Genomic DNA, 42261 nt, shown 5'->3' with positions numbered 1-42261 from the left:
TCGTTGAGAGCCAATTTCAGCAGGTGCATACCAGTCAATATCGCCATTCCAATATTCCGGTTTTGCCGTGCTTGGGGTTCCCCCTCCAATAATCGAAGCCACATCCCCAAGCTTACGCTGTTCCCAATCGTCAGTGAATCCTTTGAAACGAATGGTCGGAATGAGCCTCTGGTTTCCTCGATCTTTACTCATAGTCTAGAACTCCCTTCAGGTCATCGAGGAGCTTCTGATCAGCCAAATCGGTCACTACCAAATCTGCCATCATTTCCTTCAATTCGGTGTTAAGCTTGGCTTCTTCTTCTGAAATAGACTTCATGTCAGCAAGCAGTGCCGCCGTATCAATTGGTGCCTCTTCTTCAAAAGTATCCACATATCGCGGAATGTTTAAGTTGTAGTCGTTTTCTTGGATTTCAGCTAACGGAGCAAGGTGCGCATATTTATCAACATCCTTGCGCGTCAAATAGGTTTCAACGATCTTGTTGATATCCTCTTCACGCAATCGATTACTGTTTTTTTGCTTCTCAAAGCCCTTGGACGCATCGATAATCATCACATCGTCTGATGAACGGTTCTTCTCTAACATCATGATGATTGTTGGAATACTGGTATTGGTAAAAATCTTCTCTGGCAGCCCAATAATCCCAGCAATATTGTGATTGTCTAACAGTGCTTGCCGAATTTTTCCTTCCGCGGCCCCTCGGAACAAAACGCCGTGTGGTAACACAATCGCCATACGACCATCAGCTTTCAAGTGATAAAGGCTGTGTAACAAGAAGGCATAATCCGCCTTAGTCTTCGGCGCCACACCGAACTTGAACCGAGGGTCGTCCTCTCGGTTTTGATTGTCCCAGTGTTGCGAATACGGTGGGTTGGCCATTACGGCATCAAACATCCGCGGGTTATCCACCCCTTCAATAACGCCATCCGGCCAGTCGTTGTTCAGCGTATCCGCATTGCGCAAGTTGATATCATTATATTCAACGCCATGCATCATCAAGTTCATGCGGGCAAGGTTGAAGGTCGTCGTGATCAGCTCTTGTCCGTAATACTTGATCGCACCACGCACCCCGGCGTTACGCATATATGACGCCGTGGTCAGAAGCAACGAGCCGGACCCCAGTGCAGGGTCATAGAGACTGTATTCCTCAACATTTTCACGGCCAGAGGTCAGAATACGCGCCATGATATCTGAAACTTGGTGCGGCGTATAGAACTCCCCGGCCTTTGCACCGGAGTTTGCGGCAAACATCCCAATCAAATACTCATAGAGATCGCCGAGCACATCCGCGTTGTCGTCCAGTTCGATCTTATCCATCAACTCGATCCAACTCATCATTGTTGCCGTCCGCGTCTGTGCATTTGCGCCAAGCCGCGAAGACGTCAAATCCATGTCGGCAAAGATCCCAGCAAAATCATGCTTAGCGTCCGGACTTACCCCTTGGTCAAAATGAAGCAAGGCGTCTGCCACCATGGTCACATTGAACTTATCTTCATCGATGGCCGTCTTCCAGTCATCGAACATATCACCAGGCTGAATCACATACCCCAGATTGCGTTGCATAAACTCGGCAGCCTTCCCCGCATCTTGTGCCCATACATTCGCCCAGGTCTCACCACGGAGCACGCTTGTTAGCCACTTCTCTGCTTTCTCAGATAAGAACTTGTAGAACATCACACCGAAGACATAGTTCTGATACTGTGACGGCTCAATCTTACCCCGAGTGTCATTCAAGGTTTTCCAGATCAGTGCTTCTCTTTCGTGCGTTAACGCCATCGTGTTACCCCCTATTTGTTGGCTCAAGAGTGATTCTCTGAGCATTTGTTTTCATACTGATTATACAGAGAATTCGGTGGAGTTTCAGGGTAAGTTTCCAATATAGGATGCTTTCTGGACAAATAGTAGCCGCATAAAGAATACATAGATCTTTGTCAAATAGGATGAAACCTATTATTTATCATGAGATAATGGAACAGTTTCTCACCCTACATCATCTTGTAGAACACTTGCCACATCATTGTGATGACATATTTTTCAATTGCTGGTAAATCTGATATTGTCCAGATCAAGATGGATACCCCAATATCAACATACTAACAACACTGTCCACCATGGCGACATCAACCTTCCAGAAAGGACATACGCCAACTGGATTATCGCGGCTAGGAGCGTAGGCTTGATTCACCGGCATCTGCTGGAGCAGATTAGGTACTGCACCCGTCTGGAACATCAGACCCGATTCCGCTACTATTAGCGTGCAGCGATTCACCAGTTACACAGACCCCCCAAAAAATCATCGGCTTAGTCAAAAAAATCCCTGCCTGATTAGGCTTTTACAGCCCAAACTTGGCGGGGATTTTGGCGGGGAACGTAATAATTTCCCCGCCAGTCATATCCTTTGCATCTCCCGAAAACGCCGTTAAATCAACATTCCGGACTCAATTAACATGTACCTTTTATTCCCATTCAACCGTTGCCGGCGGCTTGGAGGTAATATCATACACTACCCGATTAATATGCCCAACTTCGTTAACGATCCGCGCGGAGATCTTCTGCAAGACTTCCCAATCGATACGAGCAAAGTCCGCGGTCATCCCGTCGATACTGGTGATAGCCCGAATAGCGATCGTGTAATCGTAGGTCCGGCCGTCGCCCATGACGCCGACAGAGCGGAACCCTGGCAAGACGGTGAAGTATTGCCAGATGGATTCGTCTAAGCCGGCTTTCTTGATTTCATCACGCAAAACCGCGTCGGATTCGCGAACGATTTCGAGCTTGTCTTCGGTGACTTCACCAAGAACCCGGATTCCAAGACCTGGGCCTGGGAACGGCTGGCGCCACACGAGTTCGTGCGGGATCCCGAGGCGTTCGCCAAGTTCGCGGGCTTCGTCTTTGAACAGCTTGTTCAGCGGTTCGATCAACTTGAACTTCAAGTCGTCTGGCAAGCCGCCGACGTTGTGGTGCGACTTGATGGTCTGCGCGGTATCGGTACCGGATTCAACCACGTCGGTGTACAACGTGCCTTGCGCCAAGTATTCGATGCCGTGCAACTTGCGGGCTTCAGCGTTGAAGACTTCGATGAAGTCGCGGCCGATGATCTTACGCTTTTGTTCCGGATCAGTGACGCCTTTGAGATCGCCCAAGAAGCGTTCGTGAGCATCAACCTTGATGATCTTGACCCCGAGGCCTTTGCCCAGAGATTCCATCACTTGGTCGGCTTCGTTCTTGCGCAACAGGCCGTGATCGACGAAGATCGCGGTCAGCTGAGACCCGATCGCCTTGTTCAACAGCGCCGCAACAACGGAAGAATCGACCCCACCGGACAAGCCGAGCAGGACCTTCTTATCGCCAACTTCATTGCGGATGGCTTCGATCTGCTGGTCGATGAAGTCGCCCATGTTCCAGTTGGCTTCAGCGTTGCAGACGTCGAAGGCAAAATGATGCAGGATCTCATGGCCGTACTTCGTGTGTTGGACTTCAGCGTGGAACTGGATGCCGTAGAACTTGCGCTCGTCGTCAGCCATCGCTGAGATCGGGCAGTTGTCGCTGGTGGCCGTTGCGTGGAAGCCGGCTGGGGCTTCACGCACCAGGTCCCCGTGGCTCATCCACACGGTCTGCTTCTTTGGCAAGCCTTCGAAGATGACCGCGTTGTCATCGGTGACGGTGATGTTGACCTTGCCGTATTCACGGTTGTCCGCCGGCTCCACCTTGCCGCCGAGACGCTGAGCCATCAGCTGCATGCCGTAGCAGACACCTAAGATCGGAATGCCAAGCTTGAAGATGTCTTCATCGACACCTAATGCGCCTTCGTCATAAACTGAGTTCGGGCCGCCAGAGAAAATGATCCCTTTTGGCGCGATTGCTTTCACTTCCGCAGCCGTGATCGTGTGCGGCTTCAGTTCGGAGTAAACCCCGAATTCCCGAATGCGCCGCGTGATCAACTGGTTGTATTGACTCCCATAATCAAGCACGATGATCTTGTCGTAATCTTGGTTTGCCAAGCTTTTCCACGCTCCCATTTCTTGTATTGCACTAATTCTACTGATAAATCGGCTTGCGGTCAATCTGCGATGAGAACTTTCCCATCAACGCTTGCCGCGTATGAAAAAACAGGCAAACCACACCGGCTTACCTGCTTGGATCAGAACTTACGCAACGACACTTGGTCGATCACATGGTTAGTGGTCTTATGTAAGATCACGTCTGCGCGATTTTTGGTCGGCAAGATGTACTCGTTGAGGTTGACCAAGTTGACCTTGTCCCAGACGTCGCGCGCCATGGCGAACGCTTCTTGGCGATCCCCGATGGCGTATTGATAATAGTAGTTCGTCGGGTCGGTGAACGCGGTGTCGAGCAACATCCCGAAGCGCTCGAGATACCACTGCTCGATCAAGTTGGGATCTGCGTCGACGTACAGCGAGAAGTCGAAGTAGTCGCTGGCGTAGATTGCCTGCTTGCTCGGCAGCTGCAAGACGTTGATCCCTTCGACGATCAAGATGTCCGGATGGTCGATGACCTCTTCTTCGCCTGGCACGATGTCATAGATCTGGTGCGAATACTTAGGCGCCCGCACGACGCCTTGGTTGTTCTTCACGTTGTTCAAGAAGTGGATCAAGAGATCCATGTCGTAGCTTTCCGGGAACCCTTTGCGCTCCAGGATCCCGCGCCGTTCGAGCTCAGCGTTGGGATACAGAAAACCATCGGTGGTGATCAACTGCACGCGCTTGTCTGGATACGCCCGCGACAACATCAGCTGCAACAGGCGGGCGGTGGTGCTTTTACCCACCGCAACAGACCCGGCGATGCCGATGATGAACGGGTGGTTGTAGTCGTGTTCTCCCATGAACTGGCTGAGGTCATATTCCGCGGTTTGATAATCGCGATACCGCACATGGATCAGATGCCGCAGAGGGCTGTAGATGTCTTTGACATCTTGCATGCTGACGACATCGTTCAGCGATTGTAGCTGATCGAGTTCAGCATCGGTGACCGATGCGAAGTTGCGTGTGTGAAAAGTCGCCCACTCCCAGCGCGGGAAGACGTAATAGTTCATTCGAGATTCCATGACAAATTCTCCAGTCGGGCCGTCCAGTTAGCCGGCGTGTTTCTTATTATTCTGCTGGATAGCTTGCGCCTGATCGAACAGCGGACAACCAACATCCCCACAAGACTTGCACCCGTCGCCTTTTTGCTTTCGAAAGAAACGGTTGTAGATGACGATGCCTACCGCTGCAAAAATGATCACCGCAATAATGAGTGTTGCCATCAGCAATTCCTCCTATGTTAGCACTTTCAACCCTGCCGTTGCAAGGCGCTCAGGCTAATTCCGGTGCGGCGGCGTGCTCGCGTTTGATGAATAAGCCAAACCCGATCACCGCCAGCGCCACAACTGCCAATCCTAAACCTAACGGCGTCGTCGTTCCGGCGATCACAGCGCCGATCTGGTTAACGATCGTGGCGACCATGTAAGCCACCGCGCACTGATAGCCGACCGCATACCATGTCCAACGCGTGTCGCCGAATTCTTTATACATCGTCCCGATCGACGCAAAACACGGCGCACACAGCAGGTTAAACACCAAGAACGCGTAACCCGCCATCGGGGCGTATGCCGCACGCAGTTGGCTTTCAAAACTCGCCATGCTGCCACCGCCAAACGCGACGCGGAAGGTGCCGACACAATTTTCCTTGGCGATCAAGCCAGAGAAGATCGCGGCAGTCGCCCGCCAATCCCCGATGCCAAGCGGGGCAAACACCGGCGCGATCACACCGCAGATGGTACGCAAGATGCTGTGGTTTTGATCGACCATCTGCAGGCGGAAGTTGAAGTTGGCCAAGAACCATAACAGCACGCACGACGCGAAGATCAGCGTCCCGGCCTTGTAAACAAAGGCCCGGCTACGGCTGTATACCGAACGCACGATGTTGGCCGCTTTGGGCAAGTGGTACGCCGGCAGTTCCATGACAAACGGTGACGGCGGGCCGGCAAACAGCCGCGTTTTTTTCAAAAAGATGCCGGAGCCGATCACCGCCATGATCCCGATGAAATACGCGCTTGGCGCCACCCAAGACTGGCCCGGGAAGAAGGTCCCAGAGATCAGCGCAATCACTGTCAGCTTGGCAGAACAGGGCATGAATGTCGTCAACATGATGCTCATGCGCCGGTCTTGCTTGGATTCGATCGTGCGTGTCGCCATGATACCAGGCACCCCGCAGCCGGTCGCGATCAGCATCGGGATGAAGGCCTTCCCCGATAGGTTAAACTTATGGAAGATTCGATCCATCACAAACGCGATGCGCGCCATGTAGCCGCAGTCTTCCAGCATCCCCAGACACAAGAACAACATCATGATTTGCGGCAAGAAGCCGAGGATCGACCCGACCCCACCGATGATCCCGTCGACGATCAGACTTTGTAGCCAAGGTGCGACCTGCCAGCTTTGCAAGGCGCCGGTCGCCAAGTGTGGCAACCAGCTGCCAAACACTGTGTCGTTGAGCCAATCCGAACCGATGGTGCCGACAGTTTGGATCGATAAGTAGTACACCGCCCACATCACCGCGGCAAAAATCGGTAACGCTAGCCAGCGGTTGGTGACGATCCGGTCGATGCGGTCCGACGCGCTTTCGGAGAAGTCTTCTTTGTCCACGACGCTCATCGCGATCACGCGCGCGATGAAATCATACCGCGCGTTGACGATGATCGAATCGCTGCTATCCCCGAATAAGTCTTCAGCGGTGGCAATCGTTTTTTCGATGTCTTCTTGCTGCTTGGCAGACAAGGCGACTTGCTTGACCACCTCAGGATCCCGCTCGAACAGCTTGATGGCATACCAGCGCCGCTGGCTTTCAGGATATTCGCTGAGCTGGTCTTTAATCAGACTCAGTGCCGACTCCACCCGTGGGTCGTATTCGGGAAAAGGATACGTGCCACACTCGGGGTCGCGGTCCAGCATCTTAGCCACCAGATCGTCGACATGCGTGCCGTTCATCGCACTGATGCCGATCACCGGAACTCCCAAGGCGTAGCTCAACTTGTGGAGGTTGATCTCGCGATTTTTCTGTTTGGCGAGCACATCCATCATGTTCAGCGCCAAAATCAGCGGCCGCCCGGTTTCCATCACCTGCAAGGTCAGATACAAGTTACGTTCCAAGTTCGTGGCGTCGACCACGTTGAGCACCCGCGACAAGTCGCCTTCCAATAAGAAGTTTCGCGTCACGATTTCTTCTGACGTGTACGGCGACAGCGAATAAGTCCCCGGCAGGTCTTGGATGACGACCTGCTTATTTTGGCGCAGGCGGCCGGCTTTGCGCTCGACGGTGACGCCAGGCCAGTTACCGATCGCCTGCTTGGCGCCGGTCAACGCGTTGAACAGCGTGGTTTTGCCAGAATTCGGGTTACCGACCAATGCTAACGTTGCTTCAGGCATCTCCGCCCACCTCCTCGACAAGGATCGCTTCCGCATCCGCCTTGCGGATGCTGAGCTTGTAACCGCGCACGACCAGCTCCAGCGGGTCTCCCAACGGCGCAACGTTGTAGACCTTGATTAAGGTGCCACGGGTCAAGCCCATGTCCATCAAGCGATGCCGCAACGCCGCTTCACCGTTCAGCTGGGCGACGATGCCTTGTTGGTGAACCTTGAATTCTGCCAGCGGCTTGGCGTTTTCAGAAGCGACTGCGTTATACGGGCGCACCTTGATCTGGCCGGCGATCTCACCAGACATCGCCAGGCGCTGCCCTTGAAAATACACCAGCATCCCGGAATCCCCGCTGGCGGTTTGAATCACCGTCAGCCGCTTGCCCGGCAACAGGCCAAGCTCGGCAAGGTGTTTATTGAGGCGATCGCGGCCGGTGACAGCCATGATGATGTAGTCGCCCGTATGACGCAATTCCGTCAATGTCTCCATAAGCGTCGCCTCCGTAGTCTCATAGTATTTTCATAATACCGTGTTTACCCGAAAAAGTATCTGTTTTCATCCCGAAAACACGGCTCCGCACAAAAAGTCGCCGGCTGTGCACAATCTTTCTCACAGATTAAAACAATTCCAATTGCTGTTTTTCATCTTCTAGTAGGTTCTGCTTGGGATTGTGGTGCAGTCCGGACGGCGTGCGCGCCAGTCAGATATGGCTGGAACGGCGCGAGGCGCTCAGAAGCTAACTCAGGCAAAGCCTGAGTGGATCTTCTTCGACGCCTTTGTTGTAAGCGGCAAGCCGCTAACAACAATCTCGCGCCTGAGCCATATCTGACTTCCGCACACCCCGTCCTCACATTTGTGTTCTAATTCAGCAGAAGCGCCAGTTTCTAAGCTACCAGAAACCGATCACAGCAAGATAAGAATTTATCCGCTGATATTCGCCAAACACGTTATCTGCGGTTAACTCAATCTGCTTATCAAACTAAAAATCCTGCCACGCAAAATCTACGGTGCAGGCAAAAGTGACGGAAGCAGGTCGGGCTGACGTGGTGGCATCGTTGTTGGCGACTTGTCGCCATACAATCAGCGCAGGTGAAGATCCACTCGAAGCAAAGCTTCGAGTTAGCTTCATCGAGCACCGCCTCCACGACAGCTCGACTTGACGGAGTCGCTTTTGCCTGCACCCGCCAGCGACAGCCACTCCGCCAACAAACCGCACCAAAAAAGACGAACCGCAATGGCTCGCCTTTCTTAACGACTTATAAACTGACTTTGGGTACGAGTTGGCGGCGCGCCTTGTTGGCTTGGCGGCGCTGGTCGTAGCCGGCATGCAGGCTGGCACTTTCCTCGTCATCAGGTTCGAGACTTGGTAACGGCTTGTCTGTCGTCGACACGAACGTGGAAAACGCGTAGCCGGCGAGATAGCGCTCGCCGGTATCGAGGTTTTCGCCAACCATCTTCGTGAAGACTTCCAGTGACTTGTGGCCGACGCCGGTCACGACACTGAGATACATCAACGCGTGGCCGAGAGACACCGGCTTGAGGTACACCATCGAATCGACGCTACCGGTCACCAGCTCGCGCCGGGCAAGCCGGTGAGCCGCGATCGACGCGCTTTCATCCAACCAGGCCAAGGTCTGGCCGCCGAAAAGGCTGTCGTGCTCGTTCATCTGACCCTGAAAAATACGATGGGTCGTGATCGCTTTGGTTTCAGACATTAACATTAACAATAACTCTTTTCGTTAGATTTCCCTGAATTATTCGCCGGTCGCATATAACGTTGCCGGCACCTGGGCCAACAACGGTGACAGCTCCGGTGTCGCCAGAATCGTCAAACGGTGCATTGCCCGGCTGGCGATCGTGTACAGCAACTCACGCTCGTCTTCTTCATGGAAGAAGTGCTTGTTGGCCTGCCACAACACGACAGCGTCAAACTCCAGCCCTTTGGCCAGATAAGACGGCACGACGATCACCCCAGCCGCCAAGCGCTGATTCTCCGAACGGATCAGCGTCGCGGCATGACCAGCGTCTTTCATCAGCTGATAGACGTGTTCCGCTTCTTCCAGCGTCTTGGCGATCACTGCCGTGGTTTGCTTGGCGGCATCGTTGGTCGCCAGTTGCGTCAGCAGATCCCCCACCAGCGTCGCTTCATCCGGCCGCACCGTGATCGTCGGCAGCGGTCCTTGGCGGTTGAACGCGTCGATCTGTTGTCCGGAGCGCAAGATCGCCTTGGTGAAGTCGGTGACCTGCTTGGTCGAGCGATACGATTGCGTGAGCTGAATCACCCGCGTTTTGTCCGGATTGAAGAGTTTGGAAACATCTTGGATCAGCGTATGGGAGTCCGACTTGGTGAAAATGGCCTGGTTCAAATCGCCGAGCAAGGTGAACTTGGCCTTGGGGAAACTCTTGCGCAAGTAGGCCAGCTGATACGGTGTGTAGTCTTGGATCTCGTCGATGAAGACATAGCGCATGTCGCGCTCGCCGTGGCGGCCGGTCATCAGGTCGTACAGATGCAGATACGGCGTCGCGTCTGCCATCGCCAGCCGGCGCTGCTTGAATTCGTTCAAGAAGTCCTCGACATCATCTTGCCAAGCGGCTTCATCGAGGCCAAAAGCGCTCAAGTCGACGTACTTGCCGGCGTTTTTCAAGAAGGCGAGGTATTGTCCGCGCACGTTCAAGAAGTGGTTGCGCGCGATCGCCAGGCGAATCTCTTTGAAAGCATCTGTGACGATCTTGCGCGCGTAGAAGCGATACTCGTCGTCAGAGTTCTTGAACTCTTCCGGGCCGCTTGCCTGCAACTCGCGGATCCGCTCTGCAGACAGGTCTTCGACCATATCTTGGACCCACTTGGCCTTCATCGTCGATTCGACCTTGCGATTCAACATGTTGACCAAGCGCTCCTTGGTCGCGTTCAACCGGTTGCCGAGATGGTAATTGGCGTTGAATGAATAGAAAATATCGCGGATCCGCTGCTTGGAGAAGAACACTTCCCCTTGGAAACGGATATCGCGGAACTTCATCCCTGAGGCTTCGAGGCTGGCCGCATAAGCCGCCGTCGCGTTGAAAAACGCGAGGCTACCTTTGAGCTTGGCGACTTGCTTTTGCGCCGGAGTCTGCACGACTTCAAACTGCGAAAAGAGGTTTTGGACCTCGATGTTTGGCACCCGCCGCGTCACGTATTGATAATACGTGAACTGCACCATATTCTGCTCGCCCAACTCCGGCAAGACGTTGCCAATGTAATCGGAGAACAGCTGGTTGGGGCTGAACATGATCACCTGGCTGGCGTTCAAATTGCCGCGATAGCGATACAGTAAGTAAGCGACACGCTGCAACACCGCAGAAGTTTTCCCTGAACCGGCGGCCCCTTGAACGAACAACAGCTCGGCCTTGGTGTCACGGATGATCTGGTTTTGCTCGCGCTGGATCGTCGTGACGATGCTCTTCATCTGCGTGTCGGACTTCTCACCCAACACCTCCAGCAACATCTGGTCACCGATGGTTTCGGTGGTGTCAAACATCGTCTGGATCTTGCCATTGGCGATCACAAACTGTCGCTTCAGGCTGACATCGACGGTTTGCGGCCCGTCCGGCGTCTGGTAGGTCACATGGCCCAAGCCGCCGTCGTAATAAATCGAACTGATCGGGGCACGCCAATCATAGATCAAAAACTTGCCTGCTTCGTCGGTGAAAGAGCCTAGTCCGATGTAGATCGTCTCTGGCTTTTCCTTTCCTTCTTGAAAATCGATCCGCGCAAAATACGGATTGATCTGCAGGCGCTGCACCGTTTTGAGTTGGGCGCTCGACTGTTGCCAAGAATTGGCGCGCTCGTCGAGCATCTGTTGTTGTTGCTGAATGGAAGCGGCCGTTTCGATGGTCTCAGCATCGTTACTCAAGTTGATGGAAAAATCGTTGAAGAAGTTCTTGTTCAGCGACTTCTCTTCGGCTTTGGTGCGGTCGATTTCAGCCCGCAAACGCTTGTCGGCAACGCCGAGTTCATCCATGATGCCGTCGAGATGATGCTGTTCGTATTGTTGCTCTTTATCCACTGGCACATCCTCCATATCTACAACAAAATAATCGTTGTAATATAGTACCACTTTTAAGGAAGTTTCTCAATCTCGCTCACAACTTGTGGTAAACTACCGATAGATTCTAGGGAGGAAAAAAATGCAAAGCCTATCATTGTTGATCGTCTTGTTTGCGGCGTTGGCCATCCCGTTGGTGATGGCGAAATTCAACATCACCAGCACCCCCACCGCTGTCGCTGAAATCGTCACTGGTATTGTCTTGGGCAAAAGCGTCTTAGGCGTCGTCGCCAACACCAGCGTCTTGGCCGAACTGGCGAGCCTCGGGGTAATCGTGTTGATGTTTCTTTCCGGGATGGAAATCGACTTCAGTTTATTCAAACCGCAATCCAAAGATCCCAAGATCGGGCCGGCCAAGTTGGCGATCTTCGCTTACGCCAGCATTGTGGTCGTGGCGGCGATCTTCGCCACCATCTTACAAGTCACCGGCTTCTTCTCCCACGCGGTATTTGCGACGATCGTTTACAGCACGGTGGCACTAGGCGTTGTCATCGCCGCCCTCAAGGAAAAAGAGCTGCTGTCCAAACCCTTTGGGCAAACCATGTTGCTGATCGCTGCGCTTGGGGAGCTGATCCCGTTGATCAGCCTGACCGTTTACGCGTCGATCAACGGCTCGTCAAGCAAAAGCGTGTGGTGGCTGCTGGCGATTTTTGCCGTTGCCATCTTCTTGTTGATGCGCTTCCGCAAGCCATATCAGGTCTTCGCCCGCATCGACAAGGCGACCACGCAACTGGACATTCGCCTGGCGTTTTTCCTGATCATCACCTTGGTGACCGTCGCTGAAACCGTTGGCGCTGAAAACATCTTGGGCGCGTTTCTCGCCGGCATCGTCATGAAGCTGTTGCGGCCGCGCGAAGAGACCCAAGACAAGCTGACCAGTCTGGGATACGGCTTCTTCATCCCGATCTTTTTCATCATGACCGGCGTGAAGATCAACCTGCGCACCTTGCTGGCAGATCCGCGGGCGGTGGCCCTGATCCCGATCTTGTTGATCGGCTTTTTCCTCGCCAAAAGCCTGCTGGTTTTCATCTTACAACTGCGCTTCAAACGCACCAACGCCGTCGCCGGCACCTTCTTGATCTCGACGACCATCACGCTGGTGGTTCCTGCCTTGACGATCGGGCGCGATCTGGGCATCGTCTCCAGCCAGCAGTCCGGCGCCTTTACGCTGGCGGCGATCATCACCTGCATCTTCAGCCCGATCTTGTTCAATCGCTTCTATCGCGCTGAGCAAGAAGACTTTAAGAAAACCGTCGTCCACTTCATTGGCACCAACCTGCTGACGGTGCCGATCGCCCAACAACTCTCCCGTGGCCTGTACGATATCACGATGTTCACCGACGACCCCGCCAAATATGGCACCTACAACTCCGAAGTGAACGTGAAGCTGATGCCCGCCTTTTCCCAAGGGGCGCTGACCGAAGCTGGGGCTTATGACGCCGATGTCGTCATGCTGGCCTACTTCGACCACGACAAGAACTTCGAGCTCGCGCAATGGGCGCTGGCGGCCAAGGTTCCACGGATCATCGCCCGCTTCGAATCCAAAAACGTCCAAAATCCGCGCTATGAAGAACTGCGTGCCGCTGGTGTCGAAGTCTACAACACGATCGACGCCTCGATCTCCTTGTTGCGGTCTTTGATCGAAACCCCATCGACGTTGAAAATCCTCGATGACACCAACGCCGGGATCTTTGAAATCACCGTCAACAACCGCCGCTACACCGGCATGGAAATCAAGAACCTGCCGTTTGTCAACGACATCACGATTTCTCAGATCTACCGTGATCGCCAATTCATCGCCCCGCACGGCGACACCCAGATCCACCTCGGCGATCACATCATCTTTTCCGGCGACAAAGCCGCTGTCGGTGAGATCCGTCAGCAGTTGGAGAAACTGAACTAATGTTGCTGAACACGGGGAAAGCGGTTTCGGTGTCAATTTATCTTCAAATTTTTAGTCTGATTGTTATCTACTTACGATAACTTGCGAATATTCTAAGCAATTAAACCTTAGTTGATCTATAAGTATGAGACAATCATCGCACACAAGTAGTTTACCTTAGCAATAACTTCCACAGAGGCAATTACAAACAAATTTAATTGGGGGAACGTATTATGGGGATATCTGACATCTTTCGGGGTAAGGAGTTTAAGTCCGAGATTGAAAAACTTCGGAATGAGAATGCAACCCTTCGACAACAAGCAGAACTTAAGTTATCGGCTCAACAAATGAAACCTTCAGAATTAGCGCAACTCATCAAGGATAGACAAGCCGAGCTTTCAGAGTTAGAAGCGCGCATTGCCAATGAAACCACTGATCATCGAACTCGAATTTCCAACCTAAACGCAACTGAGGAGCAACTCAAGGCAGATGCGCAGGGACTTCAAGACAAGATCAATTCCCTTAAGCTTGAGCTTGGCGAATATGACGATCAGGCAAATATGGCAACCTATGGCTTATACGTGCCTCGATACGATTTTGCAACCTCTCTCGGGTATAAAGATCAACTTCAACTGGTACGAAACAGCCAAAAACAGCTGATAAAGCAGGAAATTGCCTTCACAATTTTTACCCCGATGACGCTGAATGATTCCGTCACCAAGGGACATGCTATGCAAAAGAAAAATGGTAAACAATTAATTCGCTCGTTCAACGTTGAATGTGAAGCCGCAATAAACAAGGTTACCTACTCAAACTTCGACCGTATCGCAACACGAATTCAAAAATCGTTCGACCAGCTCAACAAACTGAATGATCCAAATGGTGTCCGCCTGACTTCTGATTACCTCGAAAGTAAGTTAGATGAACTTCATCTGGCATATGAATATGAAACAAAAAAGCAAGACGAAAAAGACGCTTTGCGCGAGCAACGCGAACGCGAACGGGAAGAAAAACAAGCCCAAAAGCAGATTCAAACTGCCCAAAAGAAACTTGATAAAGATCTTGATCACTACAAAAAAGCCTTTATTGAACTACAAGAGAAGCTTGCTACTCTCGAAGGAACCGATCGTGACGCCGTTCAACTAAGTATGAAAGAACTTCAATCCAATATTGAAAAAGCTGAGGCAGACAAAAAGGACTTAGATTACCGTCAAAAAAACGCAACGGCTGGATATGTTTATATCATCTCTAATGTTGGTTCTTTTGGCCCCGATGTTGTAAAGATCGGTGTCACTCGTCGCCTCGATCCAATGGAACGTGTATCCGAACTAGGATCAGCGTCTGTCCCTTTCAAATTTGACGTTCACGCCCTCATTTTTTCTTACGATGCATACGCACTCGAAGCTGAGCTCCATCAACGCTTTGATTCCCAACGGGTAAACAAAGTGAATAATCGCAAAGAATATTTCAAGGTACCCATTATGGAAATCGAAAAGGTTCTCGAAGAGTACAAGGATCTTACTATTGATTTCACTGAAGTTCCGGATGCACCAGAATTTAGGGAATCTCTCGCAATTGAAGCAAAATAATCTCCTCGCCATGTGTGGAGTGCTCTGCATGTAACAAGGACAACGTCCAGAAAACTGATTGACGAAAGAAGCTGAAACGTAGGGGAACAAATATGAAAAAGTGGATTAAATTGGGACTGGCCTTTATTGTTGCAGTTAGTTTGGGTGCGCCAATTGCAGAAAGTCTATCATACAGCCAACCAACGCTGGTACAAGCCACGAAGAAGAAATACACTGAAAAACACGTTGCAAAGTTAAAACTGGGTATGACGGAAAAGCAGGTTAAGAAGTTACTTGGTGTAGCTCATGCTAAAAGATCAACGACTTGGATCTACACTTCCACAGGTTCTGTCTCTGGAGGACGCGTTTATTTCAAAAAAGGTAAGGTCTCAGGGGGAACCATCGGAACATTATCCAAACAAGCAAACACAAAGTCTAATAACTCGAAGGCTAAGAAGGTTGCACCAATTAATGCCGCCATTTCCAAATCTTTAACAGAGGATCAGGGATTCGCTAACGGCACACTCGACGAAAATGGTAATCCCACACAAAGCGGTACTCCGAACAGTTCCTACGACTGGTCAACATACGTAATTAGTATTAAAGTATCAAAATCGGGCAACTCATACAAAGTCACTGGACAAGTAAATTCTAAGATTGCGGCACTCACCGATAGCTCAAAAAAAGAACTGGCTATCCATATCCAGAGCCTTGCACTTTCCACATTAGCGGAGCTTAATAAGGCATCCGACGAAGCACTCACCGAAGGCTTGTTCACTGATATTAAGTCTGGAAAGCTTGCTGTCGCACAGTCCCATTTAACTGACTACAAAGAGATTCGAGTATACTAAGTCTTTTGTCAAATATACAACCGGGTGTAGGTCCGGAGCAGAGCTATCCCGCTTCCTTCCGCAGAACAGCAGACACCATCCAGTTTCGGCGCAAGACCTTTGTGGAAGTGCTACAATAATAATAATTTATGAAAGCGGTGATTTTTGATGAAACAAGGAACCACGATCATCACCTTGGACAACGGCTACCACTTGTGGACCAACACCCAAGGTCAAGGCGACATTCATCTGCTGTGCCTCCATGGTGGCCCTGGCGGTACGCATGAATACTGGGAAAACTTCGGCGAAGAACTCGCCGACCTTGGTGTTCAAGTCCATATGTATGACCAGCTGGGCAGCTTTTACTCCGACCAGCCGGACTACTCCGATCCAGAAAATCAGAAGTATCTCACCACCGACTACTTCCTCGATGAAGTCGAAGAAGTCCGCCAAAAGCTCGGTCTCGATAACTTCTATCTGATCGGTCAAAGCTGGGGCGGCGCCCTCGTGCAGCTGTACGCGTTGAAGTATGGCAAGCATCTCAAAGGCGCGATCATCTCCAGCATGGTCGACAACATCAACGAATACCTCGAACACGTCGAACTCTGCCGTGAAGAGGCCTTGCCACCTTCAGCCGTTCGCTACATGAAGAAGATCGAAGCAGAAGGCAAATGGGACGACGCCCAATATCAAAAGTATGTTGACGTGTTAAACGCCGGCTACGTCGATCGCAAGCAACCACCTGCCATCAGTCACCTGATCTCGACGATGGCGACCGATGTCTATGGCGCCTTCCAAGGCGACAACGAATTCGTCGTCACCGGCAAGCTCAAAGACTGGGATATTCGCGATCAGATCCACAACATCACGGTGCCGACCTTGTTGACCTTTGGTGAACATGAAACGATGCCAATGAAGTCGGCCCAACGCATGGCAGAAGACATCCCCCATGCCCGCCTGGTCACCACGCCAGACGGCGGTCACCACCACATGATCGATAACGCCCCGGTTTACTTCGCGCACTTGAAGCAATTTATTCGAGACGTCGAAACCGGCAACTTCAACGATTAACAAAAAGAGTCGAAGCGGCATGATGCCGCTTCGGCTCTTTTTTAATTCATTGTGTGTTCGTCCGGATATGTTTGATCCTGATATTTTTCTGCCAACGCACGGGTCAAATAGTAGTTGTCGCCGACCCACGCCCCTGCACCATAAGCGGTTTCCAACACCGGCTGCGACTGCCCGTCAAGATTACGCGTGACGACCCGATAATAACCGCCATCACCGGCAGATTGATACCAGCCCTGGACGTTGATATACGCGACCCCATCACTGTCTTTATAATTTGACGCGGCGCCCCAACTCATCTTGGACAGATCAGAATTACTGTTGGCTGATTCCATCAAGGCTTTGTCTTCCGCTGTGCGCTCGCTGGCTTGATACACTGGTTCAGGCTTGCCATTGTCTATGTTTATCGAATTGGCGGTGATGGTCAGCGTATGCACCGCTTGATCATCTACAGAATAGCTATACCAGGTATGCTGATACTGCTGGTCAAACACAACGGCATGGCTGGTCGACTCTGTGGCTGTCGGCTGGCTGCTACTACTGGACTGTGATGATGACACGACCTGGCGACTCGAACTGGATGCTTGCGAACTTGAACTCGAATCCGCCGTCAATAAATCTGGCGTCTTGCCGGCGACGATCTGCTTGAAGCCGCTGGTCAAGTCGTGATTGGTCGTTTCCGTCATCTTCAATAAGCCATCGTCCAGACCAGTTTGGCTGACCCAGACGTGCGTGGTGCCGTCGGCGGTCACCTCAAATAAGTACAAGATCTTGTCAGCATCGTCAGCATCTACCGCAACGATGTTGGCCGCGGTGGTCGAACCCGCTGTCGCTTTAGGCAACCAGTTGACCTTGGTGGCCTTATCCCCGAAGCGCACGCGCTTGTTTTGGCGAATATAAGTCGATAGATCGATGTCGTTCCAAGACGTGCTGGTCTTGGTCGTCACTGCCGTGTAGTTTTGCTGCATCTTCACGCCAAACTCACCCATGAAGGTTTCCAGCCGCTGGGCCTTAGCGGAAGACCAGGCCAGCTTCTTTGTCGGCGCTTGGACGACCTTGCTGGTTTTGCTACTGTTTGAATCTGTTTTTGACGCCGGTGCCGCTTTTTGTTGGCAGCCTGCCAACACCCCAGAAGCGAGCACAACCAGCGCCAGTTTACCCCAAAGTCTCAATTTTCTTACCTCTTTTTCTACCGTCGTCTCCGATTTGCGTGGCGCTTGGCAAGCACCATAACCGCAGAAGACTAGTTGGCCGAATTTTGTACCATCTGTTGCCACTTCTTATTCATCGCGGTTCCTCCCTTTTTCTTCCTACTTTTAGTTTAGCATACTGAGAGCGCTTTTTAAGCAATCCATATGCTACCCTGGAGGCAAACGAATCGGAGGGACTCCACATGAAAACAGTCACCGTTTATCTCGTGCGCCATGGGCAGAAATGACCCATGGCGCAATCTCGATACGTTCGATCTGAGTTGTCTTCCTTTTGACCCACTGATAGATGACAGCACCATTGGAAATGTTATATTGCCGAGCTAGTTGAGAGTAAGCCATGCCACCGGCAAGGTATGCCTGGACTACTTCAAGCATGAGTTCTTCAGAATATGCTTGATGAAGGCGCCTGCTTAGTGCAGCCACCCCACCAGCATCATAACGTTCTACCCACTGAGCAATCTGTGAGTCATGAACACCATACTTTTTCCGGATGGTATTGGCCGCCATCCCATTCTTCACTAAACTAATATAGAAGCGCTTCTCTTTCGCGCTGTATCTTGAACCTTTTCGGCCCATAAAAAATACTCCTTCCTTAGCAGGCAAGCTTTGATTATTTGCTTGTCTACCTTGGCAGGAGTATACCCAGCGGAATCATGCCGCTTCGGCTCTTTTTTAATTCATTGTGTGTTCGTCTGGATATTTTTGATCCTGATATTTCTCTGCCAACGCACGGGTCAAATAGTAGTTGCTATCGACCCACATCCCTGCACCAGAAGCGGTTTCCAACACCGGCTGCGACTGCCCGTCAAGATTGCGCGTGGCGATTCGATAATAGCCGCCAGCGCCTGCGGTTTGATACCAACCCCGGACGTTGATGTACGAGACCCCATCAGTATCTTTGAGATTCATCGCGGCGCCCCAACTCATTTTAGCTTGATCAGGCGGGTTGCCAGCATCGGTGCTTTGCAGGTAGGCCTTGTCCGCCGCTGTCCGCTCGTTGATCGAATACACAGGCTGAGGCGTGCCGTTATCCATGATTATCGAGTTAGCAGCAAAAGTCTGCGTATGCACCTTATGATCATATGCAGAATAACTATACCAGGTGTGCTGATACTGCTGGTCAAACACGACGGCATGATTGGTCGACTTGGTGGTCGTCGATTGGCTACTACTACTGCTGGACTGCGAAGAGGATGCAACTTGGCGACTCGAGCTGGAGGCTTGCGAACTCGAACTTGAACTAGAATCCGTCGCCAATAGGCTTGGCGTCTTGCCGGCGACGATCTGTTTGAAGCCACTGGTCAAGTCGTGATTGGTCGTTTCCTTCATCTGCAATAAGCCATCGTCCAGGCCGGTTTCGCTGACCCAGACGTGCGCGGTGCCATCGGCGGTCACCTCAAATAAGTATAAGATCTTGTCAGCATCGTCAGCATCCACCGCAACGATGTTGGCCGCGGTGGTCGAACCCGCCGTCGCTTTAGGCAACCAGTTGACCTTGGTGGCCTTATCCCCGAAGCGCACGCGCTTGTTTTGACGGATATAAGTCGATAGATCGATGTCGTTCCAAGACGTACTGGTCTTGGTCGTCACTGCCGTGTAGTTTTGCTGCATCTTCACGCCAAACTCACCCATGAAGGTTTCCAGCCGCTGGGCCTTAGCAGAAGACCAGGCCAGCTTCTTTGTCGGCGCTTGGACGACCTTGCTGGTTTTGCTACTGCTTGAATCTGCTTTTGACGCCGGTGCCGCTTTTTGTTGGCAGCCTGCCAACACCCCAGAAGCGACTATAACCAGCGCCAGTTTACCCCAAAGTCTCATTCTCTTACCTCTTTTCCTACCGTCGTCTACGATTTGCGTGGCGCTTGGCCAGCACCATGCGTAGATCATAAACCCCGATCAATACAAAAATCAATGCCGCAACCACCGCACCTGCCGGATACTTATCCCACAGCCGATAAACCACATATCCGCCGCCGGCGAGCGCCACGACCGCAGAACCCAGCCAATAGCCGCCGGAGCCAGCCGCAGAAGACTGGTTGGCCGAGTTTTGTACCATCTGTTGCCACTTCTTATTCATCGCGGTTCCTCCCTTTTTCTTCCTACTTTAAGTTTAGCATACTGAGAGCGCTTTTTAAGCAATCCATGTGCTACACTGGAGGCAAACGAATCGGAGGGACTCCACATGAAAACAGTCACCGTTTATCTCGTGCGCCATGGGCAGACATGGTTCAACCTTTTCAACAAAATGCAAGGTTGGTCGGACTCGCCGCTAACAGACAAAGGCATCGCAGACGCTGAACGTGCCGGCAAACTGCTCAGCCACATCACCTTCACCCATGCGTATTCCAGTGACACCATGCGCGCGTCCAACACCGCCAGAACCATCTTGAGCAAGAACATGAACACCAACGTCGAGCTCACCATCACGCCGTTTTTCCGTGAACAATTCTATGGGTATTATGAAGGCGAAGACTCTGCCAAGACTTGGTACGCGGTCGGTGCCCCACACGGCACCCCGTCATTCAAAGAAATCGTCGCCAAATACGGCGTCGACGCATCTAAAGATTTCACCCACGACGCGGATCCCTTCGGCGCCGCAGAAGATGCGCTGACGTACTGGAACCGCCTGCAAAAAGGCTTCAAGCTTCTGCGCCAGCAAAACCAACACGGCGACAATGTCTTGCTGGTCAGCCACGGCACGACCATCCGCAGCATCGTCGACAAGTTTGGCAAACAAGACGGCTTTACCGTCCTCGAATCTCCGCTCAACGGCTCGATTTCCAAGATCGCCTTGACCGATGAAGGCGTCAAAGTCTTGTCTTACAACCAAACCGAACTATAACCGGTCAAAAAGACCCGCCTTTCGTCGAAAGGCGGGTCTTTTGCGGCTTAGTCTGTCGCAATGTCTTTTTTGATCACGATACTTTCATACAGCCACACGGTGAGCGCGTAATACACCGCGTAAAGGATAATGAAGATGCCAAACGGCAACAAGAGGTTGTGGTAAGGATGTTGCAAGAGCCCGACGAACAACTGCAGCCCGAACAAGACATGGACGATCCCGAGTAACCCAGGGAACAAGAACAACGCCCCAATCTCTTCGCGGACGGACTTGCGCAACAAGCCTGGCCGCACCCCGATCTTTTGCAGCATCAGGTAGCGGCTGGCATCGAAGCTGGCGCCGCTTAAGATCTTGAACATCAGCGTCGATGCCAGCATGGCCAAAAAGGCGATCCCGAGGAAAAAGCCCATGAACGCAAGTCCCGAGTACATGCCATTGATCAGCTCGTAGATCATGAATTTCTGTCCCGACTGATCCATCGACTTGACGTGGTATTGCTGATTTTGTTGCGTGACCATCGTCTTGATCGCATCGTAGTTCGCGGCAAAATCTTTCACCTGATAGGCCTTGATTGTGCGGGTCGTGCCGGCCGTCTTCACGAAATCAGCGTGTGAGACGACCTGCATCTGCCGCGCGTTGTCCGCAGGGATCCGAAACTGGGCGAGTTGCGTGCTGGCAGACTCGGCGTATTGCGCGAAGTTTTCTGCCGTGACGGCGACTTTTTTCCAGTTGCCGTGGTTGAAGATCTCCAACTGCAGCGGCCGCGCATCGAGTTCTTGCGCATCGAGATACAAGTTCTTGGCGGTGACCTTCTGCGAATAAGTATCGGTGTGGGTGACGCCGGTGAGCCGCTTGGCCGCGGCCTGCGTCTTGGCGCCGGCGTCGATGGTCACCACGTCATAAGCACTCTGGCGGCTGGCCATCTCCGGAATATCGTGCTGGAAACCCAGCCCGACGGTGATTGCTCCTAACGCTAAGGCGAACAGCATGGCGACGACCGCCAAGATCTTGGTGTAATCGCGGATGCGAAAGCTCAGCTGACTGAGCGTGAACGTGCGCAGCCCTTTTGCGGCAAAACGCTGGTTACGCTTGAGGAGGCCGATCAGCCACACCAGCAAAGCGTTGAACAAGAAGTAGGTCCCCATGACGATCGTCACCAGCGCGATGCCGATCGCCATCATCTGCAGGTGCATGAGTTGTTGCATCGCCCAATACCCGATCGCCAGCAGTACCACCGCCAATACCGCCTGAACGATCAGCGACCAGCGCTTTTGCTGGATGCGATTCGGGGTCGTGGCCGCGTGCAGCAAGGTCAGCATGGGTGTTTTCAACAGCTTGGCGGCGTTCATGAACGCCGCGATGACAAACATCACAATGAAAAAGCCGAAAGTGACGACCAGCGCCGGTCCCCAAAACACAGAGAAATGCGTCGCCGGGGCGTGTAACATCCCGATCAACATGTGCCCGGCGATACCGGTCAGCCCCATGCCAACGATCACGCCGACGATCGCCGCCAACAAGCCGACGCTGACGGTTTCGATGAAGATCAACTGGGCGATCTTGCGCGACTTGGCCCCAAGCATCATGAACATCGCGTAATCGCGCTGGCGCATGCTCATCAAAAACGTGTTGGCGTAAACGACATACACCATCGTGATGATGACCAACAGCACCTCACCGAAACCGAAGATGATCGGGGTCATCCCGATCGGTGAGTTGCTGGTCAAGAAGGCCTTGTTGGTCGCCAACGCCATAAACATATAAAATACCGCGCTGGCGATCACCAGACCTGAAAACAAGACGGCATAATCGCGAAAACGCGAACGGATCCCGCCTAAAGCTAATTTACGTAACATGATTGCCTCCGATCACTGCTGGAACGTGCCAAGCGTCTCTAAGATCTCTTGATAAAACGCCGCTTGGCTCTTGTCACCGTGCACCAACTCAGAGCCGATTTGGCCGTCTTTGATGAACAAGATGCGCTGCGCATACGACGCGGAAAATGGATCATGCGTGACCAAGAGGATCGACACGCCTTGGTCCTGGTTGAGGCGGGTCATCGTGTCTAACAGTTCCTTGGCAGACTGAGAATCCAGCGCCCCGGTCGGTTCATCGCCGAACAAGATCGCGGGTTCTTGCACCAGCGCCCGCGCGGCGGCGACACGCTGCTTTTGCCCGCCTGAAAGCTCGGTGGGATAGTGGTCGAGCACTTCTTGAATCCCCAAGGTGGCAGCGATCTTATCAACGGCGGCCACCTGTTTTTGATGGTTGACGCTTTGCAATGCCAGCGGCAAGGCGATATTTTCGCGGGCCGTCAGGTTCTCCAGCAAGTTGAAATCTTGGAAAATGAAGCCAATCTGCTTGGCGCGGAAGTCGGACAGCTTGTCGCCTTTGAGCGCCGTCACGTCTTGGCCGTTGATAGCAACCGTGCCGGACGTCGGGCGATCCAGCGTCGATAGAATATTTATCAGCGTCGTCTTCCCTGAACCAGACGCCCCCATGATCCCGACAAATTCACCGGGTTGAACGGAAAAGGTGACCCCTTTTAACGCTTGGAACTGTTTTTCGTTAGCTTTGCCGTAAGTCTTCGTGACCGCATCGACGGCAACGACAGGTTGGTTTTGCATCAAAATTACCTCCATTGATGTTTCGTATGAAGCTATCGTACCGTAAAATTCTGCCTGATGCGCGAACATCATCTAACAAAGCTGTAAGGCGCGAAAGATTTCCCAGGAAATTTCTGCAAAAGCGTTCCCTCATCTATGAAAATTTAGTAGAATGGGACGATTGTGCTTTTGCGCACCAATGCGCTGAAAGGAGGCACCCATGTACCAGAACAAAGCGCCAGGCGCGTGTGCCAGCCGCTTATAGCTGTCGCACGTACTTTGGAGGACAACATGCAGTCTGATACGAAACAAAAGCAATATATTCCTTGGGTCATCGTCGGTTTGATGGACTTTGTCACCGTCATCGGCTTTGACGACATTATTTATAACTTTCAGAATCAAGGCCTCGTCGCCGTCACCTCATGGGTGATCATGACGATTTTTTACGTCATTCCTTACAACCTGATCGTCGCCCACATGGGATCGACCTTCTCTGAACTCGGAGGCGGGATCACCAGCTGGATGCGCCAAACCAACGGCGACACCGTCGGCTATTTCGCCGCGTGGTTCTATTGGATCACCGGCCTGCCTTACGTTGTCGACGTCGCCAATTCTGTCGTCATCTCGCTGGGCTGGATCACCAACGGCAACGGCAACATCCAAGCGCACCTAGGCAATGCCTGGTTTGGCGTGTTGACCGCCGTCGTGTTTGTCGTGTTCATCTGGCTACAACACTTTTTCAAAAACAAGTCGCTGGAAGTCATGTCGACCATTGGTGGCGGCGCGATGTTTGTGATGACCATCTTGTTTGTCGTGATGACCTTCGTCGGCCTCGCGCATGGCAACCCGATCGCCACGCATCCGTTCCATTTCTCCAGCTTCATGCCCAAAGACTTCTTCTCGCTGTCATTCCTGTCCACGTTCGGCCTGTTCGTCTTTGCCATGAACGGCTCTGAACTTGCGGCCCCTTACACCGCAGACATGAAACACCCTGCCAAGGACTTCCCGAAGGCCTTGAAGATGATCGCGATCATGACCATGTTCTTGACGCTTTTTGGCACGTTCTCGTTAGGCGTGTACTTCAACGCCCATCACCTGCCGAATGATTTGAAAATGAACGGCTCCTACTACGCCTTTCAGGCAATCGGGCAACAATTCGGCCTGGGCAACGGCTTGATGTATCTGTTTGCCGTCGTCCAAGGGCTCTACATGCTCGCGCAGCTGGCGGTGATCTTAGACGCCTCTACCCGTGTTTTCTTGTCTGACGTTGCCAAGCGCTTCATGCCGCGCCAACTCACCAAAAAAACCGCAGACGGCCTGCCGATCAACGGCTACTGGCTGACCACGATCTTGTGTGCGATCATCATGGCACTAGGAGGAATGTTGCCGCAGATCAACGACATCTTTAACTGGCTGTTGAACCTCAACGGCATCGTGTCCCCATTTTCAACGATGTTCTTATTCTGGTCTTACATCATGGTCCGTCGCCACGCCGATCGCTTCCCGACGCCGGCCTACAAATACATCAAGTCTGACAAGTTGGGCTTGATCGTCGGGTTGTGGATGCTGATCATTACCTTCTTGCTGGCAACGATGGGCTTTTATCCGACCGACGCAACCCCAAAGACGTTTGCGCTGATGTTAACGCTGAACATCGTCGTCCCGATCGGGATGGTGCTGTTAGGCTTCATGATGCCTTGGATCGCCAAGCGCCAAGCCAACGGTAACGCCTTTGGCCGCGGCACCTGGTGGCTCTTCACGGCCATCGTCGCCATCGTCCTCGTCTATCTGATCAGCGACGGCATCAACACCAGCCTCCTCGTGCACCAAAGCACAGGGTTGCGCTACGGCACCACCGTTGTCGTCGATTTAATCCTCTTAGGATTGATCCTCAAGATGACCAAAAACGGCCGCAACGGCACCACAGAATAATCACCACCACTTCCGTAAGCGGAGGAGTCCCCGACTCCCCCGCTTATTTGTGCTGTCGTTGTCCGGCAGCGTAAGTCCTCTTTGGGATGTGTTGGGGATAGTGGTATAGGTCCGGACGGGGTGCACTCCAGACGGATATGGCTGGAACGGTGCGAGGCGCTCGGGAGCTAACTCTTCGCTGCGCTACGAGTGGATCTCCCTCGACGCCGTTGTTGTAGGCGGTAAACCGCCAACAACAATGTCGCGCCTGAGCCATATCTGTCTTCCGCGCACCCCGTCCTTACATTTGCGTCCTAAAAATTCAAGGTGGCGGTTTCCAAGACTGGAGAAATTGAATAGCGACCAGCGATATTAGTTGTGAGTGGTCTATTCATGATTGAATGAATCGTACTTGTCCGATACATCAAACTATCCTGATACGCAGAATCTAGGATGCGGGCGAAAGTGACGGAAGCAGGTCAATCTGACGTGGTGAGATTGCTGTTAGCGACTTGTCGCTTACAGCAAGGCGCAGGTGGAGATCCACTTCGTCGCAGACGAAGTTAGCGAAGCCGAACCCTCTCCACGACAGATTGAAACCTGCTGGAGTCGCTTTCGCCCGCACCCGACCGCGATTGGTCTACAGCCAACTATGCGCTTACGTTGCCGGACAACGGTAGCAAGAAGCTAAACACACGGAATTTTGATTTAACATTATTTAACTGTGTGCGCCTGATTATGGCCAAAAAATATTGTCAGAATCTATCAATCCTGCTATGCTAGACGGGACAAGGGATGCAATCGCTGACAGCCATCATCGTGGTCATGTTGCGACTTGTTTTTCACATTTAATCATCATATACTTCACATTATGTTGTCATTTAACGCATCAAAGGAGGTCATCACTCGTGAAATGGGGATTCATTAACGCTAGTCCTAACGCCAATGGGCACACCGCACAACTAGGGGCTTACTTATTAGCAGATCAAACCGCCACGACCTGGTCGTTGGTCGACTACAACATCAACCAACTCGGCCAACAACGAGACGACGACTTCCTGCCGCTCATCGGCCAAGTCGCCGCCTGCGATGCCTTATTGATCGGCACGCCGGTGTATTGGTCGGATATGACCGGTTTGCTCAAGACCTTCTTGGATCGCTGCACGCTGGTCGCCAAGCACTTCGACTTTTCAGCGATGCCGACTTACGCACTGATCGACGGCACCCAGACCCCTGCCACTACTGCACCCGGTATCGCCGTGGCGGTGGCACAACTCGCTGATTTTCTAAAACTCACGTATCGCGAAGCGGTTTATGTCGACACCAGCGTCATCAAGCGGCGCTCGGATTTTGCCAACGCGCTGGCCACCACCCAACAACATATTCGAACGGAGGCGAGCGCACATGCCTGACGCTTTTGTCGGCGATGACCTCGTCGTCGCTTATGGGCGAAAAACGATCATCGACCATCAACATATCCGCATCCCGGCTGGCAAAATCACCGGCCTGATTGGTCCCAACGGCAGCGGCAAGTCCACCTTGCTCAAGGCGCTGGGTGGTCTCAATCCCTTAGTGGCAGGCAAAGTCTCGGTCAACGGCCGCGATTTGGCAAAGCTGTCCCCTAAGGCGATCGCCAAAGAGATCGCCTATCTCGCCCAATCGCCGTCAGTGCCTGGTGATCTCACCGTCGCCACCTTGGTGCGGCTCGGACGGTATGCTTACCACAAGGGCTTTTTTGGCCACGATACGCAAGAAGAAGCACAGGTCCGCCAGGCGCTGGTCGAAGCCAAGATCGCCGATTTCGCCAACCGCCCACTGAACAGTCTCTCCGGCGGCCAACGCCAGCGCGCCTTCATCGCGATGACACTGGCGCAAAACGCGCCAATCGTGATGCTCGATGAGCCGACGACCTATCTCGATCTCACCCATCAGCTGGATGTCTTGAACCTGATGCAGCAACTCAATCGCGACGTCAACAAAACGATCGTTGTCGTGCTGCACGACTTGAACCAAGCCGCGCGCTATTGCGATCAGTTATTGTGTGTCCATGACGGCCAGATCGTCGCTTCCGGGACGCCAAGCGAAGTATTGACAGCCCCGCTGTTGGCGCAGGTATTTCAGGTCAGTGCCACCGTGGTCCAACCGGCTGGCTGTCAGTTCCCCCAACTGCTGAACGCACAGACGCTGGTGGACGCGTGAAGCCCGTGCGGTTAGGAGTCCTGAACGCCGGGCTCATCGTCTTGGTCCTTATCGTCGGACTGGTCAGCTTGTCTGCCGGCGTCCACTGGTACGCCCCGCAACGGCTGATTACCGGAGGCTCCTTGACGCACCAGATCCTGCTGGGGATCCGCCTGCCGCGAGTCATCTGCGCGGCACTGGTCGGGGCCTTGCTCGCGTTATCCGGCCAGCTCATGCAGTCGCTCGCCCACAACCCGATCGCAGACCCGTCGATCCTGGGGGTCAACGCCGGAGCCACGTTGGCTTTGATGATCGGTGGTTTGGCCGGGCTTGATCTCACCATCGCCAACACGGTATGGCTGAGTTTTCTAGGCGCCTGTATCGCCTTCTTCATTGTCTTAGCGCTGGCCATGCGTCGCGGAGGATTGGATATCTTGCGCTTTATCCTCGGCGGCACCGTCTTGTCCAGCTTGTTGACCTGTGTGGCTTATGCGGTCGGCCTGTTGACCAACAGCACCGCGCAGTTTCGCAACCTGCTCGTCGGCGGCTTCGCCAACGCCACCCCCGCGCAGGCCAAGGTCTTGGCGATCGTCACCGCCTTGGTCGTCATCGTCGCCATCTGTGCGCACAAGGAACTGTCGCTGATGATTCTCGACGACACCACCGCCAAAAGCCTCGGGGTCAATCCCGGCCGAATCCGGTTGCTGGCTGCGTGTCTGGTCGTTGTTTGTGCCGGTATGGCAGTGGCCGTCGCCGGCAACATCGGGTTTGTCGGACTTGGCATCCCCCAGATCATCGCGTATTTACATCCAGACCGGCTCGAGCGCAACATCGCCCCAACCATGCTCGCCGGGGCTGTATTCATGCTGGTGGTCGATACGTTGGCCAAAACGCTCACCGCGCCTAACGAACTGCCGCTGTCAGCGCTCAGTGCCATCTGCGGCGGGGCCTTCTTGTTTCTCATCTTGGCCCGATCGAAGGAGGTGGCAGCATGAAAAACTTGCTGTTCACCTTCGCCGCGGTCGTCTTAACGCTGGCTTTAGCGCTTGTATGCCTGATGCTCGGTGACATCCACCTCAGCTTCCTGCGGGTGCTTGGCGCCTTGTTCGGAAGCGGCGATCGGATCGCGACCCTCGTGGTCTGGACAATGCGCCTACCTTATGTCGTGGCGGCGCTGATCACCGGGACCACCCTTGCCACCAGCGGCTTATTGCTTCAGCGCCTGACCGCCAATCCGTTGGTCGATTCCTCGATCCTCGGGGTCAACGCCGGAGCCAGCCTCGGGGCGGTGATCCTCATCACCCTCAGTGCCAGCCACCACGGCCTTTCTGTGCAGCGGTGGTTGCCGTTGGCCGCGATCTTAGGCGCCTGCATCGCCTTGGCGATCGTTAACACGCAAAAAGGCGCACACTCGCGGCTGCTGCTCTTGTTGCGCGGCGTCGCCTTGACGGCTTTGTTGAACGGTGTGATCTTACTGCTCCAACTGAACATGAACACGTTTGACTTCGAACGCGTATTGACCTGGCTTTCGGGCAGCTTCTGGAACACCGACTGGGCGTTTCTGGCCCGCTATGGGGTCGTGGCGATCTTACTCCTGATTGCTGTGGCCGCACTAAGCCGCCCGCTGTCAGCGCTGATTTTAGGCGACGACATGGCGCAAAGCATTGGCGTCAACGTCGCCAGCACCAAGCGCTGGTTGCTGTTGCTGGCCATCGCGCTGGCAGCAGTCGCCGTGGCCGTCGGCGGGGCCATCAGCCTCGTCGGCTTGATGGCGCCTAACATTGCCAAATACATCTGCGGTAGCCGCTTCAGCCGGCTTTTCCCTGTCACGATCCTGTTGGGTGCCAGCATCATGCTCGCGGCCACCGCCGTCGCCAACAACCTTTTCTTACCCTCGACACTGCCGGTCGGGTTGGTGGTCGCGGTCATCACGATGCCTTACTTTTTATTTCAGCTTTTTCACGACTAGGAGGACTCCTTATGCGAAAACGATTCTTATTCATTGCCTTGGCCGCCAGCCTGCTCCTCGCCGGTTGTGCGAACAACAAACCGACGTCGACCACGCCTGCTACCCGCACCGTGACAACCACCGCCGGCAAAACCAAGATCCCGGCTCATCCCAAGCGGGTCGTCGCGACCGTCTATACCGACGAGTTGTTGGCGTTAGGCGTCCATGTGGTCGGCTCCACCCAGATGGATCTGGCCAATCCTTGGCTGAGCGCTAAGCAAACCAAGGGTATCAAGAATCTCGGCAACGCGATGAACCAAGAAGCCATCTTGAAGCTGGATCCTGACTTGATCGTCACTTCCAACGAAGCCGACGTGAAGAAGCTCAAGAAGATCGCCCCGGTCTTGTACGTTCCTTATGGCTCGACCGGCGATGTTTACCAGACGCTGGCCAAGTTTGGCACCTACATGAACAAACCCGCCAAAGCCAAGGCCGTCGCCAAAGACCTGAAGCAAACCGCCAAGACACAGGTGACCAAGCTCAAAGCCGCAGGGATCGATCCGGCTAAGACGACGGTATCCTTCTTCGACATTCAAGCCAACAAACTCTACGTCGATGGCTCGACTTGGGGCCGCGGCGGCAACGCGATCGTTACCGCTATGGGCTTTAAGCTCAATGCCGCTTCGCAAAAAGTCGAAGCCGGCACTGGCTACAAACAGATCTCGACAGAAGCCGCGCCGACTTATGCCGGTGACTGGATCTTCTTCTCCAACACCAGCGGCTCCAAGCAATCACTGGCGGACCTCAAGGCCAACGCCGTGTGGAAGCAGTTGCCTGCCGTCAAGGCTAACCATGTCGTTGAGTTGCCGTTCACGAAAATGTATTACTACGATCCTATCGCCGTGCGCGGCCAGATCAACTTGGTCGCCAAGACGATGCTCGCCCAACAATAGCTCAGCCGCCCAGCAGCCGTGTCTGCTGGGTTTTTTGTGCGTGCCAAACATGTTACACTAGACTTATTGAAGACGAAGGGAGCGAGCCGCCATGCGCCAGAAAATCAACGGCAAAGCTTAATTTAACACTCACAAGCAGGCTCGCAACACCCAAACGGTAGCCGTGCTATCGTTTTTTGTGTGGTTGCAAGCAGAAGGAGCCAACGTGCAAGAAACTCATCAACAACCTGAAAAAGTCCTGGTCACCGGCATCAGCCGCGGCAAAGAGGACTTCGATTACACCATGACCGAACTGGTCGAACTCGCCAAGGCGAACAACTATGACGTCGTCGGCGAACTGCGCCAGAATCTTGATCGCTCGACCGCCGCGTTTTATTTTGGTAGCGGTAAGGTCGACGAGATCCGCGAGCTGGCCGACGCCAAAGACGCCACCACCGTTTTGGTCAATGACGAACTGTCGCCATCGCAACTGCGGAACCTGGAACGCGAAACCAAGCACCACATCGTCGATCGCACTCAGCTGATCTTGGAAATCTTCGCCAACCGCGCCCAGTCCAAAACCGCGAAGATGCAAGTCGAGATCGCGCAGCTACAATACGCCTTGCCACGCCTGCATCCCAGCGCTAACAAGCTGGATCAGCAAGGTGGCGGTGGCGGCCTGGCCAACCGTGGTGCCGGGGAAACCAAACTCGAAATGGACAAGCGGGTCTTAAACAAGCGGATCGCCCGTTTGCGCCGTGAGCTCAAAGACGCCGACATCGGCGAAGAAGTCCGCCGCGCCCAACGTGAAACTAACGAGTTGCCGACTGTCGCCTTAGTTGGCTATACCAACGCCGGCAAGTCGACCACTATGAACGGGCTGCTGGCACTTTTCTCCGACCATCCAGAAACCAAACAGGTCTTTGAAAAAGACATGCTGTTTGCCACGCTGGACACCTCGGTCCGCCAAATTACCTTGCCAGACAAGCGCAAGTTCCTGTTGTCTGACACCGTCGGCTTCGTCTCCAAGTTGCCTCACACCTTGATCGACGCCTTCAAGGCGACCCTGGCAGAAGCGGCCAACGCAGACTTACTCATCCAAGTGGTCGACTACGCTGACGAACATTCTCAAGAGATGATGGCCGTCACGGAAAAAACTTTGGCTTCCATCGGCATCACAGATATCCCGATGATTGTCGCCTACAACAAGGCTGATCTGCGCGAAGGCGCCCAATATCCGGAAATCAACGGTGATGATTTGATCTACTCCGCCCGCGATCACAACTCGCTGATCAAGCTCACCGAGCTGATTAAACAGCATCTGTATGCCACCGATCAGACCAACACCTACTTGGTGCCGTTCACCGAAGGGGCAGTGGTTGATTTCATCAACCGCGAAACCAGCGTCAGCGCCACCGACTACACCGAATCCGGAACCCGGATCACGACCACCGTTAACCCGATCCAAGCCGGCAAGCTCCGCGGCTACCTGATCGAAGACTAACTGATTCCATAAGCGTGTGCCCCAAGCGGCCACACGCTTTTTTTTGATTTCCCGGGAAATAGTCACTCACCGTCGCGACTTGCTGCCGGCGTTTTGCAGGTGTGTGGCGCGATAACGGATATAGACATACGCCAGCACCCCGACTAAGACACTAAAGCCAACGATCGTGTACCATGGCCAATGCGCCCAGATCCGCAATGCCCCAAACGCCGCTCCGGCCAGTCCCGCAATGACAAACATCGTTTTGACCCACCGCGGCATCTTCAGCCGCCGCAGATGCGCTTGAAGGCGGGACAACAAGACAGACATCGCACTGGTAAGAATCATCACAAACAAAATCAACGTTGACCAAGTATCTGTGATGTCAAAATCGTGCCAGCCCAACAGATATCCGACACACCCAAAAATCAAAATGGCGTCGATGCCAAACAACAGCCAGCTGACATGCCGGACACGGTGCAAAACCGTGTCGCGCTGTTTAAACACGGCCTGCATCTGGGTGTCACCTTTAAGCAGGTCATCCAAAGAGAGCTGATACAAGGCACTCAACGCGATCAAGCTGGTGATGTCCGGATAACTGTGTCCCGTCTCCCAACTCGAAATGGTTTGCCGAGACACATGCAATCTGGTCGCGACAGTCTGTTGCGTCAAGTCTTGCGCGGTGCGGGCGTGTTGCAAGCGGTCTCCGATCGTGGTCATGGTGATCCCTCCATTTTTTCTTTTAGCATACGCGCGCCAGGCCTGAAAGCCTAGCTAAGAATCTCGGCATTCGGACCTGATTCAAACAAATAGGCGTCTTTGCAACGAATCGTTGCAAAGACGCCTATTGCAGATGGTTCAGCGTACGCCAGAAGACATCCGCTTGTTGATCATGCGCGATAGCAAAGACAGCGCGTAGTTGACGATGAAGTACAACACCGCCAGCGCGACAAACATCGGAATCATGTAGTTGATATTTTGCCCGTAGATGATCTGCGCGTGATAGGTCAGTTCTGGCAACAGGATGATCGTCGCCAAACTAGTGTCTTTGACCAGCGAGATGAACTGGCTGACGATCGGCGGAATCATGGCCTTGAACGCCTGAGGCAACACGATGTGAATCATCGCTTGCGAATAAGTCAACCCGTTACTGCGGGCCGCTTCCATCTGCCCGGTCGGAACCGCATTGATCCCGGAACGCACGATTTCGGCTAACATCGCAGATTCAAACACCGTCATCGCCACGATCGACGCGGGGATCACCGGCAACCGTACCCCGACGTTAGGTAACGCGAAGTAGGTGAAAAACAAGATCAACAGCAGCGGCAAGTTCCGGATCAAATCGATCACGAACCCGACCAGCGGTGAGAAGATCCGGATATTGACGTAGCGTGCGACCCCGAGCAAGGTGCCGATGATGAAGCTGAAGAAGATCGAGGTCACACTGACCTCAAGCGTCACCCAGAGGCCCTGCAGCAGGTAAGCCAGATTGACTTGAGAATAAGCATCGATAAAATTCTGCATGATGGGACCTCCTTTCTAGTCGACATTCCATTTTTTCTCGAGATACCGCATGAAATACGACAGCGGCATCGTCAAGATCAGATACAACAACCCCACCGCCAGATAAGTATCGAAGGTGTTGAAGGTCTCGTTGGCAATGATCTTGCCTTGATACATCAGATCGAACCCGGCGACAAAGGCCAGGATCGACGAGTTCTTCACCAGGTTGATAAACTGGTTGCCCAGTGGCGGGATGACGATCTTGATGGCCTGCGGGAAAATGATGTTCACCATGGCTTGCGTGTAGGTCATCCCCACTGACCGCGCGCCTTCCATCTGCCCGACCGCCACGGATTGGATGCCGGCTCTGATCGTTTCGGCAATGAACGCACTGGTGTAGATCGTCAAGCCGATCGTCCCGGCGGTGAAACCATCGATCTGCGCGACGTAAGCCGGCACGATAACGTAAAACGCCATCGTGATGACCAACAGCGGAATGTTCCGCACGACTTCCACATAGATATGGCCGATAACGCTTAATGCGCGATGGCTCGACAGTTCCATCAGGGCAAATGCCGTCCCGATGATCAAGCTGCCGATCAAGGCAATGATCGAACTAGCGAGCGTATACCCGAGCCCTGACAGCAGTGTCGGGAGGTGTTGGATGAGGATCGTGAACATTTACTCCACCTCCTTGATATCAAAGCCTGGCACGTCGCCAAACCATTTGTTGATCAACTTTTCGTAGGTGCCGTTTTTGCGCAAGGCATCGATCGCTTGGTTCATTCGTTTCGTCATCGCGTCTTGCCCTTTGTTGATGGCGATCCCGTACGGTTCTTTGGTGAAGGTGCCGCCGGTAACAATATAACGGTGGTCTTGTTCAGACATCCCGTACAAGATCCCGTTGTCGGTGGTGACCGCCAATCCTTGACCAGACTTCAACGCGGTGAAGGCTTGCGCATAGTCGGAAAGCTGTAACACAGTGGCTTGAGGCGCCGCTTTTTGGATGTTATCCACAGACGTCGACCCTTGAACCCCGATCACCTTGTCGCCTTTTTTGAGGTCTTTGACCGAATGGATGCGACTGCCTTTTTTTACCAGCAGTGATTGGCCGGCGTTGAAATAAGGTTGCGTGAAGTTCAAGACCTTCTGCCGGTCCGGCGTGATGGTCATCGTGGCGATGATTGCATCGATGTTGCCGCCTTTAAGCATCGGGACCCGGGTGTCTGACGTGACTTGCACCAGTTCCGCCTTGCCTTGAGGACCGAGGATCTCTTTGGTCAAGGCCTTGGCCATGTCGATATCAAAGCCTTCGATCTTGCCGCTCTTAGTGTTCATCAACCCGAACAACCGGGTATCCGCCTTGACCCCCCACACGATCGTCTTGGTTTGTTTGGCGTGTTGCAAGACGTCTTGATCAGCCAAAGACTTCCCACAGCCGGCCAAGGCGACCACAATGCCCAAGCACAACACGATCAGTGCCATGAAGTTGCGTGATTTTTTCATCTCGCCCCTCCTTAATGGTTGATGATCTTGCTGAGGAATTCTTGCGCCCGAGGTTCTTGGGGATGATCGAAGAAGCCGTTGACGTCGTCTGCATCTTCAAGGATCTGACCGTCCGCCATAAACACGATCCGGTTACCCACGTGCCGGGCGAACCCCATTTCATGCGTCACCACCGCCATCGTCATGCCTTGTTGGGCGATGTCTTGCATGACATCCAACACATCCCCGATGGTTTCAGGATCGAGTGCTGACGTCGGTTCGTCAAACAACAGCGCCTTGGGCTTCATCGCCAAACTACGCGCGATCGCGATCCGTTGTTTTTGCCCGCCGGATAATGCGGAAGGATAGGAATCGGCTTTATCTCTGAGCCCGACTTGATCCAGCAGCTTGAGCGCTTCTTCGTGTACCTCGTCTTTGTTGCGTTTCAGCACCAGAGTCGGGCCAAGCGTGATGTTTTGCATCACGGTCTTGTTGGCATACAAGTTGAAGTGCTGGAAAACCATCCCGACATTCTTGCGGATCTTGTTCATATCTGTCTTCTTATCAGCAAGGTCAAAATCGTTAACGATCAGTTGCCCAGACTGCACCCGCTCCAAGCCATTGATTGTGCGTAGAAGCGTACTTTTACCGGAACCAGACGGGCCAATAATCGTCACGACCTCGCCGCGGTCAATGGTCAGGTTGATATTTTTCAGTGCGTGGAACTTGCCATAATACTTCTCGACATCGTGGAATTCGATCATCGACATCGTAATCCCTCCTTTGTGGTATCTCCTCTGGCCCTTGACGTACACAGTGCCCTTATGAGTGATTATGAATAATTTATCATTTTTTAGCCATCTTGTCCAATTAAAAAAGGCTCTCGCACCCGCGTCGATAACAGCCTTACTGTTTCGCCGCGGGCGAGAACCTACATATATGTTGTCAGCGAGATGAGATCGCCCTTTTAAAGAACTTATCAAACCATCATTATCACGCTGATTTGTCATAAAAAAGCTTATGATTATTCAGCGACGCGCATCAACATGCGCCGCTTGCTTTGGCTGATAGGCGAGTTGAACGGTCAGCCCATAAGGTTCGCTTCTGGTCATCAGGCTCTTGCGTCCCATCTGCTTACTTTCACCGCCGGTCAGATACACGTGAGCTGCGGCCAATTGATACTCCGCCTTTGCGTCACGCACCGGGAGCAACCCCACGCGCTGAACCGTCGCCACAGGCGTGCTGCTCAAGGCGTTGACACCGCCGTATACCACCAGCGTGTCACCTTCCGCCACGACTTTGAAGAATGGGAGCTCGACCAAATTGCCGATCGCTGCCACTGGTTGATGCGACCGACGCGCGACTCTGGCGATGGCGTGATCATCCAACCCCGCGTAATTGGTGCTGAGGTTTCCTTGGGTAACCAAGCGGGCCACCAATGCGTCGAGATTGTTTTGTTGCGTGGGGGAGATGCTGATCGTCGTGGGCAACAACGCGTCGTCTTGGAACAACCCGCTGGCAGGACCTGACAGCTGAGATTTGGTCAGACTATTTTCGGCCGCCTTCATCTGGGCCTGATTGCCTCCGAGCGCTTTTTCCACCTTGGGCGAAATATCAAACTTCAATTGCTTGTCAGTGTAGTAATAAAAGACATTTAACACGATGAAGTATTCCAGCACTAAAAAGCCAATTAGGAATAACAATCCCTGCAGGCGGTAGCCCGGATAACGCAGTCCTTGGATGGCCGTATACAGCAAATAGAAGTTGGCCACAAACGCGACCACCGTAAACGCCTTTCCTTTGGCCTTATCTTGAATATTGAAATAACTCAACAGCCGATTGAGGATGTCTAATGCCGTTAACATGCTTTTGCCTCCTTAATCACTGGCCGCAGCCGATCCGGTGTCTTGCGTCGTCGATGACGCCGTGCCGGAATCAGCGCTACTCGACGATTCTGACCCGGCCTTGCTTGATTCGGCCGCAGAGCCTTGATTCGTCGTGTTGCCTTGGTTGGCGCCACCATCGGTTGTCTTACCTGTCGAGCTGGAAGACGCCCGCTCAGTTGTTTGAGGCGTCTGTTTCGTGGAAGCCGACTGTTGATCCGTTTGCGACTGGCTATTTTGATCTTGCGACTGTGCATCAGACGATGTTGAGGCATTGTCCTTGCTACTCGATGAAGCCGGTGCTGGCTTTTTACTGCTGGAGGTCGTCACCGACGAGCCGGTTTTAGCCGCCTTTTGGCTGGAAATCAAGGAACTCTGCGCCGCTTCAGACTTAGGCTTGGCGCTCGGGTTCACGGCGGTATTGATCACATTAAAACCGCTAACGAGAATAATGATGGAAACAATTGCTGCCGGTGATAATAATGGCGCTGTCCGGTATGCCATGGAATGGACTCCTTTCAAGAAAATATCATGCTTCGATTGTACCGCATCCTTCTCGACCGCTACCTTAAGTAAATGCAAAGAAACCAAAAGTACTGACGACGCGGCTAAGATTCCCCTAGTCAAGCCTAACAAACAAAATCAGCCAAGGCAAAGTCCTAGACGAAGGATTTTGCCTTGGCCGACCAGAGCGCGATCACGACCTGCTTAACGCAAGCTTCTTGGCGCAATCAGCACATAAACCATACAACTCGAAGTTGTGACTCTCGATCACAGCCCCTGGGACTTGATCTTCAAAATAGCCTAACGGACACATCTGCAACTCCTGGACGCGGTGGCAGTTGCGACAGATAAAATGGTGATGGTGCGGGTGTTGATAGTCGCATTGCAGTTTCACGATTGCCTGCTCATCTTGCACCTCAGACTCCAAAATACCAAGCCGCTCAAACGCCTTCACATTGCGATAGATCGTATCGTGAGACAACCCCGGATAGCGATCGCGCATGAACGCGTCGATACTCGTCACCGTGACATAACTATCTGCATGCTGATCGAGATACGCCACAAGATCGCGCCGCTGCTTGGTTACACGCATGCCATCGGCTTTCATCCGCTCAATTGCGATCGTCACATTCGACATGTTTTGCCTCCATTTTTAATCGTTATCATTCCGATTAAGTGAGTATAACACAATTTAATCGTGGACACCAGCAACCTCAAGGGCCACGGCGGTCATGAAATGGTCGATCGCTTTTTGAGCCTTCACCCAATCGTCGTTGGCAATCACCGTCGCATTGTGAGCCAACGCCTCCGGCAACACCAAGTCGCGCTGATACTCAGCTGACGCCAATCGTTGCGCGACCATCTGGGGGGCATCCCCGCGTGCAAGCAGGCGTGTGCGCAACACCGCAGGATCGTTGATCGTCAAAAACAATGTCGCCACTGCAGGCCCGAGCGTTTGGGCATATGTAATGGCGCCTGCCGTGTCTAACACAATGCTGGCAAACGCTGCGTGTTTCCAAGCCGCAAACAATGATTCATAAGAACTACCGTAGTGATAGCCGGCATAGGTGACGCTTTCGATGTAATGATTTTTGGCGAAGCTAGCTGCCGTTTCGAACGCATAGTCGACCCCGTCCACTTCCCCGACTCGCATCGGCCGGGTCGTGTGCGTCATCACCTTTTGGACGTGATATGTCGATTGCAGATAGCGACTCACCGTTGTTTTCCCGGTACCGGTCGCGCCTGTGATCACGATCAACTTATGCTTCACGTTGCGTGCCTCCTGCCATCTTGATCGGCACCACTTCGATGTGCAACTGATAAGCCTCAGTGGTATCCATCGCGTTAATAATAAAATGATCATCGGCAAACCAACTCAACGTCAAGCCATCTGCCACCAGCTCATCGAGTCGATGCAGATCTGAGGGCTTGGACTCGAGCCAGTCCATGATTTGATCATGCAACTGGTGAATATCCTTCAACGGACTCGCCGCCAGCTCGGTCACTAACAAGGCCACCGCTTTGTGCGTCGCTTGGTCAAAACTGGTCAGTGGTTCCGCATCGAAGCCGGCGTGAAACACCGCCAACGATTGTTGCTGATAACTTGCCCCTATCACACCATATTGCATCGCTAACGCCTCTTTTCCGGTTTTCTTTAGTATATCATCCTCAGACAGCAAAAAACCGCGGTTTCCCGCGGTTCGTCTGGAATTTACAGGCGTTTGGCAAAACTTGGCGCGTAATACGCCATGCTTTGGATCGTGACCGACTGGCCAGGTGCTGGCGCATGGATATACTGGCCACCCCCAACGTAAATCGCAACGTGTGAGGCCGAGCCGACACCGCCCCAGAAAAGCAGGTCGCCGGGCTGTAATGCCGACAGCGATACGGAAGAACCAACGTTGCTCATCGCAGCGGCGACACGCGGCAGGCTGATGCCCACTTGTGAAGCGGCGTAAACCACCAACCCGGAACAATCAAACCCACTTGGGCTGGTACCACCCCAGACATACGGTACGCCAATGTAGCGTTCCGCGATGCCGACCATCCCGCCGGCATTGCCGCTGGCATTGGTCGTTGCGGCTGGCTGACCCGCTTTGGTTGCCGTCTGTGCAGCAGCTTTAGGCTGAGCAGCATCGCTTTGCGCCGTCTTGGTTGCTGCAGCTTGGGTTGCCGCGGCTTTGGTAGCTTGCGCTTTGGCCGCAGCGTTAGCCTTGGCGATGTCCCCTTGGAGCGCTGAGACAGCCGTTTGATTGGCGGCCAACTGTTGCTGAAGTGCAGCTTGTTTGGTTTGCAGTTGCCCAGACATCGTCTTGAGCTTGTCTTGCGCTGACACCAACTTGGCTTGCTCAGCTTTGAGATCAGCGGCGTCAGCATTGGCAGCTTGCTTAAGCTTTGCCAGGTGGCTTTGGGCCGCTTGCACATCACTAAGCGCTTCTGCGTTAGCCGCATTAAGCTTGCCGACCGTTGCTGAGCGTGAAATCACCTCGTCGAGACTCTGCGCGTTCAAGACAAAATCCACATAGACATTGCCGGTCACGGAATCACCCGCCTGCTTTTGCAAGGCTTGCAGTTGCGACTTTAATGCTGCGGTTCGCTTGGCAACTTCTGCCTTGGCGTTGGTGATTTTGGTGTCATAAGCCGCCACCTTCGTATCAAGGGTGGCGATCTTTGCGGTTGTGTTTTGAATCGCGACCGTCTTGGCCGTCATCTTCGCATCAATCGCAGAAACTGCGTCTTGGGCCTTTTGCAACTGGTCTTGGATGCTACTATTGGCCGCTTGTTTGGTCGTCAAAGATTGTTTCAAATCACTGGCCCCATCGTCTGCATGGGTTAGCTGGCCGCCAACGCCTACCGTTGCCAGGATCGTTGCTGCGGCGATTGTCGTCACTGTTGCGATCAATTTCATGGTTTGTCTTCCTCCAAATTTCATGGTCTCAGTGTATCAGACTTGTGTAACAAACATGTTTCGCGATTGCGACGAATTAAAAACGCTTGCACTTAAAAACAATAAAAAACCGGTCGTTACCGACCGGTTAGTTATCTGATTAACGATGGATATACGTGAAGCTGCTTGCACCACTGACCGTTTGGGTGTTAGGACCAGCTGGTGTGGAGAAGCCCATGCCGCCTTGTTGGACGGTGATCGAGTTGCCGTTAACACCGACAACATAAGCCACGTGACCATAACCGGCAGCGGCAGTCCAGCCACCGAAGTTCTGGCCGCCTGCGACAACCACGATCGAACCTACAGAAGGACTGTTGTTGACCGTGAAGCCTTCAGCTGCGGCACTGGCGCCCCATTGACCGCCATTACCCCAGTGGTTGCCGGCCCAAGGCGCAACTGACTTAACATACCAGGTGCATTGCCCGTAAGCATAAGCATTACCAGCGGAATCGCCGGACGTCTTAGTGCCGGTAGCAGGCGCATTGTTGACGACGTTGCTCTTTGGCGCACTGGCCTTGGCACTTGGCGCCGCAACAGTGCTGGTGGAAGTGCTAGAAGCAGCCTTAGCTGGCGTCTTGCTTGTCGCATCACTGCTACTCTTAGCAGTAGCACCGGCAACGGCGCTCAACTTAGCAAGACTGGCCTTAGCAGACGCGTCTTCTTGTTCAGCCTTAGCTTGTAACGCAACCAAGACAGACTTGTTATCGTTGATCTTTTGGTTCAACGCATCGGACTTCTTGTCAGCGTCGGCCTTCAAAGCAACCAGCTGAGTCTTTTCGGTTTCAAGAGAGGCCTTGGTATCAATCAATGTCTGCTTCTTGGAAACTTGTTCAGCCTGCAGGCTAGCCAATTTGTCCTTGGCGTCGTTCACCGCGTTCAACGCATCTTTGTTGGCTTGGTTCAGCTTGTTGACGGTGGACGTCCGCGAAATCAAATCGGAAAGATCATCGGAGTTCAAGACGAAATCAACATAAACGTTCCCTGTAACGGAATCGCCGGCCTGTTTTTGCAACGAAATGAGCTGTTGCTTCAATACTTGCTTACGTGCAGCCAGTTCAGCTTCCGTCTTGGAAACTTCACCCTTCAATTCAACGATGCGCGCTTGCGTTGAGGTGATCTTCGCTTGGGCATCTTGGATCGCTGTGTTCTTGTCAGCAATCTTGGTGTTGAGGTTGATAACTTCGGTGTTTGCGGCCGCGAGCTGCTCAACCAGCTGGTCCGTGCTACTTTGGTTGCTGGAAATCTGACTTTGGGTGTCGCTAGATGCGGACACTTGCGTCGCCGTTGCGGCGAAGGCCGTCAAGGTTACGGCGGTTACCAATGTGGTTAGGATTGTCTGTAACTTCATTTTTATGTTTGCCACCCTTTTTTCGTTAATCACTGTTGAGTAGCTTAACCCGTGAAGGTTACGGCGCTGTAACAAACGAATTACTATCGACGAACATTTAGACCACAAAGCGAAATGTTACACAACCGCAATCTTTCTGTAACGCAAAGGCTTTCCTACTCACACGATTGTTATCTGGTAGTGGCAATGTCACATCGCTTACCGCAAGCAAAAAGACCAAGTCGCCAACCGACTTGATCTCTTCATATCGAACATTAGTGAATCCGTACCAGGAAATACTTCTTCTTCCCGCGACGAACGATGACAAACTGACCGTCAAAGTGCTGGCTGGGATCGACCGTATAGTCGAGGTCACGTTGCTTTTCACCGTTGATCGTGATCGCCCCGTTTTGCACGTCTTCACGTGCCTGCCGGCGGCTCTTTTCGATTTTAGTGGTATCGACCAACCAGGTGACGATGTTTTCAGGCGTCGTTGGCGCATCAGCCGATGGGAACTGCTTGAAGCCTTGCTCGATTTCTTCAGCCGTCAGGTCTTGGACATCGCCAGAAAATAGTGCCGCTGAAATGGCCTCGGCTTGGTCGACAGCCTTTTGGCCGTGCACAAACTTGGTCACTTCTTGGGCCAAGCGCCGTTGA

At 53.1% G+C, this 42261-nt stretch carries 39 protein-coding genes and 1 pseudogene (1 of these 40 running past the window's edge); 12 read left to right on the top strand and 28 right to left on the bottom strand.

The window, feature by feature from the left end:
- From ACYVRB_RS05015 to helD, 9 genes and pseudogenes are all read right to left on the bottom strand, one after another.
- On the bottom strand, positions 1-192 hold a 192-nt coding region (locus ACYVRB_RS05015; protein ID WP_461213946.1), incomplete at its 3' end, for a restriction endonuclease subunit S.
- Positions 185-1774: a type I restriction-modification system subunit M gene (locus ACYVRB_RS05010; protein ID WP_203634043.1), complete on the bottom strand. Its 1590-nt coding sequence runs from the start codon at positions 1772-1774 to the stop codon at positions 185-187. The genes ACYVRB_RS05015 and ACYVRB_RS05010, both read right to left, overlap by 8 nt.
- 680 nt (positions 1775-2454) lie before the next feature.
- A complete protein-coding gene (guaA, locus tag ACYVRB_RS05005) occupies positions 2455-4017 on the bottom strand; it encodes a glutamine-hydrolyzing GMP synthase (RefSeq protein ID WP_461213944.1) in 1563 nt (520 codons plus the stop codon).
- Between the two features lie 122 nt (positions 4018-4139).
- Positions 4140-5063: a type I pantothenate kinase gene (coaA, locus tag ACYVRB_RS05000; RefSeq protein ID WP_461213943.1), complete on the bottom strand. Its 924-nt coding sequence runs from the start codon at positions 5061-5063 to the stop codon at positions 4140-4142.
- Positions 5064-5090: 27 nt separating this feature from the next.
- Positions 5091-5264, bottom strand: a complete 174-nt coding sequence (locus ACYVRB_RS04995) for a FeoB-associated Cys-rich membrane protein (protein WP_461213942.1) — start codon at positions 5262-5264, stop codon at positions 5091-5093.
- Between the two features lie 195 nt (positions 5265-5459).
- Positions 5460-7425 (bottom strand): annotated as a pseudogene (feoB, locus tag ACYVRB_RS04990) (ferrous iron transport protein B); the annotation flags it as partial.
- Positions 7418-7903, bottom strand: coding sequence for a FeoA family protein (locus tag ACYVRB_RS04985; RefSeq protein ID WP_461213941.1), 486 nt, complete (start codon positions 7901-7903; stop codon positions 7418-7420). The pseudogene feoB and the gene ACYVRB_RS04985, both read right to left, overlap by 8 nt.
- 767 nt (positions 7904-8670) lie before the next feature.
- Positions 8671-9135 (bottom strand): acyl-CoA thioesterase, encoded by a 465-nt coding sequence (locus tag ACYVRB_RS04980; protein WP_461213939.1) that lies wholly within the window; start codon positions 9133-9135, stop codon positions 8671-8673.
- Positions 9136-9168: 33 nt separating this feature from the next.
- Positions 9169-11460 (bottom strand): RNA polymerase recycling motor HelD, encoded by a 2292-nt coding sequence (gene helD / locus ACYVRB_RS04975; protein WP_461213938.1) that lies wholly within the window; start codon positions 11458-11460, stop codon positions 9169-9171.
- 121 nt (positions 11461-11581) lie between these two features.
- Between helD and ACYVRB_RS04970 the strand changes: the two genes are divergently transcribed.
- From ACYVRB_RS04970 to ACYVRB_RS04955, 4 genes are all read left to right on the top strand, one after another.
- Positions 11582-13402 (top strand): monovalent cation:proton antiporter family protein, encoded by a 1821-nt coding sequence (locus ACYVRB_RS04970; protein ID WP_461213936.1) that lies wholly within the window; start codon positions 11582-11584, stop codon positions 13400-13402.
- Positions 13403-13614: 212 nt separating this feature from the next.
- Positions 13615-14970 (top strand): DUF4041 domain-containing protein, encoded by a 1356-nt coding sequence (locus tag ACYVRB_RS04965; protein ID WP_461213935.1) that lies wholly within the window; start codon positions 13615-13617, stop codon positions 14968-14970.
- 92 nt (positions 14971-15062) lie between these two features.
- A complete protein-coding gene (locus ACYVRB_RS04960) occupies positions 15063-15800 on the top strand; it encodes a hypothetical protein (RefSeq protein WP_461213933.1) in 738 nt (245 codons plus the stop codon).
- Positions 15801-15947: 147 nt separating this feature from the next.
- On the top strand, positions 15948-16850 hold the full coding sequence (locus tag ACYVRB_RS04955; RefSeq protein ID WP_461213932.1) for a proline-specific peptidase family protein: 903 nt from the start codon (positions 15948-15950) through the stop codon (positions 16848-16850).
- A gap of 41 nt (positions 16851-16891) precedes the next feature.
- Here the strand turns inward: ACYVRB_RS04955 and ACYVRB_RS04950 are convergent, their stop codons facing one another.
- The 4 genes from ACYVRB_RS04950 to ACYVRB_RS04935 all read right to left on the bottom strand — a co-directional run bounded on the left by ACYVRB_RS04950 (position 16892) and on the right by ACYVRB_RS04935 (position 20132).
- Positions 16892-18019, bottom strand: a complete 1128-nt coding sequence (locus tag ACYVRB_RS04950) for a DUF4767 domain-containing protein (protein ID WP_461213931.1) — start codon at positions 18017-18019, stop codon at positions 16892-16894.
- Between the two features lie 231 nt (positions 18020-18250).
- Positions 18251-18634 carry a transposase gene (locus ACYVRB_RS04945; RefSeq protein WP_461213930.1) on the bottom strand — a complete coding sequence of 128 codons (384 nt, stop codon included), beginning with the start codon at positions 18632-18634 and terminating at the stop codon, positions 18251-18253.
- A gap of 96 nt (positions 18635-18730) precedes the next feature.
- A complete protein-coding gene (locus ACYVRB_RS04940) occupies positions 18731-19873 on the bottom strand; it encodes a DUF4767 domain-containing protein (RefSeq protein WP_461213929.1) in 1143 nt (380 codons plus the stop codon).
- 16 nt (positions 19874-19889) lie between these two features.
- Entirely contained in the window at positions 19890-20132 is a 243-nt protein-coding gene (locus ACYVRB_RS04935) for a hypothetical protein (RefSeq protein WP_461213928.1), read from the bottom strand.
- Between the two features lie 105 nt (positions 20133-20237).
- Between ACYVRB_RS04935 and ACYVRB_RS04930 the strand changes: the two genes are divergently transcribed.
- Positions 20238-20897: a histidine phosphatase family protein gene (locus ACYVRB_RS04930; RefSeq protein ID WP_461213927.1), complete on the top strand. Its 660-nt coding sequence runs from the start codon at positions 20238-20240 to the stop codon at positions 20895-20897.
- Positions 20898-20944: 47 nt separating this feature from the next.
- On the opposite strand, the gene ACYVRB_RS04925 is transcribed toward ACYVRB_RS04930, so the two are convergent.
- Both ACYVRB_RS04925 and ACYVRB_RS04920 read right to left on the bottom strand, forming a co-directional pair.
- Positions 20945-22753: an FtsX-like permease family protein gene (locus ACYVRB_RS04925; protein ID WP_461213926.1), complete on the bottom strand. Its 1809-nt coding sequence runs from the start codon at positions 22751-22753 to the stop codon at positions 20945-20947.
- Between the two features lie 12 nt (positions 22754-22765).
- On the bottom strand, positions 22766-23524 hold the full coding sequence (locus ACYVRB_RS04920) for an ABC transporter ATP-binding protein (RefSeq protein ID WP_461213925.1): 759 nt from the start codon (positions 23522-23524) through the stop codon (positions 22766-22768).
- A 270-nt stretch (positions 23525-23794) separates the two neighbouring features.
- Between ACYVRB_RS04920 and ACYVRB_RS04915 the strand changes: the two genes are divergently transcribed.
- The 7 genes from ACYVRB_RS04915 to hflX all read left to right on the top strand — a co-directional run bounded on the left by ACYVRB_RS04915 (position 23795) and on the right by hflX (position 31976).
- Positions 23795-25435 carry an APC family permease gene (locus tag ACYVRB_RS04915; protein ID WP_461213924.1) on the top strand — a complete coding sequence of 547 codons (1641 nt, stop codon included), beginning with the start codon at positions 23795-23797 and terminating at the stop codon, positions 25433-25435.
- Between the two features lie 887 nt (positions 25436-26322).
- The gene (locus tag ACYVRB_RS04910; RefSeq protein WP_461213923.1) at positions 26323-26826 is read left to right on the top strand and encodes an NAD(P)H-dependent oxidoreductase; all 504 of its coding nucleotides are present in this window, start codon (positions 26323-26325) and stop codon (positions 26824-26826) included.
- Positions 26819-27613 carry an ABC transporter ATP-binding protein gene (locus ACYVRB_RS04905; protein WP_461213922.1) on the top strand — a complete coding sequence of 265 codons (795 nt, stop codon included), beginning with the start codon at positions 26819-26821 and terminating at the stop codon, positions 27611-27613. The genes ACYVRB_RS04910 and ACYVRB_RS04905 overlap by 8 nt, the downstream gene beginning before the upstream one ends.
- A gap of 5 nt (positions 27614-27618) precedes the next feature.
- Positions 27619-28587 (top strand): FecCD family ABC transporter permease, encoded by a 969-nt coding sequence (locus ACYVRB_RS04900; RefSeq protein ID WP_461213921.1) that lies wholly within the window; start codon positions 27619-27621, stop codon positions 28585-28587.
- Positions 28584-29561 (top strand): FecCD family ABC transporter permease, encoded by a 978-nt coding sequence (locus ACYVRB_RS04895; protein ID WP_461213920.1) that lies wholly within the window; start codon positions 28584-28586, stop codon positions 29559-29561. Before ACYVRB_RS04900 ends, ACYVRB_RS04895 begins: the two co-directional genes overlap by 4 nt.
- An 11-nt stretch (positions 29562-29572) precedes the next feature.
- Positions 29573-30493, top strand: coding sequence for an ABC transporter substrate-binding protein (locus ACYVRB_RS04890; RefSeq protein WP_461213919.1), 921 nt, complete (start codon positions 29573-29575; stop codon positions 30491-30493).
- 205 nt (positions 30494-30698) lie between these two features.
- Entirely contained in the window at positions 30699-31976 is a 1278-nt protein-coding gene (gene hflX / locus ACYVRB_RS04885; protein ID WP_461213918.1) for a GTPase HflX, read from the top strand.
- Positions 31977-32042: 66 nt separating this feature from the next.
- Here hflX and ACYVRB_RS04880 read toward each other — a convergent pair whose 3' ends face one another.
- The 13 genes from ACYVRB_RS04880 to tyrS form a co-directional block, all read right to left on the bottom strand.
- Positions 32043-32675, bottom strand: a complete 633-nt coding sequence (locus ACYVRB_RS04880) for a helix-turn-helix domain-containing protein (protein WP_461213917.1) — start codon at positions 32673-32675, stop codon at positions 32043-32045.
- Positions 32676-32813: 138 nt separating this feature from the next.
- Entirely contained in the window at positions 32814-33479 is a 666-nt protein-coding gene (locus ACYVRB_RS04875; RefSeq protein WP_461213916.1) for an amino acid ABC transporter permease, read from the bottom strand.
- 15 nt (positions 33480-33494) lie between these two features.
- A complete protein-coding gene (locus ACYVRB_RS04870) occupies positions 33495-34139 on the bottom strand; it encodes an amino acid ABC transporter permease (RefSeq protein WP_461213915.1) in 645 nt (214 codons plus the stop codon).
- The gene (locus ACYVRB_RS04865; protein ID WP_461213914.1) at positions 34140-34964 is read right to left on the bottom strand and encodes a glutamate ABC transporter substrate-binding protein; all 825 of its coding nucleotides are present in this window, start codon (positions 34962-34964) and stop codon (positions 34140-34142) included.
- Positions 34965-34975: 11 nt separating this feature from the next.
- Complete coding sequence (locus ACYVRB_RS04860) at positions 34976-35713, bottom strand: amino acid ABC transporter ATP-binding protein (protein WP_461213913.1); 738 nt, start codon at positions 35711-35713, stop codon at positions 34976-34978.
- Between the two features lie 258 nt (positions 35714-35971).
- A complete protein-coding gene (locus ACYVRB_RS04855) occupies positions 35972-36808 on the bottom strand; it encodes a DUF6681 family protein (RefSeq protein ID WP_461213912.1) in 837 nt (278 codons plus the stop codon).
- Positions 36809-36820: 12 nt separating this feature from the next.
- Entirely contained in the window at positions 36821-37330 is a 510-nt protein-coding gene (locus ACYVRB_RS04850) for a hypothetical protein (protein ID WP_461213911.1), read from the bottom strand.
- 193 nt (positions 37331-37523) lie between these two features.
- Positions 37524-37967, bottom strand: coding sequence for a Fur family transcriptional regulator (locus ACYVRB_RS04845; RefSeq protein WP_461213910.1), 444 nt, complete (start codon positions 37965-37967; stop codon positions 37524-37526).
- Between the two features lie 54 nt (positions 37968-38021).
- On the bottom strand, positions 38022-38600 hold the full coding sequence (locus ACYVRB_RS04840) for a guanylate kinase (protein WP_461213909.1): 579 nt from the start codon (positions 38598-38600) through the stop codon (positions 38022-38024).
- Positions 38590-38958, bottom strand: a complete 369-nt coding sequence (locus ACYVRB_RS04835; protein WP_461213908.1) for a hypothetical protein — start codon at positions 38956-38958, stop codon at positions 38590-38592. Before ACYVRB_RS04835 ends, ACYVRB_RS04840 begins: the two co-directional genes overlap by 11 nt.
- Before the next feature lie 83 nt (positions 38959-39041).
- On the bottom strand, positions 39042-40238 hold the full coding sequence (locus tag ACYVRB_RS04830) for a C40 family peptidase (protein ID WP_461213907.1): 1197 nt from the start codon (positions 40236-40238) through the stop codon (positions 39042-39044).
- Between the two features lie 139 nt (positions 40239-40377).
- Complete coding sequence (locus tag ACYVRB_RS04825; protein ID WP_461213906.1) at positions 40378-41625, bottom strand: CHAP domain-containing protein; 1248 nt, start codon at positions 41623-41625, stop codon at positions 40378-40380.
- A 254-nt stretch (positions 41626-41879) separates the two neighbouring features.
- On the bottom strand, positions 41880-42261 hold the end of the coding sequence (gene tyrS, locus ACYVRB_RS04820; RefSeq protein WP_461213905.1) for a tyrosine--tRNA ligase. 878 nt of this gene lie beyond the right edge of the window; the window shows 382 of its 1260 coding nt (coding positions 879-1260); the start codon falls outside the window, past its right edge — the gene reads right to left on this strand; it ends in the stop codon at positions 41880-41882.

It is taken from the genome of Lacticaseibacillus boliensis (assembly GCF_054784775.1).
This window is presented reverse-complemented; position numbering and strand designations above follow the sequence as displayed.

Excerpts from the sequence above, each read along its gene's own strand:
- ACYVRB_RS04970 (WP_461213936.1), top strand. The coding sequence starts at position 11,582 with ATGCAAAGCCTATCATTGTTGATCGTCTTGTTTGCGGCGTTGGCCATC.
- guaA (WP_461213944.1), bottom strand. The coding sequence starts at position 4,017 with ATGGGAGCGTGGAAAAGCTTGGCAAACCAAGATTACGACAAGATCATC.
- ACYVRB_RS04960 (WP_461213933.1), top strand. The coding sequence starts at position 15,063 with ATGAAAAAGTGGATTAAATTGGGACTGGCCTTTATTGTTGCAGTTAGT.
- ACYVRB_RS04940 (WP_461213929.1), bottom strand. The coding sequence starts at position 19,873 with ATGAGACTTTGGGGTAAACTGGCGCTGGTTATAGTCGCTTCTGGGGTG.
- ACYVRB_RS04870 (WP_461213915.1), bottom strand. The coding sequence starts at position 34,139 with ATGTTCACGATCCTCATCCAACACCTCCCGACACTGCTGTCAGGGCTC.
- ACYVRB_RS04860 (WP_461213913.1), bottom strand. The coding sequence starts at position 35,713 with ATGTCGATGATCGAATTCCACGATGTCGAGAAGTATTATGGCAAGTTC.
- ACYVRB_RS04895 (WP_461213920.1), top strand. The coding sequence starts at position 28,584 with ATGAAAAACTTGCTGTTCACCTTCGCCGCGGTCGTCTTAACGCTGGCT.
- ACYVRB_RS04905 (WP_461213922.1), top strand. The coding sequence starts at position 26,819 with ATGCCTGACGCTTTTGTCGGCGATGACCTCGTCGTCGCTTATGGGCGA.
- ACYVRB_RS04890 (WP_461213919.1), top strand. The coding sequence starts at position 29,573 with ATGCGAAAACGATTCTTATTCATTGCCTTGGCCGCCAGCCTGCTCCTC.
- ACYVRB_RS04855 (WP_461213912.1), bottom strand. The coding sequence starts at position 36,808 with ATGTTAACGGCATTAGACATCCTCAATCGGCTGTTGAGTTATTTCAAT.
- ACYVRB_RS04915 (WP_461213924.1), top strand. The coding sequence starts at position 23,795 with ATGCAGTCTGATACGAAACAAAAGCAATATATTCCTTGGGTCATCGTC.
- ACYVRB_RS04875 (WP_461213916.1), bottom strand. The coding sequence starts at position 33,479 with ATGCAGAATTTTATCGATGCTTATTCTCAAGTCAATCTGGCTTACCTG.
- ACYVRB_RS04980 (WP_461213939.1), bottom strand. The coding sequence starts at position 9,135 with ATGTTAATGTCTGAAACCAAAGCGATCACGACCCATCGTATTTTTCAG.
- ACYVRB_RS04825 (WP_461213906.1), bottom strand. The coding sequence starts at position 41,625 with ATGAAGTTACAGACAATCCTAACCACATTGGTAACCGCCGTAACCTTG.
- ACYVRB_RS04945 (WP_461213930.1), bottom strand. The coding sequence starts at position 18,634 with ATGGGCCGAAAAGGTTCAAGATACAGCGCGAAAGAGAAGCGCTTCTAT.
- ACYVRB_RS05010 (WP_203634043.1), bottom strand. The coding sequence starts at position 1,774 with ATGGCGTTAACGCACGAAAGAGAAGCACTGATCTGGAAAACCTTGAAT.
- ACYVRB_RS04935 (WP_461213928.1), bottom strand. The coding sequence starts at position 20,132 with ATGAATAAGAAGTGGCAACAGATGGTACAAAACTCGGCCAACCAGTCT.
- ACYVRB_RS04845 (WP_461213910.1), bottom strand. The coding sequence starts at position 37,967 with ATGTCGAATGTGACGATCGCAATTGAGCGGATGAAAGCCGATGGCATG.
- ACYVRB_RS04965 (WP_461213935.1), top strand. The coding sequence starts at position 13,615 with ATGGGGATATCTGACATCTTTCGGGGTAAGGAGTTTAAGTCCGAGATT.
- ACYVRB_RS04955 (WP_461213932.1), top strand. The coding sequence starts at position 15,948 with ATGAAACAAGGAACCACGATCATCACCTTGGACAACGGCTACCACTTG.
- coaA (WP_461213943.1), bottom strand. The coding sequence starts at position 5,063 with ATGGAATCTCGAATGAACTATTACGTCTTCCCGCGCTGGGAGTGGGCG.
- ACYVRB_RS04995 (WP_461213942.1), bottom strand. The coding sequence starts at position 5,264 with ATGGCAACACTCATTATTGCGGTGATCATTTTTGCAGCGGTAGGCATC.
- ACYVRB_RS04925 (WP_461213926.1), bottom strand. The coding sequence starts at position 22,753 with ATGTTACGTAAATTAGCTTTAGGCGGGATCCGTTCGCGTTTTCGCGAT.
- ACYVRB_RS04835 (WP_461213908.1), bottom strand. The coding sequence starts at position 38,958 with ATGCAATATGGTGTGATAGGGGCAAGTTATCAGCAACAATCGTTGGCG.
- ACYVRB_RS04985 (WP_461213941.1), bottom strand. The coding sequence starts at position 7,903 with ATGGAGACATTGACGGAATTGCGTCATACGGGCGACTACATCATCATG.
- ACYVRB_RS04850 (WP_461213911.1), bottom strand. The coding sequence starts at position 37,330 with ATGGCATACCGGACAGCGCCATTATTATCACCGGCAGCAATTGTTTCC.
- ACYVRB_RS04930 (WP_461213927.1), top strand. The coding sequence starts at position 20,238 with ATGAAAACAGTCACCGTTTATCTCGTGCGCCATGGGCAGACATGGTTC.
- ACYVRB_RS04880 (WP_461213917.1), bottom strand. The coding sequence starts at position 32,675 with ATGACCACGATCGGAGACCGCTTGCAACACGCCCGCACCGCGCAAGAC.
- ACYVRB_RS04830 (WP_461213907.1), bottom strand. The coding sequence starts at position 40,238 with ATGAAATTGATCGCAACAGTGACGACAATCGCCGCAGCAACGATCCTG.
- ACYVRB_RS04920 (WP_461213925.1), bottom strand. The coding sequence starts at position 23,524 with ATGCAAAACCAACCTGTCGTTGCCGTCGATGCGGTCACGAAGACTTAC.
- ACYVRB_RS04865 (WP_461213914.1), bottom strand. The coding sequence starts at position 34,964 with ATGAAAAAATCACGCAACTTCATGGCACTGATCGTGTTGTGCTTGGGC.